Genomic DNA, 56543 nt, shown 5'->3' on the forward strand with positions numbered 1-56543 from the left:
GGTGAGCTTGCAGGAGGACAGGGATGTCCCCCTTATCTGATAAATGGCGAGCCTCCTCGGAGGTCGCATCGACCGAGAACGGGGTCCCCGAAGATCGTATGATCTTTGGGGTACAGTTGAGTCGAGCATACCATGCCCCGCCCCTTCCCCCTGCTCATTCCATGTCATTTTTTAAGTTGAGCGCCTTGCTGTTCGTCCTTTCACTTCTTGCGGCAATGGTCGGCTGTGCGGTCAACCCGGTAACCGGGCAGCGCGAGCTGATGTTCGTCTCGGAGGGGCAGGAGGTCGCGCTCGGGAGGGACCTCTATCCCAACGCCCTCTGGGGAGCGGAGGGTGGCGGGGGAGAGTACCGGGACGAGCGGCTCCGGGCGTACCTGAAGGATATAGTCCTCCGGATCCATGGCGTATCGCACCGGCCGGGCCTCCCGGTCGAGTTCGCGATCCAGAACAGCTCAGCCCCCAATGCATGGGCGATACCCGGGTATGTGGTGATAACGAGAGGACTCCTTGCAGGCCTCGATAACGAGGCGGAGTTCGCCTTCATCATGGGCCACGAGATAGGCCATGTGGCAGCGAAGCATTCGGCGCGCCAGATGACCTCGTCGATGCTCCTGCAGCTCGGGCTTGCCGGCGTCGGCATCGGCCTGAGCGGCAGCGGCTATTCCGATGTCGCCATGGGATTGGGGGCTGCAGGCGGCAGCCTGGTGCTCCTGAAATACGGCAGGGACCACGAGCTCGAGGCAGACCGCCTCGGCGTGCTCTACATGACCAGGCTGGGGTACGATCCCCGCAACGCCCTGAGCGCGCATCACAGCCTCGAAAGGATATCCCGGCAGTATCTCGAGTCGCTCGGGAAAGAGGCGCAGGAGCGGTCCTTCTTCGAAGAGCTCCTCTCGACCCACCCGAGGACATCGAGGCGGATCGACGAGATAGAGCATATCATCCGGACGACGCCCCCGTCGCCGCTCCTGGGGAACGGGGCTTTCGGGAGCAGGTTCAAAGAGATGACCGCCGGACTGGAGCAGGTCAACACGGTGTATCGCGACTATTACGACAAAGCGGTACCCGCCTTCCGGAAAGGTGACCTCGATGAGGCAGACGGCCTTCTCGACAAGGCCCTCGCCCGTAACAAGACCCAGCCTTCTTTTCCTGCGCTCAAGGGCTTCGTCATGCTCAAGAAAAAGGAGTATGCGGAGGCTGAGCGGCACTTCACGGCAGCCCTCGACCTGGACCGGAATTATGCTCCGGCCTATCGCGGACTGGGCGCCTCGCGCTACTACCGCGGCGACTATCACGCGAGCATCCAGCACCTGAAAAAGGGGCTTTCGCTCTTTCCCCAGGATGCGGCTGCTCATTACCTCCTCGGGATGAGTTACTACAGGACCGCTGCCTACCGCTCAACGGTCGAGCACCTGAAGCCTTTTGCCGGAGCGCAGCCCAGGCATCCGGAAGTCCACGGCGTCCTTGGCATCTCCTATGAATATCTCAACGACATCCCCGCTGCCTACAACGAATATCTTCTGCAGCTCAAGGTCGCCCCGGATAACGAGATGGGAAAACATGCTGCTGCCCGCGCCCCGGTCCTGCGGGCTGTTATCGAGGGCCGGAACCGGCGGCAGCTGGTCCCGTGACGCTCACGCCCGGACTCTCCTCGCGGTCTGCATGACAACATACCGCCGTTTTTGCTACAATTTCCTGCTATGCTGCTCCAGCAGTTGATCAACGGGCTCACCGTAGGCGGCGTCTATGCCGTCATCGCCCTCGGCTATACCATGGTATACGGCATTCTCGAGCTTATCAACTTCGCCCATGGCGAGATCTACATGCTCGGCGCCTATTTCGGCATCATTTTCCTGGGAATTTTTACCGCCCTGGGGTTGACGACCGCGAACCTCCCCCTTGCTCTCCTTCTGACTGTTATCCTTGCGGCAGCCTTCTGCGCCGCCTACGGCTTCACCATGGAAAAGGTCGCCTACAAGCCGTTGCGGAGCGCGCCGCGGCTGAGCCCGCTCATCAGCGCGATCGGGGTCTCGATCTTCCTCCAGAATTACGTGATGCTCACGCAGGGGGCGACCGACAAAGTCTTCCCGTACCGGTTCGGCGAGCAGCGCGTGCAGATACTGAACGCGGAGGCGACCGTCCTGCAGGTGGTGATCATCGCGGCTTCCGCCCTGATCATGCTCTCGCTCCACTTCTTCCAGAAGACCCGCAGGGGAAAGGCGATGAGGGCCACGGCGCAGGACAAGACCATGGCGGCGCTGGTGGGGATCAATGTGGACAGCGTCATCTCCCTCACCTTCGTCATCGGCGCAGGGCTCGCCGCGGTGGCGGGCGTCATGGTCGCTTCCTATTACGGGCTGGTGAACCACTTCATCGGTTATGTCGCCGGCATCAAGGCCTTTACCGCAGCCGTGCTGGGAGGGATCGGGAGCATACCGGGCGCAATGCTTGGCGGCATACTCCTCGGCCTGGTCGAGAGCATAGGGGCGGCCTATATCTCGAGCGAGTACAAGGACGCCTATGCGTTCATAATCCTCATCATCATCCTGCTCATCAAACCTTCCGGCATTCTCGGCAGGCATACCGAGGAAAAGGTGTGAGCCGCACCTCCCTTCTCAGACCGCTGGTCATCGGCCTCTGGGCGGGAATGCTGCTGCTCCCTTTTGCCGGTATAACGGCGGCGCTGACGCTCTTCGCCTGCGTGGCAGCAGGGCTCTTTCTCTTCTTTAACGCGCGGAAGCTCGGTGTAGCGGAAGCGGTGAAGGCCTCCCTCCCGTTCAGTCCCGCGGGGCTTCCCTATCTCCGTACCGCAGCGCTTCCGCTCGCGGTGGTCGCGAGCCTTGCCGTTCCCTTCGGGATGAAGGACTACTACCTGGATGTGTTGATCGTGGCGGGTATCTACATCCTGCTCGCGCTCGGTCTCAATGTCATCGTCGGCTTCACCGGCCTGCTCAATCTCGGGTTTGCCGCCTTTTACGCCATCGGCGCGTATACCTATGCCCTGCTCAACACCAAGATGGGGCTCGGGTTCTGGCCCTCGCTGCCGCTTGCTGCCGCTGCAGCGGCTCTTGCCGGGCTGCTGGTCGCGGTGCCTGCGCTGCGCCTGCGGGGAGACTACCTCGCCATCGTGACGCTCGGGTTCGGGGAGATCCTCCGCCTCGTTCTCAATAACTGGGACAGCCTGACCAACGGACCGAACGGTATAGGGGGCATAGCCCCGCCTTCGCTCGCCGGGTTTTCACTCGGTACGCTGAACGCGTATTACTACGTGGTGCTGCTTTTCGTTTTCCTGGGCATCGTCGTGATCGGAAGGGTCGAACGCTCCCGTATAGGGAGGGCCTGGGTCGCCATACGCGAAAACGAGATCGCCGCAGCCTCGATGGGCATCAATACGACACGCTACAAGCTCTATGCCTTTGCCTTCGGCACCTTCTGGGCCGGGATAGCCGGCACCCTCTTCTCGGCAAAGATGCGCTTCATCTCCCCCGAGAGCTTCACCTTCATGGAGTCGATCATGGTGCTGAGCATGATCATCCTGGGAGGCATCGGCACTATTCACGGCGCCGTGCTCGGCGCCTTTCTGCTGGTAGTGCTGCCCGAAGTGCTGCGCGAGGTCCAGGTCTACCGGATGCTTCTCCTCGGCATCGGCCTGGTCCTGCTCATGATCTTCAGGCCCCAGGGATTGATGGGAAAGACAGGGGTAACCAGATGAAAAACGATGCCCGTCATAATGAACCATGTTCATACTGGAACTGCGCGACATAACGAAACACTTCGGCGGCGTACGCGCTATCGAAGAGGTGAGCTTCAAGGTGGAGAGCGGCGCCATCATCAGCATTATCGGTCCCAACGGCGCCGGCAAGACCACCCTGTTCAACTGCCTTACCGGGATAACCAGGCCGAGCAAGGGAACCATCCACTTCGCTGATAAAGAGATATCGAGACTCCCGGCCCATGCGATTGCGGAATCGGGCATTGCGCGCACCTTCCAGAATATCAGGCTCTTCACGGATATGACGGTGATGGAGAACGTGATGGTAGCCCAGCACGCGCGCATGCGGTACGGCCTGCTGAGCGCTGTTGCGCGGGGTAAGGGCTTTCAGCAGAAGGAGCAGTCCATGAAAGAGCGGGTCTTCGAGTACCTCGAGCTCGTGGGCCTCGAGACCTTTACCGGTACGGTCGCCGGCAATCTTCCCTACGGCAGCCAGCGGAGGCTCGAGATTGCGCGGGCCCTCGCCACGGAGCCGCAGATACTCCTCCTCGATGAGCCTACCGCCGGGATGAACCCCATAGAGACGACGGAAATCATGGAGCTGATCAGGAAGATCAGGGAGCTGGGCAAGACCGTTCTGCTCATCGAACATGATATGCGCCTGGTTATGGGCATCTCGGAAAAGATCGTGGTGCTCGACCACGGCGTCAAGATCGCCGAGGGCTCGCCCGAAGAGGTGCGGAACGATCCCCTCGTCATCGAGGCATACCTGGGGAAAGAAACACATTGAAATACGAATTCTAAGCACTGAATTCGAATTTCCAAACGGGAGCTTGTTTCGGAGTTCGGATTCCGGATCTGATACGGACTATGTTGACGCTCAATTCTATACACGCTTCATACGGCCCGATAAAGGCCATCGAGGACATCTCGATCGAGGTGCGGGCAGGCGAGATCGTTTGTCTCATCGGCAGCAACGGCGCCGGCAAAACCACGACGCTCATGACAATCTCGGGTATCGTCAGGCCGGATGCAGGGATGATCGTCCTGGAAGGAGAGGATATCGTCCGCCTGACCCCGGATGAGGTCGTGGAGCGGGGCATCTCCCAGGTGCCTGAGGGCAGGAGGATATTCCCCCGCCTTACGGTGCGCGAGAACCTCGAGATGGGAGCATTCCTCAGGGTGCGTGATTTCAAGAGGAATCTCGAAAGGGTGGTCACGCTCTTTCCCATCCTCAAGGACCGCCAGGATCAGTTGGGAGGGACCCTGAGCGGCGGAGAGCAGCAGATGCTTGCGGTGGGAAGGGCGCTCATGGCGAGCCCGAAGCTCCTCCTGCTCGACGAGCCCTCACTCGGCCTCGCGCCTATCATGGTGAGCAAGATATTCAAGACCATAAAAGAGATCAACAGGGAGGGCGTCACCATCCTCCTCGTAGAGCAGAACGCGAAGGCGGCGCTTACGCTGTCGCACCGCGGCTACGTGCTCGAAAGCGGCCGTATCACGTTGCAGGGGAGCGGTTCAGACCTCCTGCACAGCGAGGCGGTGAGGAAGGCATATCTCGGGGAATAGCGCACTTCCCGGCAATCAGCTGTCAGCAATCAGCCTTCAGCTATCAGCTCAAAAAAACTTAAAAGCAGCATATAATTTATAAAGGCGGACGTGCTGCTCTTTTTTTGCCGATTGCTGAAGGCTGATAGCTGATTGCTTGCTCAAGGAGGTCTCATGAAAGCGCGGGCCCATGTCTATATTTCAGGAAGAGTGCAGGGGGTGAACTACCGGTGGTTTACTCTCGAAGTGGCCGAGGAGCTGAAGCTGGCCGGCTGGGTGAGGAATCTCCCCGACCGCCGGGTCGAGGCGGTGTTCGAGGGGGATCGGGACACGATCGAAAAGGCTATCGTGAGGTGCAAGCAGGGACCTCCGGCGTCGCGCGTCGACGATGTCGATGTCACCTGGGAAGACCGCCTCGAGGGATTCGGGGACTTCGAGATCCGGCATTAGGCGTGCTCCATCCTTATTGATAGTCTCCTGAATTTCTTGTAGGCTTAGGTCAGATGCGGTGATCCTTGAGTGGTGAAAGTTTGCCCCCGTTGTGGCAAGGGCTATTCGGGACACCTCCCCTATTCTCATGGAGACAGGCCGAATAAACGAATTCGAAAGCCCGGAAAGTATCCGTGGGCCATTCTCTCTCCATGAGCTCACCGCACTATCTCTCCAGAAAAACATGTCCTTGCATGTGCTATGAATTTTATGTACGTAATAGTATTGCATGAGGTGCCCTATGCCACGAGTGAAAGTTGATGAGGATATCAGGCCGATGTCGGAGGTCAGGACAGGAATCGCCTCTTTTCTCAAGAAGGTCCATGGGACCAAAAGGCCTCTGGTTATCACGCAGCACGGCAAAGGTGTCGTTGTCTTGCTCGATGTGCGGGAGTACGAGGCCATGCAGGAGAAGATAGAGCTCCTGCAGGACATACAGACTTCGATCAGCCAGTTGGAAGGGGGAGCGGCCGCCTGGCGCCGGAGATCAATCATCACCATTTCAGAGAGTTGTTTTACGGCAATTACCGATTATTTACCGGATCGAGAAGAGGCAGGTTTCTATCCTCACGATCAGGCATGGCAAGCAGATAGTACCCGTAGATTAAGTCTCGAAATAACATTGCACGCGGGGTGCGCCCTGCTCCCTGTGAGCGTATGCTCCACAACACGAAGAGCCAGAGGGCCGATAAAGATTGTATAATGAAGTAACCATTAGAACGAAAGGGGGCTCCTGTGGGCGCTTCGTACAACTATATAAACGATTTTCTGTACTTTGTGATAGAGCCCGATGAAAGCCGGGGGAAGGGGGCGTATATCTACTGCTCCGGGGCCGATATGTTCCGTTTCCTTCCCCTCACCAAGGGGCGGCACGGGCTGGCATCGAATTCGACTCTCCGGGGGCTCCAGCTGGTCAATCTCGGGATCAGGGACATGGCGCGCGAGAGGGGAGTGACGATAACGCCGCTCAAGGGAAATTGCGCGGAGTTCGCTCCCGGGGCGGGCGGATGGTATTCGGAGCGGCTGCTGATCGAGAACGCGCCGGATTCGTTTCCCGAGGAGATCCTTGCTTATGGCGTCATCAACCTCCTGAAGAAGATCGGCAAGGCCTGCATGCTCGACGACCCGATGCCCGATACGCTGCTCGAGCCGAAAGAGCTGCAGGCATTCATCGAGTCCCTGTGCGACAAATATCAAGGGAAGCATGACCTGAGATTCGTAGGAAAGAAGACCGCTCCTTGAGCGGGCGCGCGCTGTGTAGTGGTGCGCCCCACTGCGGCCGGCTGCGGCCAGTTAGGGAATAATCGCGTATTTTATTCCCTGGCCCTTCGACAGCTTCTCGAGCGCTGCAGGAAGCCCCTCCAGGGGATAGCTGCCGCTGATGAGCGGCGCAACACGGATCGTCCCTCCGGTCAGCAACTCATACGCTTTCTTCACATCCCGCGGGGTGAAGTGAAAGACCCCTTTCAGCGTCAACTCGTCGTAGTGCAGCCGGTAGGTGTCGTAGGTTGCTACCGTGCCCTGTTTCACGCCGCCGAAGAGGACGACCGTGCCCCCGCGGCGTACGTAATCGACGGAGGACTCCCAGACATCGATCTGGCCGGTGCACTCGAACACCGTATCGACGCCGAGGCCGTTGGTGTACTCCGGGATAAAACTCTTGAGCCCGGAGGGGAGGATGGCGGCGTCGGCGCGCAGCTGCTTTGCGAGGTCGAGCCGCTCCTGTTCGAGGCCGGTGATGACGACCGTCGCCCCCTTCTGCTTCAGCAGGAGCAGGTGCAGGAGGCCGATCGGGCCGGTGCCGATGACCAGCACGGTGTCGCCTCTTCTGATCTCGACTCCCTGCATGCCGTGGACCACGCAGGAGAGCGGTTCGAGGAATGCCGCCTCCTCGAAGCTGAGGTGAGGCGGCTTGTGGAAGAGATTCTGTTGTGCGATGTGAGAGGGGAGGAGTATATACTCGGCGAAGGCGCCCATGACCTTCGAGGTCATGATATTTTCGCAGAGATTGAAGAGCTCCTTCCGGCAGTACCGGCAGGCGAGACAGGGCGCGCTATGGACCGCCATGATCTCGTCGCCGGACTTGAATTCCGTTACGCCCTCGCCTGTCTTTGCGACGACTCCTGAAAACTCGTGCCCGCAGACACCGGGCATGGGGATCATCGGGTGGCCTCTCAGATAGGCCTTCAGATCGGTGCCGCAGGTGAGGGCGGCCCTGACCTTGATGAGAACCTCTTCCTTCCCCGGCTCGGGGACAGGGACCTCCCGCAGTTCGAGAGAGCCCGGCTTTACCAGATAGCTTGCGCGCATATAGCTGAAGTATAGTGGAATTCCCTGCGACAGTGCAATGTGCTCCGCCCCTTTTACACCGCTCTCCGAATTTTTTTCTTGACACCGAAAGGTAAGAACCTTTAGAATGAGACACAGTCTCAAAAATAAGGAGGATTCGATGAGCAAAACGTTTCTCGCCGTAATGAGCAGTCTCTTCTTCTTTTCACTGGTCTCTGCCGCATGGTCCGAAGAGGTGACCTACCGGAAACATATCAAGCCGGTCGTCGATGCCAAGTGCGCCGGCTGCCACGGCAAGGAGGCCGCTCCCGAATACTACGCCTTCAAGGAAGAGAAGGACAAGTGGCTCGCCAAGGGGCAGGGGATGCGGATGGACACCTACAGCCACCTGATTTTTTACACCGCCTGGCCCGACACCGGTGCCCTCATGCGCAGGCTTGATGACGGGAAAGGCTCCAAGGAAGGCAAGCAAGGCAACATGTACCAGTATCTCGGCGCAACCGAGGAAGAGCGGCAGCAGAACCTGAAGCTCTTCAAGGAGTGGGTCGGCAACTGGACATTGAAGCGGTGGAAGGATATCACCAAAGAGGATATGAACGGGATCAAAGTAACGTACTGATCTTCCGGGGAGAGGGGCGGGGCACTGTCTCGTCCCTCTTTTTTTGGCCTACTGATGAGAAGCAGTCTCAATAGCAAAAGGAGGGTGGCATGTGTATCGCGCTGATCGGCGGCATGGACAGGCTTGAGCGGCATTACAGAAGCGAGGCAGAGAGCTTCGGCGTAGACCTTAAAGTGTTTACCACATCCGAGAACGATATCACTGCCAAGGTCAGGCATATGGATGCATTGGTGATTTTTACCAATAAAGTCTCACACAGGGTAAAAAGAGAGGTGATGAGTGTCGCGCGAGCAAAGAGTATCCCCGTTTTCCTGTATCACTCATGCGGGGTCTGCACCCTGCGTGACTGCCTCGCTTGTCTGAAAAATCCGAAGCAGGAGGTGTGATCATGTCTGCGATTGTTTTAAGCGGCGTGGAGAAGCTTGTAACCATGTCCCCGGTACTCGAGAAGATCGGCATCAAAAACATCCATTTTTTCAACGCGCGCAATAACGATGAGCTGAGCACTCCACTCGTTGCGCTGGTCCCGTTCGTGGATGCGGTGGTGTTGGGAGAGGACGCTCATTTCTCGCCTCATATACACAGGCTTATTGATGAGGCGCTTGCACGGCATATCCCGGTCGTCGCGGAGAGTTGCATTAATGAAATTGAATACCTTTTCAAGAATTGAAACATGGAATGATCGTGTAGCGAGGAGGACAAGGAATTGTTTCAATTCTATTCAGATAGCAATAGGAGGAAAGGGAATGCTTAAGAAGGGATTATTAATCGCTGCGCTGCTGCTCATTATGAGTAACGTCGCGACGGCTAAGGATATCTTAATTACCAATGATACAGGCACGCAAGGAAAAGGCCATCTGCTTGTTGAGGTTAACAGCGAGTTTTCTTTTGACGAGGAAAGCGCTGATGGCGTTACCACAAAAGAGTCGGGGATAGAGTTCGAGTCGATATTTTCTTATGGGCTTGCGGAGAACATAGATTTCATTGTTGCGTTGCCCTATGCCTGGAACAAGGTCAAGGAGGACGGGGTCACCATACAGAAAGAAGAGGGCATTTCCGATGTAGGGCTGGAGCTAAAGTGGAGATTTTATGAAAAAGACGGACTGAGCTTTGCCCTGAAGCCGGGTATTTCGCTCCCCACCGGTGATGATGAAAAGGGACTCGGAGCCGGAAGAGCAGCATATGGCATCTTCTTCATTACGACGAAAGAGGTCCAGCCCCTCTTATTTCATCTGAATCTTGCCTACACGAGAAACGAGAACAAGGTCGACGAGAGAAAAGATATCTGGTACGCCTCCCTTTCGGGAGAGGTGGAGCTCATTAAAAAGCTCACGTTCATCGGCAACGTGGGAGTGCAGACGAATACCGATCCCGCGTCGGGCAGTCCGCCTGCCTTCATTCTCGGCGGCTTTAACTATGAGGTCACCGATGCTTTTTCGGTTAATGCCGGCATCAAGGGAGGCCTCACCAGGGCCGAAACCGATTACGCCGTCCTTACCGGTCTAGCGTGGCGGTTCTAAAAAAAGGAGGAGCGGATATGATGCCTCTCGGTCTTTTGAGCGCCGGGGAGACGGCGGAGGTGGTGGAAGTGCGCGGTCAGCACCAGGCGGGCCAGTGCTGTGCTGCGGAGAGCAAGTCCGGGTCGTGCAGCCAGACCTGCAGGATAGAGGATATGGGGCTCCGTGCCGGCAAGGTCATCGAGATGCTGAGCAACGGCGGACAAGGAGCCTTGCTGGTAAAGGTCGACGAGACCCGGCTGGCCATCGGCCGCGGCATGGCGATGAAAGTAATGGTAAGAAGATTAGCGTTCAGCAGTTAGCTTTCAGCAGTCGGCAAAATCATCTTGTAAAATGGCTGCTATCCGAGAGCTGAGAGCCGATGACTGCAAAGGGAGGGTATTATGAATCTGGCGAAGTTGAAGCCCGGAGAGAGAGGGCGCATTACGCATATCGGCGTCACCGGCCCGTTGAAGAGGAGGCTCATGGACATGGGCGTGCTCGTCGGCGAGGAGGTCAGGGTCGAGAAGGTCGCTCCGCTGGGAGATCCCATCGAGGTGACTATTAAAAATTATAACCTCTCGCTCAGGAAGAAAGAGGCTGAGGGAATTGCGGTGGAGGTGGCAGGATGAGCACAGCCGTTCGCAGCAAGGAGACAGGGACCGGGAGCGAAAGACCGCGGCTTAAAGCTCAAAGCCAAAAGACCATTACCGTTGCGGTCGCCGGCAACCCGAACTCCGGCAAATCGACGCTCATCAATGCCATCGCCGGCACGCGGCTCCATGTGGGCAACTGGCCGGGCGTGACCGTCGAGAAGAAAGAGGCGCTGTTCGACTATGAGGGCACGAAGATCAAACTGGTCGACCTCCCCGGCACCTACAGCCTCAGCCCCTACACGCAGGAGGAGATCATCGCCCGCGATTATCTCGTGCATGAGACGCCCGATGCGATCATCAACGTGGTCGATGCGACGAACCTCGAGAGGAATCTCTACCTGACGGTCCAGCTCCTGGAGCTCGGCATTCCCGTTGTCCTCGCCCTCAATATTTACGACGAGGCCGAGCAGAAAGGGTATACGATCGATGTGCGGGCGATGGAAGCACTGCTGGGCGTTGCCGTCATCCCCACGGTGGCGACGAAGAAGAGGGGTCTGAGCGATGTGATGAGGACCGCGATCGAGAGCGCTGAAAAGCCGCAGCAGCACCGGCCGAAGCGCCTCAACTACGGCGATGACATAGAGGCTGCGGCCAGGGGAGTGGAAGAGCAGATGAACCGCATCCATCCCGCTCTCATCGAGCGGTATCCCGCACGCTGGCTTGCGCTGAAGCTGATGGAAGGGGACAGCCATGTTCGCAAAGAGATCAATACCGGCAGCAGCGGCTTCATCGGCGAGGCGGTGAGGCATCTCAAGGAGGCCCACGGCGATGATATCGAGTCCCTTATGGCGGACATGCGGTACGCACAGGCAGCAGGCCTGACCCGCGAGGTCATGAAGAGGCCCGACATACGGAAGATGGAGCTTACCGAGAAGATCGACAGGGTAGTCCTCAACAGGTTCCTCGGCATCCCCCTCTTCCTCGCTGCCATGTGGCTGGTATTCAAGCTTACCTTTGACGTATCGACCCCCTTCGTCGACTGGATCGACGCCATGACCGCAGGGCCGTTCAAGCGATGGGCAGAGGCGCTCCTGGGCGCATTGAACGCCCCTGCATGGACGGCATCACTGGCAACGGACGGCATTATTGCCGGAGTGGGGTTTGTCCTTGTCTTCGTGCCGGTCATCTTCGCCATGATGTTTTTCATTACGTTTCTTGAGGGCAGCGGCTACATGGCGCGGGCTGCCTTTGTCATGGACCGGGCGATGCACGCCATCGGGCTGCACGGCAAGTCGTTCATCCCGATGCTGCTCGGTTTCGGCTGCAACGTGCCTGCCATCTATGCAACGAGGACCCTCGAGAATCCGCGGGACAAGGCGCTCACCGCACTGCTCATCCCCCTCATGTCCTGCGGCGCGCGCCTTCCGGTATATGTGCTCTTTGTCGGCGTGTTCTTCTCGGCCAATGCGGGAACGGTGCTCTGGTCGCTGTACGTACTGGGCATTGTACTTGCCGTGGTTATGGGAAGTATCTTCAAAAGGACGCTCTTCAAAGGGGAGTCGCCGATGTTCATCATGGAGCTCCCGCCGTACCGTATGCCCTCCTTCAGGAGCCTCATGATCCACACCTGGGAAAAGGGAAAGCATTTTCTGATAAAGGCCGGCACGTATATCCTCGCGGTCTCGATCTTCGTATGGTTTCTCCTCAATCTGCCGTGGGGCGTGGAGCACAAGAAAGACTCCTACCTCGGCAAGGCCGGACAGGTGATCGCTCCTGCGCTGAGCCCTCTCGGGTTCGGCAATTGGGAGGCGGCGTCCTCATTGATCACCGGGATCATCGCAAAAGAGATCGTGGTCGGCACCATGGGAGAGATCTACGCTGTCACAAGTGGGGATGAAGAGAGGACGGAAATCCCTACGCTGACGGATGACCTCAAGGAGATCGGGACCTCTTTTGCGGGGGCGGTCAGGGACTCGGCGGCCAACGTGATCTCGACCTTCGGCATAGCGAGCATATCCGCGGAGGAGGATGAAGAGCAGAGGCCGCTGCGATCGGTTGTTCAAGGCGCGTTCAGTCCGCTCTCCGCCTATGCGTTCATGACGTTTGTGCTTCTTTATATGCCCTGCGTCATTGTCGCCATAGCCATGCGGCAGGAGTTCGGCACCTGGAAGTGGTTCGGCATCGCCTTTGCGTACCAGACAGTGCTGGCGTGGGGTGCCGCGTTTGTGATCTACCAGGGCGGAAGGCTGTTGGGGCTCGAGTAATCAGAATGAGGAGGGCATCATGAACCTTACCGATGCGGTATGGATGGCGGTGATCCTGGCAGGCGCGGTATATCTCCTCTACCGCTCGGTCTGGAAAAAGAAGGGGCACTGCCAGGGATGCGATTCAGGGATATGCAATAAGAAAAGAGGAGAGGAGCAGCCGCGCTCATCTCAGGAGCTTTAACTCTCCCGTCAACTCGTCGAGGGATGCTGCTTCGGCAGGTCCGAGTCCCAAGCAGGTGATGGTTCCTGCAGGCACGACCGTCCTGCCTGCATCGGCAATCAGGGAGGCAGGGATGCCGCGCTGCCTGGCCGCCTCATCGAGGCGTTTGAGCTCTTCATCGCTCTCGGCCCTCAGGACGACCTTGGGCATCCCGCTCGCGAGCCACGCCCGCCGGGCGTCTTCGTCTGCGCTGAGAAAAGCGGCGACAGCGGCATGAGCTGCCTGGGCCGCCAGTTTGCCCCGGGGCAGCTTGAGTGATTCGTTGACGACGATAACCTGTTTCATTGCTGCGGAATATAGCATAGCCGGGACACAAAAGCAATTTCAGGGGTCCCGCGGCCCTCGTCTTCAGCAGGGTATCGGGAGAGAGAGGAATTCACCGCGCGGCGGGCTCAGGACCGGTTACGCTCTCCTGATCACCATGAGCCTCATCGCCAGGGTACGGCTGATAGCCAGCCGGGCGCCATCCACCTTTACCACCAGAGCCCCTTTGCCGTCGTTGCTCAGCATCTCGACGATCGTGCCGGCACGGAGGCCCAATCCCTCCATCCTGCAGACAAGACTGTCCGGTTCCGGTGCACTGCTGCCACTCGTGCACGGCTTGAGCACTGCTCCGCCGGGCAGCTGCCGTATCTCTGCCCGCGCTCCCGGCTGTAAAAGGCCGAGGGGCATGCCTCCAGCCTGCTCTCCTGCCGGAAGGGCGCCATCGTCCCCTTTGAGGCCCGGATAGCCGACCGCGGGGTCGCCTGATCCTCTCTTTATGCCGGCATCGAGGCCGAAAGAGTCAATTATGGTGGGATTTTCTGCTGCTTTTCTCATTGCACCCTCTCTTCAAACGTCCGTACCGGGGGATGACCCCTCACCGATAGCGGCTGTCATGTTCAGGCAGTTTCCTTCTCGAACGATTCATGCATGCCGCGACACTGCGCGATGCGCCTGGACGAGATGATACTACGCTGGAGGTGCCTTATTGTTGGAAGGGGATTTTGATACGGATAAAAAGGAAGACGTGTACGGCTGAAAGACGATGGTCCTTATTTCATGGCAGTTGAGGAGGATAGTGCTGTCCGCTGCTATGGCGCTGGCGAGGTGGGACGACACTTTGCAGAGAGGGCAATTCCTCTGAACTGTTCTGCCCTCATGGTTGTCGAAAGAGACGGCGGCAGCAGTGAGGAGCAGAAGTATCGCACAGAGGAGGGAGAGCTGTCTCGAGAACCGTTCGGGTAATAACATACTGTATTCTAAGAGGCAGGTTGCTGTTTGTCAATGGCAGGAGAGCTGGCGCTTCCTGCTACCAGCAATTATTAATGCGATTTAATGTTGTGATGCGAAGCGGTCTTGCCCGTGTCGCCGCCGCAGGTGCTGCAGTACCCGAAGATTTCGAGGCTATGCCTCACCTTCTTGAACTTCTCCTTCTGGCAGAGCTCGTCCTGCAGCATCTCGAGGGTAGGGGAAAAGAACTCGATGACCTTGCCGCACTTGATGCAGATCATATGGTCGTGATGGGCCTCCTCCGACACGCGCTCGTAGTGCGCATGCTTGTCGATCCGCTCGACCTCCTCGATGAAGCCGCACTCGATGAGGAGGGGGATTGTCCGGTACACCGAGGCGCGGGACACCTTCGAGCCTTTCGTCTTGAGCCTGACGAAGAGCTCCTCGGGGTCGAAGTGGCCCTTGATGCTCATGATCTCGTCGATGATCTCGTCACGCCCCTTGGTGGCTTTGAGCCCCTTGGTGCAGAGGAACTCTCTGAACTTCTCCTTTGGCATGCAATCACCTCCCCCGGCTATAGTGCGACATTGAAATAACGCAGCAACCAGTTCAGTGCCCCGCCGAAGAGAAAGGCGAGGGGAAAAACGATGCCGATGACCCAGAGGGTCGTCTTCAAGCCCCGCTCTTTGATGATCATGAAGAAGCTGGCGAGGCAGGGAATGAACAGCGTTATGGTGACGAGACTCACCAGCGCCTGTATCGGCGTGAGCAGACCGTCCTCGAAGAGCTTGAAGAGTCCTGCCGCACCGTAATCCCTCCGCAGGAAGCCGAGGATGAAGGACTCCGTCGTCTTCTCGGGAAGGCCGAGGAGCGTAACGACGACGGGCGAGGCGATCTCCTGGAGCATCGCGATGAGATTCAGCTTATGGAGCAGGAAGAGGATGAGGGTGCCGAGGATGAAGAGCGGCACCGCCTCTTTCAGATACCACTCGATCCTGCCGAGGGTCTTTACGAGGATGTTGCCGATATTGGGCATACGGATCGGCGGTATCTCGAGGAAGAACTCGGTCCTCTCCCCGGGAACGAGCTTCGAGGCGAGGAAGCCCGAGATGAAGAGGATGACGATGATGCTGCTCATCCAGATGACGGCCGCTTTGAGCGAGAGCGCCCCCAATATGCCGAGGATGACTCCCAGCTGCGCCGAGCAGGGGATCGCGAGCGCGAGGAGAAAGGTCGTGATGATCCGGTCCCTCCTGGTCTCGAGGATACGCGAGGTCATGACCGCCATGGTGCCGCAGCCGAGGCCCAGGATCATCGGCAGCACCGCCTTGCCGTTGAGCCCCATGACATTGAAGACCCGGTTGCTCATGATGGCGAGCCGCGGGAGATAGCCGCTGTCCTCGAGGAGAGAGAAGGCGATGAAGAAGGTCGCAGTAATGGGCAGGATAATCGCGATCGCATAGGTGAGGGCGACCGTAATCAGCCCGTACTCTCCGACGAGCAGCTCCTGAACAATACCGATGGGAATCAGAAGCTGCACCACCTTGGTCGCCATCGGATTGATGTAGCCGTTGAAGAGCGTCTCCTCGAAGAAATCGACGAGCGTGCCGGCCCCGAAGACGCCGACGAACTGGTAGATGCCGTAGAGCACGCCGAGCAGGAGCGGAATGCCGTAGAGCGGATGCATGCTGATCCTGCCGATGAGGGCGAGGAGCTTGCCTCCCTCCGGCCCCGCTTTTCTGACGACGCTCCCGACGATCGCTTCCGCTGCCTCGATGCGGGCCTTGTTTATCACGTAGCCTGCCGGCTCTTTCATCGCGAGCTTGCATTCGTCGCGGAGCGCTTCTATTTCGAGGAGGGCGGCCTCTTTGAGATTGCTTTTCAGCCAGTCCCGCAGGCTCTCGTCTTCGGAAAGGACCATCACCGCAAGGGACCGCTGCGAGACGGCAGCGGAGGGGAGCAGCCGCCCGATCTTTTCGATATAGTCCTCGATGACCGGGTGATAGGTGATCCGGACCGTCGGCCTCCCGGGCGAGAGCATGGATTCCCGCAGCTCCTTGATCCCTTTACGCTGCGGGGCGATGGTGCTCACCACATTGATGCCGAGCATCTGCTTAAGCCGCTCGGTATCGATGGTAATGCCCTTGTCCATCGCCTCATCGACCATGTTCAGGTCGAGGACGATCGGAATGCCCATCTCGGCGAGCTGGAGGGTTATCATGAGGGTCCTCTTGAGATTTTTTGCGTCCCCTACCTGCACCACGGCCGAGGGGGCCTCGGTCAGGAGGATATCCCGCGTCACCTTCTCGTCCTCGCTCATGGGGATGAGGCTGTTGACGCCGGGGGTATCGACGAGGACGAGACGTTTACCGTCGAGGGCGATATTGCCCTGGGTGATCTCGACGGTCGTCCCCGGGTAATTGGACACGGTCACGTACTTGCCGGTGAGGAGGCCGAAAATAACGCTCTTGCCCACGTTGGGATTGCCGATGAGCGCAATTTTCTCGAGCTCGCCGTGCTGCTTCTTCGCCTTTACCGCTGCTGCCTCTGCTTTCAAAACGCCTCCTGCAGGAATCCGGGAACGCAATCCAGTGAGAATAAATCTCAATTACAATTGTAGAAAAGGTACGATGATTTAATCAAGCGGAAAATGCCGGTCCGGTCCAATCTTGTCTTCTGCGACCGGTATCCTGTATCCTGTCTAGAGTGGTGTTGTTACTGCTTGCAATTTGCCGTTATGCCGAAAGAGCAGTGAATATCGGGGAAAAAGCCATAAAGTTAAGGATAAACGATGTCTAAACCGCAGGCGCTCATCTTCCGTCTTCTTGCCGTGCTTTTCACGATAGCCGTTCTGGCCCCTGAAACGACTGCCCAGGACCCTCCCAGGGGGCCGGCGAAGGGCCTTTCCGGCGCTGCCGGGGCCGTGACGGTGCGCATCGGCAAACATCCCGGCTTCATGCGGATTGTGCTCGAAGCGACCGAAGAGCAGGTGCAGAATGCCTCGGTGATGTTCTCCGGAGAGAGCGCCGTCAAAGTGGTCTTCCCCTCGCCCGTCGCCTTCAGAGTGGTCCAGAAAGGCGCTTCCCAGAAGACCCTGCCGCCGGGGAGCAAGATACCCCATGAGGCGGAGAAGGGAGTCAGGATCACGGCAGGGGGGACGTACTGCGTGATCGTTATCGACGGGCTCGATGATATCAGTGTCTCGAAATTCTCGGCGCCCTCGCGCCTCGTCATCGACGCCTACACGGTCCAGGCCGCCCCGCCTCCTGCGCCGAGCGCGCCCGCAGCGCCTGCAGAGCGGCCCGCAGGCGAGCGGATGGTCGAGAGCGCCGCTGGTGTGATCGAGGCGCTCGATATTCCGTATTCGTCGTTCGTTATCGATGCAGGGCATGGCGGTCTCGACAGCGGCATGCAGTTCGGCAAGGCCGCTGAAAAGGATATCGCACTCTCCTTTGCGAGAGACCTCGCCGCGGTGCTGGGCAAGAAGGCGAAGAAGGTCTCCCTTACCCGGAAAGGAGACCAGGTCATGACGATACGGGAGCGGGTCAGGATAGCGCAGCAGAAGGCGCCCGAGCTGCTGATCAGTTTCCATGTCGCCTCCGGGAACGAGCTGGTCGTCTACACGGCGGCGAAGAGGGCGGGGGGGCAGGCTGGCGGTGTTCAGAAGAGGCTGCTGACGGCCGAAGGCGACCCGGCTGCGGCGTTCGCCCGGGCGCTCGTACAAAGCGTCAGGAGCGAGTGCAAGGTAGAGGCCCGGCATGAGCGGCTCCCGCTGCCGCTCCTCACGCATACTGCGGCGCCGGCGCTCCTGGTGGAGCTCCCCAGCCCCGAGCGGTTCAGCTACGACGGGAAAAACAAGGCGAGGCTTATCAAGGCGATCCTCCACGGCATCGCAGCGGTCCCGATGAACCAGAGCCAGGGGTAGGGGGACAAGAGGTCGCTCGCGACGGCCGCTTATGGAGAACAAGAAATACATAGTCATCGCCGTAGTGCTCCTGATCGTTGCAGGCGCTGCCGGGTGGCTTGCCACGCAGTACTACTTCTCGCCCGGCAGTGCAGGCCCCCTGTCGGTCCTGACGCAGGGCGAAGGGCTGTCCAGGCCGCACGGGAGCGCTGCCGCCGGTCCTGAAGCCGGGGGAGAGGCCGGACTGCACGCGGACACCGATGCCGTCCCGGTCAAGATATTCACCCCCTCGGCGGGGAGTGTCGCCGTGGAAGAGGTGCAGGTCCCGAACAACCCGGTACCGGTGAAGATGGCCGAGACCGTTCTTGCGGAGTATTTCAAGCGGCTGAAGAACGGCCCCCGGGACATCAAGGTGCTCGGCGTCTACCGCGACAGGAGAAATACGCTCTACGTCGACCTCTCCGATGATTTCCGGAGAAAATTCTCGGGGGATGCACGGGAAGAGTATACCCTGCTCGGCTCCCTCTTCGATACGATCGTCACCAACGTCATCGGAGTCGAAGATGTCCGGCTGCTGATAGAGGGAAAAGAGGTCGAGAGCGCCGGAGGACATTTCAGCATCCTTTCTCCGCTGAAAGAACTAGTGAAAGAGGAGCATAACGAGGATACCCCGCAGCACCCGGCGAGCTCGTGACCCGTACGCCGGTCATGATCGAGGACAGGGGATGCGGGCTCTCCGCGCCGAACAAGCATCCATGAAGAACTGTTCAGCCCCCATAGGTATTTTTGATTCAGGCATCGGCGGTCTCACGGTCCTCAAGGAGATATCCCGGATACTGCCGCAGGAGCGTATCATCTATCTCGGCGATACGGCGCGCGTCCCGTACGGCATCCGCTCTCCCGAGACCGTAACGCGCTATTCTTTCGAGTGCAGCGGGTTCCTGATACAGCAGGAGATAAAGCTCCTCGTGGTAGCCTGCAATACGGTGTCCGCCATCAGCCTCGCTTCGATCCGTGAGAATGTTTCGATTCCCGTGATCGGCGTCATCGAGCCCGGTGCCCGGGCCGCGGCAGCAGCGACGCGGAGCGGCAAGATCGGCATCATAGGAACGGAAACCACTATACGGAGCAGCGCCTATGTCAAAGCCATTCAGGCGCTGGATAAGGACCTGGAGGCCTTCGGCATGGCCTGCCCGCTCTTCGTCCCCCTTGTCGAAGAGGGTTGGACCGACGGCCCCATCGCCCGTATGGTGGTGGAGAAGTACCTGTCCGGCATGGTCGACAAGGAAGTGGATACGCTCGTTCTCGGCTGCACCCATTACCCGTTGCTCAAGGGCGTCATCCAGGAGGTCATGGGAGAGGTCCGCCTGATCGATTCCGCTGTCGAGACGGCGCTGGTGGTGCAGCGCATGCTCGCCGACACGGACCTGCTCGGGCCGAGCGGAGACCCGGCCCCGACGAGATTCTTCGTGACCGACTCGCCGGATAAGTTCATCGCCGTCGGCGAGCGGTTCCTGCAGAAGAGGATCGAGGACATAGACAAGATATCGTTATAGTGCCGGGTGTTGTCGAGGCATACGTTAACCACAGGATTCAGGAACTTTTACAGTAAATACGGTACCTGCAACGGAGGTGTGAATGAGGCCCGACGGACGAAGGAATGACGAGTTGCGAGCGGTGAAGATCACCCGGAATTTCATTGCTACGGCAGAGGGGTCAGTGCTGATCGAGGTCGGCAAGACGCGGGTCATCTGCACCGCATCGATAGAGGAAAAGGTGCCGCCGTTCCTGAGAGACCAGAAGAAGGGGTGGGTCACCGCTGAGTACGGAATGCTCCCCCGGTCGACACAGAACAGAATGATGCGGGAGTCCACATCCGGTAAAGTGGGGGGGCGGACCCAGGAGATCCAGCGGCTGATCGGCAGGGCGCTCAGGGCCGTCGTCGACCTCAGGCTGCTCGGAGAGCGGACGGTATGGATGGACTGCGATGTCATTCAAGCCGACGGCGGCACGAGGACGGCATCGATCACCGGTGCTTATGTAGCCTTCAGCGATGCCATAAAGTATGCCATGGCAAAAGGCATGATCGACAAGAGCCCGATAAAGGATTTCCTCGCGGCTGTCAGCGTCGGGATCATCGAGAACGAGGCGCGGCTCGATCTCTGCTATGCCGAAGACGCCGCCGCCGAAGTCGATATGAACGTCGTCATGACCGGGAGCGGAAAGATCGTTGAAATACAGGGCACTGCGGAGTCGCAGGTCTTTTCACGGCAGATGCTCGACACGATGCTGTCCCTGGCCGAAAAAGGCATAGGTGAGCTGATCGCCCTCCAGAAAGGGATAGTTTAGTATAGATATGGTAAAATAAAGAAAAAATGTACCTTTCGTGCATAACGTAGCCAGTAAAGAAGATAAAGGAAGATGAACGATGCAAAGTAAGAGTATGTATAAAAGCCTGTTTGTTTGGTTGCTCATCGGGATGGCCATGATCCTTCTCTTCAATCTCTTCAACGTGCCGCCCAAGACCGAAAAAGAGATGATCTTTTCCGACTTCATCGCCAAGGTCGAGGCAGGGGATATCGAGGAGGTCACGATCAAGGAGAATCACATAACCGGGCGCTTGAAAGACGGCAGCAAGTTCAGGACCTATGCGGCGGACTATCCCGATATGGTGAAGGAGCTGCGTGGCAAAGGTATAAAGATAACCGCCAAGCCGCCGGATCAAAACCCCTGGTATGTCAGTTTCTTCTTCTCCTGGGGACCCATCATCTTCCTCGTGCTCGTCTGGGTCGTCTTCATGCGCCAGATGCAGATGGGGGGCAACAAGGCCATGTCCTTCGGCAAGGCCAAGGCCAAGCTCGTCTCGGACAAGGCGGTGAAGATCACCTTTGCCGACGTGGCCGGCGTGGAAGAGGCGAAGTCGGAGGTCGAGGAGATCATCGAGTTCCTGAAGGACCCCCAGAAATTCTCGAAGCTCGGGGGCAAGATCCCGAAGGGCGTGCTGCTGGTCGGCCCTCCCGGAACAGGAAAGACGCTCCTCGCCAAGGCGATTGCGGGCGAGGCGGGGGTCCCCTTCTTTTCGATATCGGGCTCGGACTTCGTCGAGATGTTCGTGGGCGTCGGCGCCTCGCGGGTGAGGGACCTCTTCGACCAGGCAAAAAAGAACGCGCCCTGCATCATCTTTATCGACGAGATCGATGCCGTGGGGCGGCACCGCGGAGCGGGGCTCGGCGGCGGCCACGACGAGCGGGAACAGACCCTGAACCAGCTCCTCGTCGAGATGGACGGCTTCGAGGGCAATGAGGGCGTTATCATTATCGCGGCGACGAACAGGCCCGACGTGCTCGATCCCGCCCTCCTGAGGCCGGGACGGTTCGACCGCCAGATCGTGGTGCCGACTCCCGATGTGAAGGGCCGGCTCGAGATACTCAGGGTGCACACGAAGAATATCCCCATTTCACCCGATGTAGACCTCGAGAAGATCGCCCGCGGAACGCCGGGCTTTTCCGGCGCCGACCTCGCCAACCTGGTCAACGAGGGCGCCCTCATCGCGGCGCGCAAGTCCAAGGACAAGGTCGACATGCACGACTTCGAGTTCGCCAAGGACAAGGTCCTGATGGGCGTCGAGCGGCGGAGCATGGTGCTGAGCGCGGACGAGAAGAAGAACACCGCCTATCACGAGGCGGGCCATGCGCTCGTCGCCAAGCTGACCCCCGGCACCGACCCGATCCACAAGGTGAGCATCATCCCGCGGGGAAGGGCGCTCGGCGTGACGCAGCAGCTGCCGATCGACGACCGCTATACCTATTCGCGGGACTATCTCGAGAAGACCCTGAAGGTGCTGCTCGGCGGAAGGGCTGCGGAAGAGCTGGCCCTGAACCATATGACTACCGGCGCAGGGAACGACATCGAGCGGGCGACCGAGCTCGCGCGGAAGATGGTCACCGAATGGGGCATGAGCGAGAAGCTCGGTCCGCTCACCTTCGGCAAGAAGGACGAGCAGATTTTCCTCGGCCGCGAGATCGCGAAGCACAAGGACTACAGCGAAAAGACCGCTATCGATATCGACGAGGAGATCAGGGCGATCGTCACCCAGGCCTATCAGCGCGCAAAGGGCGTCCTGAAGGAGAACTACGGACTCCTCGAGGCGCTGGCGCAGGCCCTCCTCGAAAAGGAGACGGTGGACGGACAGGATATCGACAGGCTGATAGAAGCGGAGCGTGCGGGGAAGCCCCTCGGCGCTCTCGGCGGCGGACTCCTGGAGTCTCCTGCGGGCAGCGCCTCGTAGTCCCAGGCCCGGGGCAGGTGAAGCTGAGAGAGAATCTCTATCTGCCCCGGTAAACAGAATGAAACTCTCGTGGGCGAGCTTCTGCCTCGACTTCAGTAAGAAGACCTATATCATGGGGGTGCTCAACGCCACCCCCGATTCCTTTTCCGACGGCGGCCGCTATTTCGACCGGGAGCGGGCCGTGGATCATGCCTATCGGCTCATAGAGGACGGTGCGGATATCCTCGATATCGGCGGTGAGTCGACGCGGCCCGGCTCGGAGCCGGTCCCGGTCGATGAAGAGATACGGCGGACCGTGCCGGTCATCGAGGCTGTTGCGCGGAAGATCACCGTCCCCCTCTCGATCGATACCCGCAAGGCGGAGGTCGCGCGGCGCGCGCTCGACGCCGGGGCCTCGATGGTGAACGATATCAGCGGCCTCAGGTTCGATCCCGCTATGCCGGAGGTGGTCGCTGCCGCCCGCGTCCCGGTCGTGCTCATGCATATCAAGGGGAAACCGGAGGATATGCAGCAGCATCCTGTTTACGAGGCCCTCATCCCCGAGATCATGGATTACCTCAGGACCGGGATACGCATCGCCGGCGATGCCGGCATTCCGGAGGAGATGGTCCTCATCGATCCCGGGATCGGGTTCGGGAAGACCTTTGACCATAACCTCGAAATCCTCAACAGACTGCGTGAATTTTCCGGGTTGGGAAGACCGATTGTCATGGGAGTATCGAGAAAGGCCTTTATCGGCAAGATACTCGATAACGCCCCCGCAGCGGAGCGGGTCGAAGGCACGGCGGCAGCGGTCGCGATCTCGATAGCCAACGGAGCGCATATAGTCCGGGTGCACGACGTGAAGGAGATGGCGAAGGTCGCGAAGGTCGCCGATGCGATAACGAGAATGCGGATGCCTGTCACGGCCTGACATACCTTCACTATGTCCGGGTTACGGCATGGAGTGATCGGCTTTCGTCGGACGTGTCTGGGTTCTCTAGGGGCAAAGCAGGGTCTTGCCCCACGCCCTTGGTCATTCCTGAAGGCTGCATATTCTCTCTCAGATATCGAATTGGAGCAAACGGCTAATTCACGTCCGACGAAAGCCGATCACTCCATGCCGTAGTGCTATTTTTCATCCGAAAGGAGCGCTTATGACCGAACGGGATTTCAAGTACCGGCGCGAGGACTTCGGCCCGCTTCCGGTGACGCTGCACCATCTGACGATCTCCCTGAGCTTCTTCAGCGATTCCGTCGAGGCGACCAACTGTCTCGAGATGAGCGCGCGGCAGGAGCTCAGCGAGCTCCCTCTCGACGCCAACAGCCTCGAGATCCTCTCTGTCGAACAGGTCACAGGCCCCGAAGACCGGCAGGGGACCCCCCTGCGCTACGACTACCAGAGGGAGAGGAACAAACTGGTCGTGCTCCTGCCGCAGAGGGTTGCGCCCGGGGAGAGATTCTTCGTGAGGACGAAGACCCGCTGCTTTCCCTCCGATCACCTCCTGGAGGGGATATACAGGGATGCGACACCTCCCGGCAAGCCGCAGCAGTATATGTCACAGTGCCAGCAGTGGGGATTCCAGCGCATCATGCCGATCTTCGACGACTGCCGTGCGAAGTGCACCATGACGACGACCCTCGAAGCGGACAGCGCCTATACCCATCTCATCAGCAACGGCAACATCAGCCGCCGCACGAATCCCGGGGGAAGGCCGGCGCCCAAGCCGGGCGACCCGAAACGGCAGGTCATTACCTATGAGAATCCGCTCCCGATGGCGCCCTATCTCTTCATCGCCTGCGCCGGGACCTGGGACACCCTCGTCGACAGCGTCACCTATCCGTCGGGGAGGACGGTGCGCCTCGAGTACCTCGTGCCCCCCGGCGCGGTCGACGAGGTGCGCGTACCCATGGAGATACTGAAGGCGTCGGTGCTCTGGGTCGGCAGGACCCAGGATTACGAATACACCGGCGATACCTATCGCACCATCTGCATGAACAAATCGAATTTCGGGGGTATGGAGAACGTCGGCAACACCACGATCGTCACCGACGCCGCGCTCATCAACGAGCATACCCTCGACACGGCGCTGCTCTACGCCCATGCGGTGATCGTGCACGAATTCGAGCACAACCAGTGCGGCAGCGAGACGACCATGGATACGCCGTTCGATGTCTGGCTCAACGAAGCCTATACCGTGGATGTGGAGCGCCAGTTCATGGCCGATGTCTTCACTCCCTCCTTCGTGCGCCTGCAGCAGGTGGACAGCATCCGCAATCCTCTCCTCGGCCCCCTGGCGATCGAGGACGCAGGGCATGCCGGGAGGATCGTCCGGGAGGGATTCAACGACCCCGATGAGCTCATCGACAGCGTCACGTATGTGAAGGCCGCCGAGGTGATCAGGATGCTCCGCCTCGTCATCGGCGCCGAAGACTTCATCAAGGGCAAGACGCTCTACTTCACGCGGTATCATAACGGCAACGCCACGACGGACCAGTTCTTCGCCTGCTTCGAGGAGGCCTCGGGTATCTCCCTCGAACAATTCAAACGGCAGTGGCTCTATATCATCGGCTATCCGAAGGTGAGCGCCACGACCCATTACGATCCGTCGTCGAAGAGCTGCCGCATCCGCTTCCGGCAGGCGGTGAAACAGGACCAGCAGTCCTTTCATCTCCCCCTCGAGCTCGCACTCGTAGACCGGCAGGGGCGCGATATGCCGGGAACGCATCAGGTCTTCCAGCTGAAAGAGAGCGAAGCGGAGCTGCTGATCGAGCGGGTCGACGAGGCGCCTGCATTCGCCTCGATGAACCGGGGCTACTCCTTCTACGGCACCTTTCAGCACGAGAACGCGTCGCCCGAGGCGAGGATAGCCCAGGCGCGGCTCGACCCCGATGTCTACAACCGGATCGATGCGATGCGGCAGCTGACTGACCAGGAGCGCATCGCCCTCCTCGAGAGCCTGGATAAGGGGACTATCGGCGACGTGAGCGCGGCGTGGCTCGATCTTTACGGCGAATTCCTCGCCGATCCGGCTCTGCCTGCATCGCTCAAGGCGTACTTTCTCCGCATCGACGAGCAGCCGGTAAACCGCGCCTACAGCACCTGGTACCAGGAGCTCGTCGCCGCACGGGAAGCACTCATGAAGGCGGTGAACCGCCGTTATCGCGACCGGCTCGTCAGGGAGTTCCGGCGCATCGATACCTATTCGGCTGCGCCTGCCGCCTCACCGGGCAGCGGCATCGAAGAGCGCATGCTCAAGAACGTGCTGCTCGATCTGATCGTTATCGACGACTCTCCTGAGAGCCATCGCCTTATCCATGAGCATTTCGCTGCGGCGACTGCGGCCACTGATCGTGTTGCAGCGCTCCTCGCCCTCAACCGGAGCTCGGCCCCCCGGCGGAGGGAAGCGCTCGAAGAAGTGTACGAGAAGTGGCGTCACCATCTGAGCGGCTACGCCAATTACCTTCGCATCGTGTCGAGCGGGACCCGTGAGGATGTCTTCGACATGATCGAGGCCGAAAAGCGGCGTCCAGGGTTCGACATTACCCAGCCCACATGGAGCAGGGCGCTGTTCCTCCCCATGGCGGCAAACAACAAGATGGTCTGGACAGACCGGGGCATCGCGTGGGTTGCGGCAACGGTGGTAGAGCTGGCCCCCATCAATGCAACGACGACGGGGCGGCTGCTCACCACCTTTCAGCACGTCCGGTCATTGAAGCCCGCGCTCCGGGGGAAGGCAGCGGACGCCCTGGAGCGTATCGTCGGGAACGTTTCGCCCGAGAAGAGCCCGGCTGTTTACGGCCAGGCGAGGACGTATCTGGCGAGTGTTGCCCCGTAAGAGTGTGGAGTTATCCGGCGTCTGCCTGCGGCGCGGCAGGAGGCGCTGCAGGCTGCTGCGGCGCAGGGGCGGGTGCTGCCGGCGGCCTCACCGGCTGAGCAGCAGGGAGGGGCCTCTCATAGTACTCGACGGGGTCGAAATTCCCCAGCGGCCTGGTGAAGGTAAACTTGGCAGGGGCGACGATGAGCTGGCGGGCGGCGTTCTCCGTGCTGCCGCTTATGAGAGCAAAAGGCAGAGAGGCGATGAACACTGCGGTGCCGACGGCGATGGCGACGATCCCCACCGGTCTGACGATGAGCGTATCTGCCATGATCGAGCCTGCCCCCCCGTCAGCGGCAAAAGAGAGCGTCGAGGTGAACAGGACAGCAAGCGAGAGAATGAGGGCGATGATTGTTCTCATAGTATCCTCCATGACCCTTCGGTATCGCCGCATCCCCTGCCGGTTGAGGTGAGGGAAGGGCGCTGCGTTACTTCCATTATAGGGCAAAGGACGGGCGATCTTCAATGAGATCAAAGGGCGATCACCGGGCGGCTGCCGGTGCTTCCGCAGGGGATTTGCAATAATCCGGGGCGTCTGGTTCACTACGGTAACGGCATGCATGATACTATCCCTGTAATTTACCTGCTCGACCTCTTCGGTGTCGTCGTCTTCGCCGTCACCGGCTCCCTGGCCGCAGGGAAAAAGAGGATGGACCTCTTCGGCGCGGTGGTGCTCGCTCTCGCAACAGCGCTGGGGGGCGGAACTCTGCGCGACCTCATCCTCGGAGCGCACCCGGTCTTCTGGATCGCCGACCCGACGTATATCGTCGTAGCGTCTGTCGCCTCCATCCTGACCTTTGCGCTGGCCCGCTTCCTCGGCCCGCTCGGCAAGCTGCTCAAGGTGGCGGATGCCTTCGGGCTTGCCGTCTTCACGGTCATCGGGGTCCGCAAGGCGCTCGGCCTCGATATCGCACCCCTCATCAGCGTGATCATGGGCGTGATGACCGGCGTTGCCGGCGGCATGATACGGGATATGCTTTCGGGGGAGATCCCGCTCATCCTCCGTACCGAGATCTATGCTACCGCGTCGCTCTGCGGCGCCGCCGCCTTTGCGCTGCTCTCTCCCGTGGTCGCCTCCGAGCGCGTGGTCATTATTGCTGCGGCAGCGATCATCCTGGTCTTGCGGCTTGCCGCCATACACTGGAAGCTCTCCCTGCCCACCTTCCCGTTTTCGGAGTGAGGAGGCCCCTCACCCGGGAGGAACTCCCGCGCACTTGCATTTTGCATCCCCCTATGCTCCAATTTTATTAGAGAGGCGTTTCGCATCCTCTCTTTCGTATGAACCGCTCACGCTGCTCCAACGAATCCTCGCGCGCTGCACCCGTTTACCCGGAACGGCTTGTGTCCAGCTTCTGGATATCTCCGGCAGTGGCGCGTCCCGGCGTTTTTACGCAAGGGGGGCAGGGGCATCTTTCGTACAAGAGGAGGTACTGATGGATATTCTGGCATTGCTGAAAAAAGATCATGAAAGCGCATTGATGCTGTTCGATGAGCTCGATCAGATCATGGAACGGGGGACAAAAAAACAGGGCAGGCAGGAACATGTTTTCAACCAGCTCCGGCAGGAGCTCGAAATGCACATGCTGGGCGAGGAGGATGTCTTCTATCCGCTGCTCAGCGAGGACGAGGATACCCGTCCCATGATACAGGACGCCCTGGAGGAGCACCGGCGGGTCAAGCTCCTCCTGACCGATATCGGACGCATACCGAGGGGCGAGCGGTGGAACGACCGGCTCAAGGATTTGAGAAAGAGCGTGGAGCAGCATATCGAGGAGGAGGAGGACGATATTTTCGAGCGTGCAGAGGACCTGCTCGGGAGCGACCAGCGGGGCATTATGGGCAACCGGGTGATGGAGATCAAAGAGGAGCATATGGCTGCTTCATCACGGTAAGCGGAACGGAAGCAGGATCAGGAAAGGAGGAGACGATGAAATTCGATGAATTCCTTAAGAGGGTGCAGAGCCTTACCGGCATCGATTCGACTGGTGAGACGATGAGGGCTATCAGTGCCACCCTCGAGGTGCTCGGCCAGCGGCTGGTCAGGGGCGAGGCAGAAGACCTTGCAGCGCAGCTTCCGGCTGAGCTCCAGGCGTGCCTGCTCAAGGAGCGGGGCCCCCAGCGCTTCGAGCTCGACGAGTTCTTCAGGCGTATCGGAGAAAAGGAAGGCATCGGTCGCGACCTGGCGGAGAAGCATGCACGGGTCGTTTTAGCGATGATGACCGAGACGGTGAGCTCGGGCGAGATCAAGGATGTGCTCTCCGAGCTGCCGAAGGAGTTTCACGAGCTTTTCAAGCCCGTATCGGTGGGAGCAGCATGAGCGCCCGCCGGTTGCGCGAGAGAGGGATTATCCATCGTGTTCAATGATAGAAGGGATGCGGGAGTACAGCTCGCCGAACGGCTGAAGGAGTACCGGGACCGGCATGATGTCCTGGTGCTCGCTCTTCCGCGAGGCGGCGCGGTCACCGGCTCCGAGATCGCCTCCCGGCTCAATGCGCTCTTCGATATCATCATTGTGCGAAAGCTCGGCTTTCCCGGCCAGCCGGAGCTTGCCATAGGAGCGGTTGCGGAGACGGGTACGGTCGTTTTGAATCACGATATCATCTCGATGTTCACCATTACGGACGAGTATATCCAGGCCGAGGTCTCCCGGCAGAATGAAGAGATAGCCCGCAGGATCGAGCGCTATCGGGGCGGCGCTTCCCTTACCGGGCTCCGCGGCAAGACGGTTATTCTCGTCGACGACGGCGTCGCCACGGGCGCGACGATGAAAGCGGCGATCACCGCCCTCCGGAAAGAGGAGATCGGCCGCATGGTCGTTGCCGTTCCCGTTGCCCCGCCCGAGACGGCGGAGGTATTGAAACATATGGCCGATGAGTTCATCTGCATGGAAACGCCCCTCTCGTTCATGTCCGTAGGGAGTTACTACCGTGATTTCACCCAGGTGACCGATGAGGAGGTGGTCGCGCTGTTGCAGGAGTCGATGGCCCTCAGCGCAGCCCGGAACGGGTAAGGGAGAGAGCGGGTCCTGCCCAAGGCTATTCCGCGTAGCTCCTCCAGCGGGAATCTCACTTCGGCGCCACTTCGGCATCGACGCTATGTTCTCTTCCCTCCCGCAGGAAGATGATCCCGATACGGTTTCCCGGGCTGAGGGACTTGAGCACATTCGAAAGGTCCTTCAAACTGTTCACCGGGGCTGCGTTGATGCGTATAATGATGTCGCCCTCCTTCAGACCGCAGATCTCTGCAGCCGAGCCCGGCACGACTCCCGAGAGGCGGCACCCGGCGCCGCTGAAGGTGAAGTCCGGGATAGTGCCGAGACTCACCCGCCGTTCTCCTTTCGCCTCCGCAGCTTCGCTTCCTCTCTTACGGTCGGCCGGGGTGAGCGGCTCCGGACGGGAGGCGAGGTATTCGATCGCTTCCTTTGCTACCGATGCCGCCTTCACGAGCCCTTCTGCGTCGGTCTTGTCAGCGGTATCGGTGGGACGGTGATAGTCGGGGTGCGGTCCGCTGAAGAGCTGTATCGCGGGAATGCCCGCCTCCTCGAAGCTCACCTGGTCGCTCGCGTCGAGCCGTTCGGCAACCGCCTCGATCTCGATTCCCGTGACAAAGCCGGCGCCCCTGACGATGGGGAGCCACTCCTTTGCCGTATCGCTGCCGAGCACCAGCAGCTTCCTCTTCCCCAGGCGGCCGACGGTATCGAGGTTGATCATGGCCCGGGACGATGCAGCAGGAAAGCGTTGCTGCCGGGCGATATACTGCTTCGATCCTCTTCTGCCCGCCTCCTCGCCGCTGAAGGCGACGAAAATGACGGTCCGGTCGGGATTCGTGCTGCTGCCGAGCACGCGGGCCAGCTCCAGGAGCACCGCCACGCCGCTCGCGTTGTCGTCGGCGCCGGGATGTACTTTCCCTTTGTTGCCCTCCCGCACGTCGGGCCAGCCGAGGCCGAGGTGGTCGTAGTGCGCACCGATGACGATGCTCTGGCCGGCCCACTCCGCTCTCTTTCCGGGAAGGATGCCGACGACATTCCTGAGCGATGCCGCGGCTTCGGGCTCTCCCCCCCGTTCGCTCCAGGTCTGGAAATAGCTCTCTTCAGTCTCTCCTCCCGGCATGAGTCCCGCCTCCCTGAACCTCTCGGCGATGTGCGCTGCCGCCAGTTCGAGCCCTTCGGAGCCGAAACCCCTTCCCTTGAGCTCGTCGCCCGAAAGGAACCGCACCGTCTCCATCATGCGCTCTGAGGAGAAGACCTTCGGCAGCGCTGCCAGCGGTTCCCGGGCGGCGAGCGCGGCCCGTTCCACCCGCTTTACCGCGCCACCCCTGCCGGGCAGAAAGACGGTCATCGGCGAATCGACGACCGGCCACCGGCCTTTCGCTATATTGACGGGCTCATCGCCCTCGAAGCCGAGATAGCTGTACTTGTGATAGTGAGGGAGCTTCCGGCCGAGGCCGGGCAGCGCCTTCACGGTATCGGCGGCTATGAAGAGGAGGGCCATACTGCTGTTCTTCGCATTGCGCGCCGTCAGTACGACCGCATGGTTGCCGCGAGGAATATCGGTTGCTTCTACGCGAATACCGTTGCCCTGCGCTGATGCGCCATAGCGCTCCATGGTCTTGAGCGCCTCCGCTGCAAAACGATTCTCCCAGCCGACGACCGCTACCGCGCGGTCGGCAGGGAGCTTCCCGATCTCTGTATCGAGCTTTATCTCTGCCGTATCAGGTCCCGAGGCTGCGAGCATTCTTGCAAAATCGCGGTATCCCCGGAGCAGCGGCGCCTTGGCGGACGCGGGGAGGAGGATCAGCATCTTCCGGGCCCCGAGGGCCTGCGAAAGCGCGGGAGGGATCTCGTCGAGATCGAGCCTGCGGAAGAGATCGAACTCGGGATCGAGATCGAGCCGCACGGGGCGGGCGGGTACCGGAAGCGACAGCACGGACCGCTTCTTGCTCACGGTGACGGTCGTCTGGTAGGCGCGCTCCTGGCCTTCCAGTGTTACGGCAAGAGGAATGTTCAGGCGATAGGCCTTTCCCTCCTGGAGCTGATCGACCGAAAAGGTGAGCAGATAACCGCTCCCCTCCTTCTTCGCCTGCACCTTCCCGAGCGCGATCTGCGGCGCGCCCCGCCGGGTGACCCACTGATCGAAAAAGGACTTCAGATCTCTCCCCGAGCTCTTCTCGAAGCTCTTCCCGAGATCGGAAAAGGACGCTGCTTTAAATTTGTACGAGCGGTACAGCTCCTGCAGACCGGCGGTGAAGGCTTTATCCCCCAGTTCCCTGCGGAGCATGTGGAAGACCATGAGCGATTTACCGTAGCCGACCGCCTCCGAAGAAGAGCTGTGGCGGGAGCGGAACTCGGTCAGCGGAAGATCCCGCTCGGTAAGGACATAATCGGTGTACTTCTGGAGCGTCGTCTGGCGGTGCTCGACGCCGCTGCCCTGCTGCTCCTTGATGAGGTGGTCGGCGAGATAGGCGGTCAATCCCTCTGACCAGTTGCCCGACCGGTAGTCGGGAAAGACGCTGTTGCCCCACCAGGTATGGAGGATCTCGTGGGGGTAGGACGACGTGATGATGAAGGGGAAGCGGATGATCTTCGGCCCGAGGAGCGTAAAGGAGGGCATGCCGAAGCCGGTCTCCCAGAAATTCTCGACGAGGGCGAATTTGCGGTACGGGTAGGGGCCGATGAGCTTTTCATACAGGGTGATGTAGCGGGACGTCGCTTCGATATACTTATTCGCGAGCTCTCTGTCGGGAGTGCGGAGGAATGCCATTGCCGTGACACGTCCCGTCTGCTGTGAATACTCGGTGAAGGGCGCAGCGATCAGGTATATCGAGTCCTGGGGCTCCGGAGAATCCCACTGCACCCGGGTCGCGTTTTTCTCTTTATTATGCAGGGTGCGCGCGCCCTGGCTCACCGCATCCCATCCACCGGGCAGTTCTACCGCGGCCTTGAACGTAATGAGCTCCTCATCGAAGGCGGGGTACCAGTAGGAGCTGCCGGAGAGATAGACCCCCTCTTCGTCGATGATGCCCGGCGTATCCCGGAAGCCCCGTGCATACTCTTTCCCGTACGACTCCAGGGGATGGTGGATACTGCCGCCGTAGGCGAGCACGAAGGCCCTTGTTCCGGGAGGCGCCTCGACGCGAAACCTCTCGAGAGGAACGGCTCCTTTCGGGGCTGCCTCGCGGACGACCCGCACGCCCGGCGTGGGAGAGGAGGGCGCGAGGCCGCTGTGCAGGAGAAAGCGGAGAGCGCCCGAATGATTTTCAGGCAGCGTTATCGTGTCTTTCACGGAAAGACGGTGCTCTTCTGGCTGCAGGGTTACGGTGAGGTCGTGGTGAATGAGAGCACCCTGCCGCGCCGCTGCTTCGCCACCTGCAGCAGGGAGGACGAGCATCACGCCAAAGAGCAGTGCTGTTCCCAGGAACACTATGTATTGCATAAATACCCTCGCGGATGATGATACGCCGGCGCGGCGGCCCGTTGTTCTACTCAACCCAGTCGGCGATGAAAATATCCGTAGCCCGCGGCTTCTGCGGGTTTCTGTTCGAGGCGAAGGCGAGCTTCTTCCCGTCGGGAGAGAACATGGGGAAGCTGTCGAAGGTGTTGTTGAACGTAAGCCGCTCGAGGCCGCTGCCGTCCCTGGTGATGAGATAGAGCTCGAAATTGTGCCCGAACTTCTTGATGTCCTCGCGCCAGTCGTCCATGTTGCTCGAAAAGATGATGCGCTTGCCGTCGGGATGCCATGAGGGCGCCCAGTTCGTGGCGCCGTTCTTGGTCAGTCTCATCTTGTTCGATCCGTCGGCATCCATTATCCATAAGTCCAGGGGGAAGGGGAGGATATAGTTCTTCTCCATGCAGTCGCGCCATTTGGCCTTGTCCTCTTCGGTCTCGGGGTACCAGGCCCTCCAGACGATCTTCTTCCCGTCGGGCGAGAACCACGGCCCGCCGTCGTATCCTGGCCGATCGGTCAGGCGGCGCACATTCGACCCGTCGGCATTCATGATATAAATATCGAAGTCGCCCTCGCGCTGCGAGCCGAAGACGATCTGCCCGCCGTCCGGGGAGACGATCGGTTCGGCATCGTAGCCGGGGTTGTCGGTGATCCTTTTCAGCCTGCTCCCGTCACTGTCGGCCACGAAGATATCGTAGGGATGGAGCGGCCAGACATAGTGCGACCCTGTCTCCGGCTTCGGCGGGCAGTCGCCGGGCAGATGGCTCGTCGAAGCAAAGGTTATCCTCTTTCCGTCAGGAAAAAAGAAGGCACAGGTGTGGGCGCCGCGATCAGGGCTCACCATCCTTTTGTCGGAGCCGTCGATATCCATCGTCCATATCTTGTCGCACGCATACCCGTTCCGGTTGGACTGGAAGATGAGCCTCCGGCTGTCCGCGCTGAAGTAGGCCTCGCCGTTATCGCCGTCGAAGGTAAGCTGGGTGACCTTCTTCATATGGCGGTCTACCGAGGTGCTCTCCGCGGTCGTACCGATCCCGGCAGCGATGAATCCGCCTAACGCCAGTGCGATCAGCGTGACGAAAACGCCGGCTCTTTTCCCCTTGCATAGCAACCGATCAGGTATCATTTCCCTCCTCCTTACTCTCAGGCTTGTTCTCAGGCTCAGGCCCCCTCGCGTTCAGGCAGGCGCGACAAGATATGCTGCTGCACGTTCCTTTACGTTAGCGCGTCGGGCCGACTTTTTTCAATAAGCTCTTGCGGTCTGCGAGGAGGGGGAAAGGATTGCCGATGATGGCATGCTTGAAGAGAGCAGCCGGGAAGCGCCCCGGACCGATAAGAGTCCGGGGCGCTGCTCATTGCTTTACGTGAGCGATGTCTTCGACAGGAGCCTGAAGTTGTTATCGAAGATATAGAGAAATGAATTCCCTTGTCCCTGATTGAAGGTAACGTTTCCCAGTGCCTGTGCGAGCGGGCCGCTGCCGTTCAGGAGGCTTATCGAATCGGAGGTTACCACGTAGATGCGGTTGTCCTCTACCCGCGGGGCCGAGGCAAAGGCGCCTTCCAGCACGACCGCCTCCGGCCGGGCGGTCGCCGAGAGCGGCAGCGGCACCCGGTAGAGAACGGACCGCTCGTTTTCCTGCGCCCCTCCCAAATCCTGGATCACCCTGAACTCGTCGGTATCGGGCAGCGATGCAGTCGCTACCAGGCTTGGACCGGTGATGACGGGTGCCGACGAGATACCGCCCAGGGTGAGCGTCGTCTTCTGTCCTGCCGGGGTAATCGCCGAAAGCGCCGAGCTCACGGTATTGCTGTTGAGGATCACGGTGTTGATGGAGCTGATCGAATGACTCACGATAAAGGCCGTCCCCGCATCATCGACCACCGGAAGCCCTGCCAGACCGCCGACCACCCGCGTCTGCTCCGCACCGGCACCGGGTGAGGGGGCTGCGCCGCGGCTGTCGTCAAGGGTATCTTGTGCCGGAGCCGTCTGAGTGATACTGCCGCCGAATCCGTCAACGGCGTTCGAGTCAAAGCCGTCGAGGGCGTACGCGCTGAAGGCCATCGTGAATACGGAGAAAAAAACGATGCTGCCATAGAACCTCTTTGCTGTTTTCCTCATTCAACACCTCCTGTTGAGGGATCTCCTCGCGTGGAGATCCCGCACCGCGGACGTGGTACATCCGCTTACTTCAATTTGTAGCACAGAACCTATATACGCTCAAGAAGATGCAGCCGCAGGAGGTGAGCAGTGCGCTACATCCGCTCCGGCGCCGAGACCCCGAGGGTCCCCAGCCCGTGGCGGAGCACGATCTGAATGGCTCTGCAGAGCGCCAGCCGGGCCTTGGTCAGCCCCGCATCGTCGGATACGACCTTATGCTTGTGGTAATAGGGGTGGAACATGCCCGCCAGCTCCTGGAGATAGAAGGTAATGCGATGCGGCTCGTGGACAAGGGCGGCGTTCTTGAACATCATGGGATAGAGCAGCAGCTTTTTAATGATGCGCAGTTCCTCATCATTGTACAGCGCTTCGTCAAAGGCGGCCAATGCCCGATCGCTGAAGGGGCCGGTCTCCTTCGCCTTCTCGAAGATGCTGGTTATGCGTGCGTGGGCATACTGCACATAATAAACGGGGTTCTCCGCGGACTGCGCCTTGGCCACGTCGATGTCTATCTCGAGATGACTGTCGGAACGGCGCGTAAGGAAGAGGAACTTCGTGGTATCGGCGCCGATGTCATCGATGACCTCGCGAAGGGTGATGAACTCCCCGGCGCGCTTCGACATGCGCACCGGCTGGCCTCCTTTGAGGAGCGATACCAGTTGCACGAGGAGCACGCGGAGGCTCTCCTTCGGATACCCGAGCGCCTGAATGACCGCCTGCATCCGGGGGATGTAGCCGTGGTGGTCGGCGCCCCATATGTCGATAAGCTCATCAAACCCTTTCCGGATTTTTTTCCGGTGATAGGCGATATCGGGAGCGAAATAGGTATACTCGCCGTCTTTCTTTATGATGACCCTGTCCTTATCATCGCCGAAAGCGGTCGATCTGAACCAGGTAGCGCCCTCTTCCTCGTAAATGTACCCGCGTTCCCTCAGGTCGGCGATTGCTGCGGAGACCTCGTTATCGGCGTAAAGCGCTCTCTCGCTCTGCCAGGTATCGAAGACGACGCCGAAGTCTTCGAGATCCTTTTTCATTGCATCGAGCATTCTCAGGTATGAGAAATCGATGATCAGTTGAGAGACCTCAGCAAAATCCTTTTCCGCGAACGCATCGCCGTAGCGCTCCCTGAGCTCTCCGGCGAGGTCGATGATGTACTCACCCCTGTACCCGTCCTCGGGAAGGGGGGATTCCTTTCCTGATGCCTGCTTATACCTCGCAAATACCGACTGCCCGAGCAGCTTCACCTGGCGTCCTGCATCGTTAATATAAAACTCCTTTTCGACGGCGAAGCCCGATTCCTCGAGGAGATTGGAGAGAGCGGCGCCGAGCGCAGCGCCCCTGCCGTGGCCGAGATGCATCGGACCGACGGGGTTGGCGCTCACGAATTCGATCTGTATTCTTTTCCCTTTCCCGACATCCTCTTTCAGGAACGCTGCATTCTCTGTGATGAGACGCCTCATTTCGCTGCCGAGGAAGGTCCGGGTAAAGGTGAAATTGACGAACCCGGGACCGGCGATATCGATCCTCTCGAAGATATCGTTCCGTTCGATGGCGCCGACGAGCGCCTCGGCGATCTTCCGCGGCGGCTGCTTGAGCTGCCTGGCGAGCCCCATGGCAAAGGGGGTCGAGAGGTCGCCGAACCGCTCCTCCCGGGGCGTCTCGATCTCGACCGATGCAGGCTCCTCGCCGACAAGGGCTTTTCCCGCTTTCTCGAGCAGCTCTCTCAACGTCCTTTCCATAGCCTTTAAGTTTAAGCGCCTCGGTTACCGCTTGTCAACCGAAGAGCGCACGAGGCAGGCAGGGGACGGCGGAGTGAGAGGCGGGAGAATTTACAGAAAATTAACATGTATTAACGCCAAATTTACCTTAAATGATTTTAGAATCATAATGAGGTCTAAAGTTATGGGAAGACAAGACTCGAAAAAACAACGTTGAGGAGGTGAAAGAATGGAAGAGCCAGGAGGAGCAAGAAAAACCAGGTCGCTTATGTCCGCAAAGCTCCTTATCATTGTTGTAATCGCGGGAGCTGCGGTGCTTCTCTTTCTCCTGCTCGGCCCGCCGAAGCTGCTCGCCAAGTCGGAATCCCCTGATTTCTGCGCAGGATGCCACGTGATGGAGGACCAGTACGAGGCGTGGGCGCATGCCGGTGCGCACAGGAGAATCAAGTGTGTCGACTGCCATCTGCCGAACCAGAACACGACTACCCATTACGTATGGAAGGCGATCGACGGCTTCAAGGATGTTGCGGTGTTCTATTCAGGGAGAGTTCCCGACAGGATTACGCTGACCTCCCATGGTTCGAAGGTACTGCAGACCAACTGCGTCCGGTGCCACGAGAGCACCGTATCGATGATCAACCAGGACCGGAACTGCTGGGAGTGCCACCGGAGGATTGTGCATAAGCGCAGCGGCGCCATGCAAACGCTTTAGCGAGAAACGACAAAACCTTACAAAGGAGATGACCCTATGAGAAGGAAACACTACGTACTGCTTATCATGGCGATGACCGCAGCGGTCGCCGTACTCTTCCTGTACGGCTGCAATCCGCCCAAGAGCGAGCAGGTAAGGCCGGTAAAGATCGCCGACGGCGAGATCGATCCCGCCGTGTGGGGCAAGGCGTACCCGACCGAGTACGAGCTCTGGAAGAAGACCGAAGAGCCTACCCCTGCGGGGAAGAGCAAGTACAAGAAGGGCTTCGATGCCGATAACATCACCTACGACAAGCTCGCCGAGTTCCCCTACATGGCCCTGCTGTTCAACGGCTGGGGCTTCGGTGTCGAGTACAACGAGCCCCGCGGCCATGCGTACATGGTGAAAGACCAGGTCGAGATCGACCAGTCGAGGACAAAGGCGGGCGGCGTCTGCCTGACCTGCAAGAGCCCTTATGCGGTCGGGCTCGAGAAGGAGATGGGAGTAAACTACTACAAGACCCCTTACCATGAAGTGCTGAACAAGATTCCCGAGAAGAACAGGATGCTCGGGGTCGCCTGCATCGACTGCCATGACAATAAGGACATGTCCCTGAGAAACGCGCGCGAATTCACACTCGGCGTGGCGCTCAAGGATATGGGCGTCGATCCTGCAAAACTGACGCGCCAGGAGATGAGGAGCGTCGTCTGCGCGCAATGTCATGTCACCTACAACATCCCGAAGGACAAGGACATGAAGTCCATAGGCGCGTTCTTCCCGTGGCAGGGCAGCACGTGGGGCAACATTACGGTCGAGAACATCATAAAGAAGATACGGAGCGACGAGTCCTACAAAGAGTGGAAGCAGAACGTGACCGGCTTCAAGATGGCCTATATCCGCCATCCCGAGTTCGAGCTCTACTCGAACAACAGCGTACACTGGAAGGCGGGGGCCGCGTGTGCGGATTGCCATATGCCGTACACGAAGGTCGGCGCCAGCAAAGTCTCCGATCATCGCATAACGAGTCCGCTGAAGAACGATATGAAAGCCTGTATGCAGTGCCACACGGAGAGCCCCGAGTGGCTCAAGGAGCAGGTCGTCGCGATCCAGGACAGGACCGTGTCGCAGATGATACGGTCAGGCTATGCCACGGCGACCGTGGCGAAGCTCTTCGAGACCGCGCACAAGGCGCAGGCCGAAGGCAAGGTGATCGACCAGGCGCTGTACGACAAGGCCAAAGACTACTATGAAGAGGCGTTCTACCGGACCTTGTATGTAGGGGCCGAGAACTCGGTCGGGTTCCATAATCCTACCGAGACGCTGAGGATCCTGGGAGATTCGACCGCGTATGCGACAAAGGCCGAGGCCCTCCTCAGGCAGGCGCTGACCAAGGCCGGGGTCAATGTCCCGATCAAGGTCGACCTCGAGCTGAAGAAGTACCTCGATAACAGGGGGACAAAGAAGCTCAAGGCCGATCCCAAGCTCGAGATCAAGGATCCGACGGGGCTTCAGCAGACATTCTAACGCGCTGTTTCGAGAGAGCGGCGCGGTAAACAAGACCGACTGACTTCAATCGCACTAATGCCCGCCGGCAGCCGGCGGGCATTAGTGCGCATCGTAAGGGGGTTTCATGAGAAAAGCGTTACTCTTTGCGGTACTGGTGCTCGCCGCGGCGGGCATCGGGGTCTCTGCCGGCCACGGGTACAACAACAGCGCTCCCACGTTCGAGTGTATCACCTGCCATGTCGGGGACATGGCGCCCGATATGGTGCGCATCGAGGGAATCCCGAAGGCCTATGCTCCCGGCAGGGTCTACCAGCTCACCGTAGTGGTCGCCGGCGGGCAGCAGAGCCTGGGCGAGGTGGCGGGCGGATTTGCCGTCGTAGCCTCGGCAGGGGAGTTGATCGTCAGAGATAAGAGGAATACCCAGATAAGCGAAGCCATAGTGACCCACACGCAGCAGGGGTCGCGCCTGAGGAAGTGGGCGTTCGCCTGGAAGGCACCCGCCCAAAAGACCACAGCGGCCATCAGCGTCATGGCAATGGCGGCAAACGGGGATTTTTCGCCCGCCGGCGATCAGGTAGGCAGCACCGTGTATACCATAAAGCCGGCGCAATGATCCCGGCATTAATGATCAGTGATGTGTCGTTCAAAGCTCGACAGTCCGCCAAGGCGGACCGGAGCGAGAGATTCGGGATTTTACAAGGAGGTACTACATGAAGCTTAGCAGAAGGGATTTCTTGAGGGCCAGCGCTATCACCGCTGCCGCCGCCGCAGCGGGCATCACCAAGCCGGAGCTGCTCTATGCGGCGCCGTCGCTCAAATCGTTTCCCGTAGGCCAGTGCCGCTACTGCGCCGTGGGCTGCACGATGATCGCGGATTGCGAGGTGGACGCCGCGGGCACGGTAGCGAAGGTCGTCGCGATAAAGGGGGACCTGAAGAGCACGGTGAACAGGGGCGTGCTCTGCACCAAGGGGTTCTATCTCCACAAGGCGATCGCCTATAAAGAGCGTCCCAAGGGAGCGCTGGTACGCAAGGAATGGATCAACCCGAAGACCGGCAAGCCGGACCTCTACAACTCCCCGAGGGTGCTCGCCGGAAAGACCACCAAGGACCCCCGGGGAATGAAACCCTCGGAGGCCGATCTCAGGGAGAACTTCTATCTCGTCCCCTGGGAAGACGCCATCGATTTCGTCGTCGACGCGGTCGAGAAGTCGATAAAGGATCACGGCAAGCACAGCGTCGCCTATTACGGCAGCGGCCAGCTCGGCACCGAAGAGACCCATATCATGAATAAAGCCTTCAAGGCCGGCGGCATGCTCGCCAATAACGCCATCGAGGGACAGCCGCGGACCTGCATGGCCTCCGCAGTGGTGGGGTATCTCTACGCCTTCGGAAAGGACGAGCCCTACGGCTGCCTCGACGACATCGATGTTCCCGATCCCGACTTCGGGAAGCATGCGGATACCTTCTTCCTGATCGGCAGCAACACGGCCGAGGCGCACCCCATCATCTTCAACCGTCTCGCGGCTCTCAAGATGAAAAATCCCGACAAGGTGAAGGTCATCCTCGCCGACCCCCGGAAAACCCGCTCCGGCACCATAGCGGACCTCTGGCTCCCCTTTGCAACGGGCAGGGACCTCGTGCTCATCAATGCGCTCGCCTATATCATCGCCCACGAGATGGACGGCGCAAAGGCCGATGTCGAGAAGGGCACGGTGACCGCGAAATGGAACTATCTCGACAAGAAGTTCATCGAGCGCCACGTGAGCTTCGGCATCCATGAGGATGTGAAGAAGACCTGGATCAAGACCACCTACGGCGGCACCAGGGACGCCGCGTGGGACCTCACCTATTCCGCGGAACCGAGGAAGACCTACCCGAACCTCAAGAGCAAATATGCCGACGAAGACGATATCATGAAGGACCTCTACAAGGGGTTTGCGCTCTTCCTGAAGTTCCTCGAAGACTACAAGCCCGAGAAGGTGAGCGACATCATCTTCGAGGGAGAGTCGCCGCTCCTCTATGACCGGGCGACGAAGACCTGGAAGAAGATCAGCGGTCCCGAGGCGCTCCGGCTCGCGGCAACGTGGTTCGCCGAGGGCACCACCCTCTCCGCGTGGTGCATGGGCGTCAACCAGAAGCTCCAGGGCACCTGGACCAACGCCTCCCTGCACATGCTGCACCTCATCACCGGACAGGCGGTGAAGCCCGGCAAGCACTCCTTCAGCTTCACCGGCCAGCCGAATGCCTGCGGCGGCATCAGGGCGCCCGGCGCGCTCTGCCATGCGCTCCCCTACGGCAGGCTCGTGGCGAATCCGGTCCATCGCGGCCAGGTCGAAAAGATATGGAAAGACAATGCCGCGGACTATCTCAAGAAGAGGGGCGTCTCCGAATCCGAGATCAAGGCCGAGACCGAGAAGATCAAGATCCATGACAAACCCGGGCCGCACACCATCGAGATGTTCAGGAGGCTCGGCGCAGGGCAGATCAAGGTGCAGTTCATCTCTACGGTGAACGCCGGCCAGAGCCTCCCCTATGCGTGGCCGTATCGCCTCGCCTGCGCGGGCGCACAGAAAGGACAGGCATGGCCGCTCGTCGTGACCCTCGAGGCGTTCCCCAACGCGACGACGATGGTCTCCGATGTGGTCCTCGGCGCTTCGAGCTGGTACGAGAAGGAGTTTGTCTTCGGCAATCTCGAGCGGCGCTACCAGGTGATCAAGCAGGTGATCGAGCCCTACGGCAATACCATTCCCGACCACACCATCTTCGCGCTCGTCATGAGGCGGCTCGAGGAGAAGGGACTGGTGCCGAAGGGGCATGTCTCGCAGTTCTGGCCCGCCGAGTACGACGGCAGCGACTGGATGAAGAAGACCATTCAAGCGGCGAAGACGAAGGAGTGGAACCGGAAATTCTCCTGGAACATTTGGAACGAGCTGATGGAGCTCTCGAAGGGCACCGGCTACGACTTCAGCGGCATGAAGCGGGAGCTGCTGCTCGAACAGAACCACGGCTACCGGATTCCCTTCCCTGCCGAGTACCATTCCAGCGAGGACGTGAAGAAGCGCTACGACAAGTACCAGTCGCGCATACAGTACGCGTATCCCTACGACCCGCACATAGACGGCAAGACCGCCTTCTATCTCAAAAACATGAAGGAGTTCAACCCGGTCTACGGCGCGTGGCTCGAGAAGAACATCGCTGCCATGAAGACGGACGAGGAGTACCACCGGGCGGAGAGCCTGCCCAGGGGCTGGTATGCGAGCTTCTACAACTCGAACGCCTTCATCAACGGCATGGTCGACATCCCGACGTCCGACGGCAAAGGCAGGAAGGCGCCGGGATGGGACGGCAGGGCCATTGCCTGGGCCAATCCCTGGTGGGCCTGCAAGCTCGACGGCAAGCAGTTCGTCAAGTACAAGACCGTCGAGGTGATCGAGCGGAAGTTCAACCCTGCCAAGGTGAACGAGAACAGCGCCGCCCCCTACGACCAGATCGCAAAATACACGGCGAGCGTCGTCGGGGACCCGGACACGGATGTCAATGCGCTGAAGAACATCGCCCTGAGCCCCGCGGAGTTCCACAACCTGCGCCACGAGTACGTCAAGGCCGACGGCGGCAAGCTCCTCATCATCGACACGACCCCCTACAAGTACGGCGCCTGCACCGGGAGGGTGGTGGAGCATTGGCATACCGGTTCCATGACGACGCGGGTCCCCGAGCTGGCGAGGGCGGTGCCGGGGGCGTACGTCGAGATGAGCGAGGTGCTCGCGAAGAAGCTCGGCATCAGGAACGGCGACCAGGTGATCGTCGAATCTCCCCGCGGCAAGATCCAGCTGCCCGCAAAGGTGCTCGATGTGAGCAAGGCGACGGGCGGGCCGCGGCACGACTATGTCTTTGTCCCGTTCTTCGATGAGTACAAGCTGGTGAACATGATCATGAGGGACGCCTTCGATCCCTTCAGCTTCCAGCCGGACTATAAGATGTTTGCGGTAAAGATTTACAAAGGCAAGACGAGAACCGCCCAGGCGGAGCCCGGCAAGATCGTCACGTAGCACGGTACGCTGCAGGCAGCGGAAGGGAGACCGGGAAAGAGGGACCTCCCGTCCGCTGCCCGCCTTCCCCTGACACGGCAATGAACTAGGCAATGAACCAGGCGATGAACTGCACGCGAAGGGACTTTATCAAATTATCGGCGATCTCCGGTGCTCTCGCCCTCTCGGGGGGCGTGCTGCAGGCGGGGTGTTCCGCACGCGCGCCGAAGGAGGAGCAGGCCGGCCCGCTTGCCCATATCGCTTCAGGAGGACTGATACGCCCGCCGGGAGCGCTGCCTGAGAACAGCTTCAGGGCGAAGTGCGTCAGCTGCGGCGTCTGTGTCAATGTCTGCCATGCCATGAGCTATGATGCCGTCGCCGTGGCCGGCATCGGCGCGCTCAGGAATTTCGGGACGCCCTTCATAAAGGATATGAGGGATTTCCCCTGCACGCTCTGTATGGAGTGCCCGCGGCACTGCCCCACCGGGGCGCTCGTCGCGGTCGAGAAGGAGAAGGTTGCCATGGGGAGGGCGCTCATCGATTTTTCGCTCTGCTTCGGCTGGAACGGCGATGTCTGCCTCTCCTGCAGCAAGGCCTGCCCCCTGGGGGCGAAGGTCTTCGATTTTTACAACGGTGCCTGGGGCAACCAGCCGTATATCAACGACCAGTGCGTCGGCTGCGGGCTGTGCGTCAAGTACTGCCCCCTCGGCGGCTCGGCGATCAAAGTGGTCACCCGGGGTCATTACCGCGTCGCGGGCCCGGCATACACGGCTGAATTCACGAGGCTCCTCGCCATGCCCCACGAGGAGCGCTATGCCGTTATCTATGGACAGAACCTGCCGCAGATCATGGCGCGGGGAAGGCTGGTGGAGCGTGAATACCGCTAACGGACATGATGCGTTGGCCGTGCTGCGCGATGAGGTCAAAGAGCGCGAAAAGACCGCGCGTCGCGCACTCCTGCCCCTGTCGAAGCTCCGGCGCTTTGTCATGGCTTCTTTTCTGATGCTCTTCATTCTTCAGTTTGCCCGGATAAAGGTGCTCGTCGGCGGCCTCACCGGCTCGGTGGCGGTCTGGCTCGTGAAGCTCATCGATCCGTTCGCCTTTGCCGAGAGCCTTGCCGCGTCAGGGGAGATTACGGCGGTCGCGCTCACTGCAGTGCTCCCGGTAATCGCCGTCTACCTCGTCTTCGGCAGGGCCTTCTGCGGATGGGTCTGTCCGATGGATTTCCTTTACGAGATGGTGGACAGCGTCAAAAGAAGAATCCGGGAGCCGGGAGCCAGGGGCCGAAAGGCGAAAGACGCAGAACAGGGCGCCCTGTACAGTGCACGAGAGACGGAGAACGGAGAGCATAAGAGAGGGGACAGTGGCCGCATCCCTCGGCGGCGGGGGATACCGCCGAGGACGGGGTATTTCATCGCCGCGGGACTGTTGGCGTTTTCGGCAATAGCGGGCATTCCTTTCTTTACCAACTATCTCTCCCATCTCACGAACTTTTTCAGAGCGCTTACGGGAGGACTCTTTCTCTCCCTCGATCTGCCGGTCGAGACGCCGGTCCTCCTCTGCTCGGCCGGCGCGGTGACCGTTCTCCTGGCGCTGGAGTATGTGTTCCCCCGGCTCTGGTGCAGGGTGCTCTGTCCCGTGGGGAAGACCTACGGACTCTTCAACAGGATAAGCCTCCTCAGGCTCACGGTCGAGGAGGGGAAGTGCGAGCGCTGCGCGCTCTGCGACCAGAAGTGTTACATGCAGGTCGAGATCTCCCGGCATACGGACCGGGGCGTCATAAGAGACGGCAACTGCATCTACTGCGGGCGGTGCGTCGAGGGATGCGCGACCCGGAACAGCGTGATAGCGATGAAGCTCGGGAGGAAACCATGATCGTTGCAAGCGGATTCATAGAGGTGAACGAAGAGCGCGATGTCGAGACCGTTGTAAAGGCGCTCGAGGAGCGGGAGGTGGAGGTCACCGACAGGAAGGATGAGAAGATAGTGTTCCTCATCGAACGGGAGGCGACCGGGCAGGTGAAAGAGACGCTCGACTCCCTGAAGAATATCGAAGGGGTCAGGAGCGTCTATCTCGCCTACTTCAGCCTCGAAGGGGCTGACCGGGACCCGGAGGACACCTCTTTTTTCGAGGCGCGCTAGAGAGTACCCCTGGAGAGTATTGATGGAGATCGTAGGGCTTATCATAAAGGTGGAACGGGGCGGCGGCGAGGAGCTGTCGAAGGCGCTTTCGGCCATGAGCCATGTCAGCATCCAGGGAGTGAAAGACAACCAGATCGTGCTGCTGCTCGATACCGACGATGTCCATGTGATCGCCCGCAACACGAAGGAGATCAACGAGATGAGAGGAGTCGTCGGCGTCTATCCCGTATTCTCCCGGGACTCGCTCCCTATTCCTTGAACCGGTACCCGATGCCCGGGACGGTGAGGATATAGGAGGGCTCCGAAGGGTTCTTCTCGATCTTCTGGCGCAGGTGCTGGATATGCACATCGATGACCCTGCTCCAGGAGTATATCTTCGACTCCTTCCAGAGGTGTTTCTTGATATCCTCCCTGCTGATGACGCTGCCCCGGTGGGCGACGAGGTAGCAGAGGAGCTCGTATTCCTTGGGCGTGAGAATAATCTCCTTCCCCTTCATGGTGACGATCCTCCTCCGGTAGTCGATGCTCAGGGCTCCTATGGCGACGCGGCTCTCTGTTTCGGCGGGTTTCGAGCGCCTGAGGCAGGCCTTGATCCGCGCGATCAGCTCGAGGGTCTCGAAGGGCTTTACCACGTAGTCGTCCGCCCCGCTCTCGAGGCCGAAGACCTTGTCCGAAACCTTGTCCTTGGCAGTGAGCATAATGATGGGCAGATCGGGATGCGTCTTCCTGAGCGTCCGGCATATATCGACCCCGTCGCCGTCGGGAAGCATGCGGTCGAGGATGACGAGGTCGGGCCGCTCTTCAGAGAGCCGCGCCTGCCCTTCGGCCCATGACGGTGCGGTGGCGACGCGGAAGTTATGGAGCTCGAGGTTCGCCTTGAGCACCTTGAGGATGTCCCTGTCGTCGTCGACGACCAGCAGGGTCCCTGAGTTCTCGTGTCTCATGGCACTATCCTTTTGGCCATTTCGAGCACCCGGTGCTCTTCGGCGGAGACCGTACAGGGCCCGGAGAGGGGCATGCCGGAGCTCGACCGGCGCGGCAGCGTGAAGTAGAAGCAGCTCCCGTTCCTGCCGTCGCTCCTCACCCCGATAGTCCCGCTGTGCGCTTCGATGATCGTCTTGCAGATGGCGAGGCCCAGGCCCGTCCCTTCCTTGCTGCCGCTCTTGTAGAACTTCTCGAATATCTTCTCCTGTTCCTCTTCGGGAACGCCGGGCCCCTTATCGCGGACCTCCGCAATGACCATGCTCTCCTCCGCATAGGCGGTGAGGCCGATTTCCGCCCCCTGAGGGCTGTACTTTATGGCATTCGAAAGGAGATTCACCACCACCTGCTTTATCCTGTCTTCGTCGGCGCAGACCGGCAGGGACTCGGGAAGATCGGCGTACAGCACGATCCCCTCTTCATCGGCATTGACCTGGAGGTAGGTCATGGTCTCGGCAATGAGATACGAAAGGTTCACCGTGGTGTAGTGGAACTCGGCTGCTCCCACCTCGATCCGTTCGATATCGAGCATGGTGGTCACCATCCTGATGAGCCGCTCGGAGTTCTTCTTGATCACCTGGAAGAAGATCGAGAGGTCGTCGAGTGAGGTGCCCTCGAGCCGCTCCTCGGGGATCGCCGAAAGCTTTGCCGATATATAGTCCATGGCGCCCTTGATCGAGGTGAGGGGGGTCCTCAGCTCGTGGGAGGCCCGGGCAATGAAGTCGGATTTCCGGAGGTTCGACTCGTTGAGCAGGGTATTCGCCTCGACCAGCTTTCTGTTCGTCTCCTCGATATCCTTCGTCGCCCCACGGATGCGCTCGTTGAGCGATTGGTGGTAGGTCGTGAGGGTGCCCGCCATCTCGGAGAAGGCGCGGCAGAGGTCCTCGAACTCGTCGCCGGTCTTCAGCCTGTTTTCGGGGTTGTAGTTGCCCTCCGAAAAATCCCGTATGGCGCGCTTGAGCCTCCTCATGGGCGTGAGCACGAGATTGCGCATCATCAGGAAGAGCGCAGCCGTGAGGGCGAGGACGGTGAGCGCCATGGCGATGATCATCCCCTTCCTGTTCTCGGCGATCTCGGCAAAGGTTTTGTCCACCGGCACCATGACGCTGATCGCGCCCCGCACGTCGCCGACCTCGTAATGCTGGTGCGCATGGCAGTTGAGGCAGGACTCTTCCACGTGCAGGGGGGATATATACCTGAGATACTTCGCCCTGTCGATGGTCTCTATGGCGATGAGCTCGCTCATGCCGTGCTTCTCGAACTCCAGGAGCGCCTTCTTCTCGAACGCATCGGGCGCATTTTCGGGATTGGTGAGCTTGAGGCTGGTAATATGAAACCAGTAGAACCCCTTCTCCTTTGCATACTTCGAGAGCTCTTTGGTGAACATCGCGGGGGTCTCCTTTATGTAGCGCCTGCCCTGCCTGTCGGTGATCTCGGAATCTTTCAAGTAAGGAGAGGGCGCTACCCAGGGGAGCTTCTCGATAAAAATCCCGCCGTGGTCGGATATCCAGTTGCGCGTAAGGACGATCTGCTTGAAGAGGACGCGGGCCTCGTTCTCGACCTGGCTCATGATGAGGCGCTCCTGGCGCTGGGCTATAAGGTAGAAGGAGACGCCCAGCGCGATGACGAGGGTGAGGCTGCAGCCGATGATGAATTTGAGGTGAAGATTCAGGCGTAAGGGCAGTATGGTCGAGAGTCTGTCTTTCATGTCCACATGAGGAGCCATTTGTATATTAAGTATATCAAAATCGTCCTGACTGCATAAAGAATGATCGAAAAGCAGGGAGGCGAGCGCCACGCGCGAGAGGCGCTTATTTCTTCGATTCTATCCTGTTGTAGACCATGGTCCGGTCTTTGCCGAGGGATTTGGCCCGGTAGAGCGCGGTATCAGCGCTCCTGATCAGCTCATTGATGCTCTCCCCGTCGCCGGGAAAGGAGGCGATCCCTATGCTCACCGTGATGCAGGAGTGAGGAAATTTCTGCCATCCCTCGGTGAGCGATTCCCTGATGTTCTTTCGCACCCGCTCGGCGACGAGGAATGCCTCTTCCTTGGTGGTCTGGGGCATGAGGATCGCGAACTCTTCTCCCCCGAACCGGCAGGCGACGTCGTTCACCCGCGAATCCCTGTGGATGATGCGCGCAACATCTTTCAAGACGTCGTCCCCCGCGAGATGTCCCTCGCTGTCGTTGAAGAGCTTGAAATCATCGATATCGAGCATCACCAGGGAAAAGGTGAGATTGTAGCGTTCCGAACGGTGGATCTCCTCGGTAAAACGCTCTTCGAGATAGCGGCGGTTGAAGAGCCCGGTGACGGTGTCGGTGATCGAGAGCTCTTTCATCTGCTCCGCAAGGGCATGATAGCCCGAGACCTTCAGGCTGAGCGCCGCATACGCCAGGAAATGGCCGAGGATGCTCAGATCGGCATCGGTGAACTCCCGGCCGGACGATTTATCGGCGATGTTCAGGACACCGAGACGTTCATGGTCGAACTGCAGCGGAGCGCACATGAACGAGCCGGTCTTGTAGTGGTGGCGCGGCTTGAAGCCGCAGCGCTCGAGTACGGCGGTGTCTTTCGAGACGAGGGCCGCCCCGTCTTTGAACACCTTCCCGGCGATCCCCTCTCCGGCCTTGACCGCGACCCCCTGCATAAGCCACTGATTGACGCCTTTCACCGCCTTTACGGTGAGCGCGCCGTCTTCAGGCATCATGAGCGAGCAGCGCTCGGCGCCGAGCAGGTCCGCAGCCGTATGCACAATCGCCTCATAGAGCATCTCCCGGTGGTGGAGGTGCGGCAGCAGTCGTGCCACGGCTCCGGCGAGCAGGTCGAGGTCCGCGGCGAGCTTGCGCGAATCCTCCCTGAGCGAGAGGCTCCCGAGGACGAGGCTGACGAGTCTGAGAAAATCGATGATGCAGCGGGACTGTTCCCTGGTGAGCGCCGCGTTGCATACCGCCGCCATCCCGGATGTAGCGGCGAACGAGAGCTGCGGAAAGAGGTGGAGCGTCGTTACTGCCGGGGGAAACCCGAGCGCGGCTATTTCTGCGCCGTCAGCGGAGGAGAAGGCGGAGCCGCTCTCCCTGCACTCGGCGAGGCGGGGAGACTCCCGTATGGTCAGGGGGGCGACGGCGTCCCTCATGCGTCCCGCCGCTGCAGCGGTTACGAACGAACCGCCCTCTTTGACCATCACTGCCGCGGTTTCGATATCGAAGACGAAGAGCAGGGTATCGAGTACGAGCGCATACACCTCTGCCGGAGACGAGGGGGCGGTAATGCTCAGCGCCACGTCGGTCAGCGTCTTCATCCATTGAAACCGGTTCTGGTTGAGGGTGCGCTCATAGCTCCAGCGCAGTACTGTTTCGAAGATGAGCCTCACGGCAGAGGCGGTTTTCTGGATATCCGCGTAGTCCCTCACCGCAAGGTGCTCCGGCCATTGGTCGAGCTGCTCCCGCGAGAGCCCGTACGACGCCCCTTCGGTGAGCAGGAAGTGCTCGAAATCGAAGGCCTTCAGGTAGAACGGGTTGCTGAGCGCTACCAAAAGGGTTTTGTTGATAGTAAGAGGCATGAAGAGGTAGTGCTGCTGGGCAGGCCCCTTGAGCAGGGCGATATCGTTCCGCAGCGATACTTTCTCGATGCCCTTCTGTACAAAACGCCGGTATTCCTCATCGCCTGCGGGGAGTGCGGTGATATGGGTGAGCAGCCGGTCCGGGGAGGGCGAGGGGAGGAGGAGGTCGCCGCTGCTGTTGTACAGCGCAAACGGCATGCGGGTGAGCTCGGCAAGAACGGCTTGCAGTCCGGTTAACGACTGGATATCGAAATATGCCGGATTCATCAGCAACTATCCTGCATCGTACGGCGCTGCTCCTCGATGCGCAAAGCCCCCAATCATGAGTAGGACTATAGTACTCACAAAGTTTCCCCCCTGTCAACACATTGTCTTACATAATCTGTCGGAAAATATGAAAATGTTGTATAATGATTGACCGTAAAGGACGGGAGGGTCGCCTGCTGCGTATGTGTACCGAAGAGCGGCGGATTCCCTCTCCCGAAACGTGGGCCGAGAGAGCCGAGAGAAGTAGAATATCCCGCTGGATGCGCGGGGAGGCCTTGGAGCGCCCCCTGCAAGACCTTATCCCGAGCACCGTCATGGAGACGGCATCAGCGACCGGGGCTGCTGTTTACTTTCAGGGCTTTACGGGCGAAGTAAATATGTGTCATGAAAATGACAGGCGGGTAGAGAGAATATATATCCTAAATGGAAGATCAGAAAAAAGATACGGTAATAGAGCTGTTCAGGGTCTGGCTGGTGAAGGCGGATATGGTGTTTCATATTATCGCCGCGGTGCTCCTGCTCAGCGCGTGCACCATGATCCTCTTTTACGCAACGATCAATATCCTGACTCCCTCCCGTAATGCGATGATCCATCTGGTCAACGATGTCCTGCTGGCGCTCATAATCCTCGAGCTCCTCTGGACCGTGATCAGGTTCCTGAAAAAGCAGAAGTTTATCCTGGGGCCCTTCCTCGCCATCGGCATCATCGCAGCAGTGCGGCGGATACTGCTCATCGAGGCCCAGACCTCCTTCATGGAGCATGTGCCGGTCGAAAAGCTGTACGAGCTGGGCCTGAGCGCCCTTATCATTATTATCCTCATGGTCGCTTACTATCTTTCCGTCAAGGCTCAGAGACTGGAACAGTAACGACCGTTCATCGCGTTTATCGCGTTATAGCGTACAGCGTTATAGCGTTTGTCGGGTTGGTTTTATCGGGGGTATTTTTACGCGATGAACGCGATGAACGGGCTTAAAGGAGGGTGTTATGGCAGACGAACACTCGTTTGATGTCGTAAGTGTGGTGGATATGCAGGAGGTCACCAATGCCGTTGACCAGGCGCTGCGGGAGATAGGCCAGCGCTTCGACTTCAAGGGGAGCAAGAGCTCCATAGAGCTCGATAAGGGAAAGGGGACGATAACCCTCGTCTCCGATGACGAGCTCAAAATGAAGAGCGTTATCGATATCCTCCAGTCGAAGATAGTGAAGCGGGGGATTTCGCTCAAGGCGTTGAGCTACGGCAAGCTCGAGCCGGCTGCGGGGAACACCGTTCGCCAGGTTGTTACGCTGCAGCAGGGCGTACCCGCGGAGAAGGCGAAGGAGATCGTGAAGTATATAAAGGATATGAAGCTCAAGGTGAGTCCCGAGATACAAAAGGACCAGGTCCGCGTGAAGGCCAAGAAGATAGACGACCTCCAGGTCATCATCGCGCAGCTCAAGCAGAAGGATTTCGGGATCCCGCTCCAGTTCGAGAACTACCGGTAATACCGTTGTAGCGTTTATCGAGTACAGCGTTACAGCGTAGAAAATAGGACACCGCGACGCTACAACGCTATAGACGCTATAAACGCTATAAACGCGATGAACGCGATGAACGCGATGAACGCTATGAACGGTCGTCAAAAGGGACTGGAAAATGAGCCGGCTCCTCTGTTAAAATGGGTGCCGACTTTTTTGCACGGGGGTAGATGCCAGTGAAAGGACATACAGCGGTTGTTACCGGCGGCGGTCGCGGGATCGGGAAGGCGATCGGCGCAGCGCTCGCAGCCCGGGGCGTGAATATCGTCGTGGTCGATGTGCAGCTCGATATCGCCGCGGCGACGGCGGCGGAGTTCGAGAAGAGCGGCGTGAAGAGTCTCCCGCTCAAGGCGGACGTTTCGAGCGCCGCCGACGTGAGCGGCATGGTTGAGGCGGCGGTAAAGGAATTTGGTAAAATAGAAATATTTGTGAACAACGCGGGCATTACGCGGGACGGCCTCCTGCTCCGGATGAAGGAGGAGGACTGGGACGCGGTGATCGGCATCAACCTCAAGGGCACGTTCCTCTGTACGAGAGAGGCGGTAAAGGTCATGGCAAAGCAGCGGTACGGCAGGATCGTCAATATCGCTTCGGTCGTCGCGTTCATGGGAAATCCGGGCCAGGCGAACTACAGCGCCTCGAAGGCGGGCATCGTGGGTCTCACGAAGACGACGGCGAAAGAGTATGCGAGCCGGGGCATAACGGCGAACGCGGTCGCGCCCGGTTTCATTACGACCGCCATGACCGATGCCCTTCCGGAGAACGTACGGCAGGAGATGCTCAAGGCGATACCGATGAGCCGGTTCGGCACGGTCGAGGACGTAGCCGGCGCGGTCGGCTTTCTCGCTTCGCCTGAAGCGGGGTATATTACGGGCCAGGTCATTCATGTCAACGGCGGCATGTATATGTAACCGTTAAGCGTGAGTGATCCGTCGGGAGCGGCAGAAGCGACGGGTTGTTCACGCTGGCGGTCAGTCGTGCTTTTTGCATTCTAAAATCTGCATTCAATCCAGGAGGAAATAATGGTACAAGAGAAAGTGAAAGAGATCATATCGAAGCAGCTCGGCGTCGACCAGTCCGAGGTGACGCCCGAGGCGTCGTTCGTGGAAGACCTCGGTGCGGACTCGCTCGATACGGTCGAGCTGGTCATGGCCTTTGAAGAGGCGTTCAACATCGAGATCCCCGATGAGGACGCCGAGAAGATCGCAAAGGTCAAGGATGCCGTCGATTATATTTCGAAGAAGTTAGGATGATCGAAACGAGAAGAGTCGTCGTTACCGGAATAGGGCTCGTGACCCCGATCGGCATCGGGGTCGAGGCCTCATGGAATGCCGCGCTCCAGGGCGTCTCCGGTATCGGCCCTATTACGCATTTCGATGCGTCGGCGCTTCCCGTGCGTATTGCCGGTGAAGTGAAAGGCTTCGATCCCGCCCCGTACATCGACGCGAAAGAGATAAAGAAGATGGACCGCTTTATCCACCTGGCGATGGCCGCGGCCACGATGGCGGTGGAGGATTCGGGGCTGAAGATTTCTGAGGAGAATGCCGGCCGGGTGGGCGTCATCGTCGGCGCCGGCATGGGGGGGCTCCCCGCCATCGAGCAGTATCATAAGGCGTATCTCGAGAAGGGGCATAGGCGGATATCCCCCTTCTTCATCCCCATGCTCATCATCAATCTCGCAGCAGGCAATATCTCGATCAAGTTCGGGGCGAAGGGGCCCAATTCTTCGGCGGTCACCGCCTGTGCTACCGGCAGCCATTGCATCGGTGACGCCTTCAAGATCATCCAGCGCGGCGACGCCGACGCGATGATCGCGGGGGGCACCGAATCATGTATTGCCGCCCTCGCCGTCGGCGGATTCGCGGTCATGAAGGCCCTTTCGACCAGGAACGATGACCCGCAGCGGGCGAGCAGGCCCTTCGATACCGACCGCGACGGCTTTGTGATGGGAGAGGGCTCGGGCATCGTCATCCTCGAGAACCTCGAGAGCGCCCTGGCGAGAAAGGCGAAGATCTATGCGGAGGTCGTCGGCTACGGCATGTCCGGCGACGCCTACCATATCTCGTCGCCCGCCCCGGGAGGCGAAGGGGCGGTGCGCTGCATGAAGGCGGCGCTGAAGGACGCCGGCATAGCTCCCGACCGTATCAATTATATCAACGCGCACGGCACCTCGACGAAGTACGGGGATGAGCTCGAGACAGCGGCGATAAAGACCGTCTTCGGCGAGCATGCCTATAAGCTCTGCGTCAGCTCCACGAAGTCCATGACCGGCCATCTCCTCGGGGCCGCGGGAGGCGTCGAATCGGTATTCTCGGTACTCAGCATCCATCACCGGATGGTGCCGCCGACGATCAATCTCGACAATCCCGATCCCGAGTGCGATCTCGATTATGTACCGCATGAGGCACGGCAGCTCGACGTCGCCTATGCACTCTCAAACTCCTTTGGATTCGGGGGAACCAATGCCTGTCTCATCTTCGGAATATACAAAGGAAATTGAGGAAATCCTCGGGTATTCCTTCAAGAACAAGAAGCTCCTGCTCACTGCGCTTACCCACAAATCCTTTCATCACGAAAATGCGGGAAAGGTAAAGACCCACAACGAACGGCTCGAGTTCCTCGGCGATTCGGTCCTCGGCCTCATCATCGCCGAGATGCTCTATCTTCATGAGAGGCCCCTGAGCGAGGCCGAGATGTCGAAGATGAAGTCCTACCTGGTGAAGGAGGCGGTGCTCTTCGAGATGGCCTCCCGGCTCGCCCTCGGCAAATACCTGCGGCTCGGGAAGGGCGAGGAGTCGACCGGCGGCAGGAGCAAGCGCTCCGTGCTCTCCGACGCCTTCGAGGCGGTGGTGGGGGCGCTCTTTCTCGACAGCGACTACGCAACGGCACGGTCGGTCATCCTGAAGCTCTTCATCGATAAAATCCCCGCCGTACTCTCGCGGCAGGAGGGGTATGACTGCAAGAGCGAGCTGCAGGAGAAGTGCCAGAGCATCTTCGGGCTGCTCCCCGAATACCGGATCGTGAAGCAGGAGGGCGAGGAGCACCGGAAGGTGTTTACCGCAGAAGTCTATATCAACGGCTGTCTTTACGGCAGCGGTACCGGAAAGAGCAAAAAAGAGGCCCAGATGGCTGCCGCCAAAGGGGCGCTCGAGAGAATCGTTCAGGGCGAAGCCGCAAAGAAATAAGAGCAGGGCGAGGGAGCAGGTCCCCGCATCGTGAGAGGAAATGAACAAGAACGTACTCGCCTGGTGTCTCTTCGACTTCGCCAACTCGAGCTTCTCTGCCGTGATCGCAGCGGTCGTCTTCCCCGTCTACTATACCGCACATATCGTCGGCAACGACTCAGGCCAGGGCGACCTCTGGTGGGGCCGCGCCATCGCCGCGAGCATGGCGATCGTGGCGGTCAGCTCCCCTTTTCTCGGCGGCATCGCCGACTACGCGGGAATAAAAAAAAGGCTGCTCATCCTTTACACCGTTCTCTGCATCGCCGCCGTCGCCTCCTTTACCGTTCTGCGCCAGGGCATGGTCGTCGAGGGCTTCTTCCTCATTGTCCTCGCCACCGTCGGGCTTGAGGGGGGCACGGTCTTTTACAATGCCTTTCTCCCCGAGATCGCCGGGCCGCAGCAGCAGGGGCGGGTCTCGGCCTGGGGCTTCGCGATCGGGTACGCAGGCTCGATCCTCTCGCTCCTGATCGCCCTTGCCCTCATCGAGAACGGCGTGCTGGTGTTCGTCTGGCCGATGGTGGCGCTCTTTTTCGGGATATTCTCCCTCCCGGCATTTTTAATCCTGCCCCGTGACAGCGGGGGCGGCGCCGGTATCCGCAGCGCAGCGGTGAACGGGTTCAGGCAGAGCATGGTCCAACTGCGCCGCATCGTGCAAAACCGCGATCAGCGCCGCTTTCTTTTAGCCTTTCTGATTTACGAGGACGGCGTGAATACGGTCATCGTCTTCTCGAGCGTCTTTGCCGCAACCACGCTCGGGTTTGCTCCGCGCGAGCTGGTGCTGCTCTATCTGGTCGTGCAGGTGACGGCGCTCGCCGGCGCTTTTGCCCTGGCGCGGCCCATCGACGTCTGGGGGCCCAAGAGGGTGGTGCTGCTCTCGCTCTGCCTCTGGACAACGGTCGCGGTAGCGGCGTTCTTCATTACCAGCAAGGCGCATTTCTTCTTTGTCGCCTCCTGTGCGGGCCTCGGGCTCGGCACCATTCAGGCTGCGTCGCGGGCCTTCTATGTGCAGTTCATTCCGCCCGGGAAATCTTCCGAATACTTCGGCGTCTATTCGATGGTGGGCAAGACCTCGGCGGTACTCGGCCCGCTCATCTTCGGCTATCTCTCGACCGCGTTCAACAGCCAGCGCCCGGCGGTGCTGGCGATCTCCTCGTTTTTCGTTGCAGGGCTTGCGATAGTCATGACGGTGCGGGGAGGAGGACCGAACAGCAACGGCCGGAACGCGGAAGACAGCGGTCAGAATTTCTGATAGGCAAGCGATTTTACCTTGACCCGGACGACATGCTTCTTGAGCTGGATGGTGAGGTGTGACTGATACCACTGCAGGAGCGAATCCGCGGCGAGTGACAGAGCCTGCTCCGTATTCTTCACCGGCACATCGTAGCTGATGCTCAGTTTATCCCCGCTGTCGAGCTCTATGGTCTGCTCGACGGGGAGGAGCGTCTCCTTGCTGATGACGAGGCGGCGGTTATAGTTCCTGACGATATAGGCCGTCTCGTTCTCCTGTACGGTATAGTGGTCTATGTTCCACCACAGGAAGCTGTTCTTCAGGCCGTCCACGAGAATGGCGCTCTTGTTCCTGTCGAGCTTCGGCTTGCTCTTGACGACGCCGTTTTCTTCCGTCACTTCTCCGGCGAGGAAGCCGAGGTAATACAACCGCAGGGTGAGCATGCTCTCCGAAACCTTCAGGAACGCATCGCCGCTCATGACACTGTCGCTCTTTTCATAGTCGATCGAGAGCACCGCCTCGACAGCGTCGACCGCCTTCAACGCGGCAAGGGCGTCCTCCAGGGCGACCCCTGCGTGAGCGGGG

Annotated in this window: 55 protein-coding genes and 1 pseudogene (1 of these 56 running past the window's edge); 42 read left to right on the forward strand and 14 right to left on the reverse strand. The window is 59.6% G+C overall.

Annotation, left to right across the window (positions count from 1 at the left end; all coding sequences use genetic code 11):
• The first annotated feature begins 161 nt into the window (after positions 1 to 161).
• From AB1805_14485 to AB1805_14520, 8 genes and pseudogenes are all read left to right on the forward strand, one after another.
• The gene (locus AB1805_14485) at positions 162 to 1631 is read left to right on the forward strand and encodes a M48 family metalloprotease (protein ID MEW5746634.1); all 1470 of its coding nucleotides are present in this window, start codon (positions 162 to 164) and stop codon (positions 1629 to 1631) included.
• 69 nt (positions 1632 to 1700) lie between these two features.
• Positions 1701 to 2600 (forward strand): branched-chain amino acid ABC transporter permease, encoded by a 900-nt coding sequence (locus AB1805_14490; protein MEW5746635.1) that lies wholly within the window; start codon positions 1701 to 1703, stop codon positions 2598 to 2600.
• Positions 2597 to 3712, forward strand: coding sequence for a branched-chain amino acid ABC transporter permease (locus AB1805_14495; protein MEW5746636.1), 1116 nt, complete (start codon positions 2597 to 2599; stop codon positions 3710 to 3712). Before AB1805_14490 ends, AB1805_14495 begins: the two co-directional genes overlap by 4 nt.
• Before the next feature lie 25 nt (positions 3713 to 3737).
• Entirely contained in the window at positions 3738 to 4502 is a 765-nt protein-coding gene (locus tag AB1805_14500; GenBank protein MEW5746637.1) for an ABC transporter ATP-binding protein, read from the forward strand.
• Positions 4503 to 4582: 80 nt separating this feature from the next.
• Entirely contained in the window at positions 4583 to 5281 is a 699-nt protein-coding gene (locus tag AB1805_14505; protein MEW5746638.1) for an ABC transporter ATP-binding protein, read from the forward strand.
• A 153-nt stretch (positions 5282 to 5434) separates the two neighbouring features.
• Complete coding sequence (locus AB1805_14510; GenBank protein MEW5746639.1) at positions 5435 to 5710, forward strand: acylphosphatase; 276 nt, start codon at positions 5435 to 5437, stop codon at positions 5708 to 5710.
• A 280-nt stretch (positions 5711 to 5990) separates the two neighbouring features.
• Positions 5991 to 6206: pseudogene (locus AB1805_14515) on the forward strand (type II toxin-antitoxin system Phd/YefM family antitoxin).
• A gap of 278 nt (positions 6207 to 6484) precedes the next feature.
• On the forward strand, positions 6485 to 6991 hold the full coding sequence (locus tag AB1805_14520; protein ID MEW5746640.1) for a hypothetical protein: 507 nt from the start codon (positions 6485 to 6487) through the stop codon (positions 6989 to 6991).
• Positions 6992 to 7042: 51 nt separating this feature from the next.
• Here the strand turns inward: AB1805_14520 and AB1805_14525 are convergent, their stop codons facing one another.
• Positions 7043 to 8059: an alcohol dehydrogenase catalytic domain-containing protein gene (locus AB1805_14525; GenBank protein ID MEW5746641.1), complete on the reverse strand. Its 1017-nt coding sequence runs from the start codon at positions 8057 to 8059 to the stop codon at positions 7043 to 7045.
• 139 nt (positions 8060 to 8198) lie between these two features.
• Between AB1805_14525 and AB1805_14530 the strand changes: the two genes are divergently transcribed.
• The 8 genes from AB1805_14530 to AB1805_14565 all read left to right on the forward strand — a co-directional run bounded on the left by AB1805_14530 (position 8199) and on the right by AB1805_14565 (position 13197).
• The gene (locus AB1805_14530; protein ID MEW5746642.1) at positions 8199 to 8657 is read left to right on the forward strand and encodes a cytochrome C; all 459 of its coding nucleotides are present in this window, start codon (positions 8199 to 8201) and stop codon (positions 8655 to 8657) included.
• An 89-nt stretch (positions 8658 to 8746) separates the two neighbouring features.
• Positions 8747 to 9043: a DUF2325 domain-containing protein gene (locus AB1805_14535; GenBank protein MEW5746643.1), complete on the forward strand. Its 297-nt coding sequence runs from the start codon at positions 8747 to 8749 to the stop codon at positions 9041 to 9043.
• A 2-nt stretch (positions 9044 to 9045) separates the two neighbouring features.
• Positions 9046 to 9327, forward strand: coding sequence for a hypothetical protein (locus AB1805_14540; protein MEW5746644.1), 282 nt, complete (start codon positions 9046 to 9048; stop codon positions 9325 to 9327).
• On the forward strand, positions 9299 to 10177 hold the full coding sequence (locus tag AB1805_14545; protein ID MEW5746645.1) for a transporter: 879 nt from the start codon (positions 9299 to 9301) through the stop codon (positions 10175 to 10177). The genes AB1805_14540 and AB1805_14545 overlap by 29 nt, the downstream gene beginning before the upstream one ends.
• A gap of 17 nt (positions 10178 to 10194) precedes the next feature.
• Entirely contained in the window at positions 10195 to 10476 is a 282-nt protein-coding gene (locus tag AB1805_14550; GenBank protein MEW5746646.1) for a FeoA family protein, read from the forward strand.
• An 81-nt stretch (positions 10477 to 10557) separates the two neighbouring features.
• On the forward strand, positions 10558 to 10785 hold the full coding sequence (locus AB1805_14555; GenBank protein ID MEW5746647.1) for a FeoA family protein: 228 nt from the start codon (positions 10558 to 10560) through the stop codon (positions 10783 to 10785).
• Positions 10782 to 13013: a ferrous iron transport protein B gene (gene feoB, locus AB1805_14560; protein ID MEW5746648.1), complete on the forward strand. Its 2232-nt coding sequence runs from the start codon at positions 10782 to 10784 to the stop codon at positions 13011 to 13013. Before AB1805_14555 ends, feoB (AB1805_14560) begins: the two co-directional genes overlap by 4 nt.
• A gap of 19 nt (positions 13014 to 13032) precedes the next feature.
• Positions 13033 to 13197, forward strand: a complete 165-nt coding sequence (locus tag AB1805_14565; GenBank protein ID MEW5746649.1) for a FeoB-associated Cys-rich membrane protein — start codon at positions 13033 to 13035, stop codon at positions 13195 to 13197.
• Here the strand turns inward: AB1805_14565 and pth2 are convergent.
• The 4 genes from pth2 to feoB (AB1805_14585) form a co-directional block, all read right to left on the reverse strand.
• The gene (pth2, locus tag AB1805_14570; GenBank protein MEW5746650.1) at positions 13180 to 13521 is read right to left on the reverse strand and encodes a peptidyl-tRNA hydrolase Pth2; all 342 of its coding nucleotides are present in this window, start codon (positions 13519 to 13521) and stop codon (positions 13180 to 13182) included. The genes AB1805_14565 and pth2 overlap by 18 nt on opposite strands.
• Before the next feature lie 117 nt (positions 13522 to 13638).
• Positions 13639 to 14055 carry a FeoA family protein gene (locus AB1805_14575; GenBank protein ID MEW5746651.1) on the reverse strand — a complete coding sequence of 139 codons (417 nt, stop codon included), beginning with the start codon at positions 14053 to 14055 and terminating at the stop codon, positions 13639 to 13641.
• Between the two features lie 485 nt (positions 14056 to 14540).
• The gene (locus AB1805_14580) at positions 14541 to 15005 is read right to left on the reverse strand and encodes a transcriptional repressor (GenBank protein MEW5746652.1); all 465 of its coding nucleotides are present in this window, start codon (positions 15003 to 15005) and stop codon (positions 14541 to 14543) included.
• Positions 15006 to 15022: 17 nt separating this feature from the next.
• Positions 15023 to 17005 (reverse strand): ferrous iron transport protein B, encoded by a 1983-nt coding sequence (gene feoB, locus AB1805_14585; GenBank protein MEW5746653.1) that lies wholly within the window; start codon positions 17003 to 17005, stop codon positions 15023 to 15025.
• A 234-nt stretch (positions 17006 to 17239) separates the two neighbouring features.
• Here feoB (AB1805_14585) and AB1805_14590 point away from each other — a divergent pair, with 234 nt between their 5' ends.
• From AB1805_14590 to AB1805_14620, 7 genes are all read left to right on the forward strand, one after another.
• Positions 17240 to 18373 (forward strand): N-acetylmuramoyl-L-alanine amidase, encoded by a 1134-nt coding sequence (locus AB1805_14590; protein ID MEW5746654.1) that lies wholly within the window; start codon positions 17240 to 17242, stop codon positions 18371 to 18373.
• 31 nt (positions 18374 to 18404) lie between these two features.
• Positions 18405 to 19046 carry a GerMN domain-containing protein gene (locus AB1805_14595; GenBank protein ID MEW5746655.1) on the forward strand — a complete coding sequence of 214 codons (642 nt, stop codon included), beginning with the start codon at positions 18405 to 18407 and terminating at the stop codon, positions 19044 to 19046.
• Positions 19047 to 19107: 61 nt separating this feature from the next.
• Positions 19108 to 19908, forward strand: coding sequence for a glutamate racemase (gene murI, locus AB1805_14600; GenBank protein ID MEW5746656.1), 801 nt, complete (start codon positions 19108 to 19110; stop codon positions 19906 to 19908).
• A gap of 82 nt (positions 19909 to 19990) precedes the next feature.
• Positions 19991 to 20701 carry a ribonuclease PH gene (gene rph, locus AB1805_14605; protein ID MEW5746657.1) on the forward strand — a complete coding sequence of 237 codons (711 nt, stop codon included), beginning with the start codon at positions 19991 to 19993 and terminating at the stop codon, positions 20699 to 20701.
• A 79-nt stretch (positions 20702 to 20780) separates the two neighbouring features.
• Positions 20781 to 22640: an ATP-dependent zinc metalloprotease FtsH gene (gene ftsH / locus AB1805_14610; GenBank protein MEW5746658.1), complete on the forward strand. Its 1860-nt coding sequence runs from the start codon at positions 20781 to 20783 to the stop codon at positions 22638 to 22640.
• Positions 22641 to 22698: 58 nt separating this feature from the next.
• Positions 22699 to 23553, forward strand: coding sequence for a dihydropteroate synthase (gene folP, locus AB1805_14615; GenBank protein ID MEW5746659.1), 855 nt, complete (start codon positions 22699 to 22701; stop codon positions 23551 to 23553).
• A gap of 223 nt (positions 23554 to 23776) precedes the next feature.
• On the forward strand, positions 23777 to 26458 hold the full coding sequence (locus AB1805_14620; protein MEW5746660.1) for a DUF3458 domain-containing protein: 2682 nt from the start codon (positions 23777 to 23779) through the stop codon (positions 26456 to 26458).
• 10 nt (positions 26459 to 26468) lie between these two features.
• On the opposite strand, the gene AB1805_14625 is transcribed toward AB1805_14620, so the two are convergent.
• Positions 26469 to 26858, reverse strand: coding sequence for a hypothetical protein (locus AB1805_14625; GenBank protein MEW5746661.1), 390 nt, complete (start codon positions 26856 to 26858; stop codon positions 26469 to 26471).
• Positions 26859 to 27053: 195 nt separating this feature from the next.
• Between AB1805_14625 and AB1805_14630 the strand changes: the two genes are divergently transcribed.
• From AB1805_14630 to AB1805_14645, 4 genes are all read left to right on the forward strand, one after another.
• Positions 27054 to 27677: a trimeric intracellular cation channel family protein gene (locus AB1805_14630; protein MEW5746662.1), complete on the forward strand. Its 624-nt coding sequence runs from the start codon at positions 27054 to 27056 to the stop codon at positions 27675 to 27677.
• Positions 27678 to 27930: 253 nt separating this feature from the next.
• The gene (locus AB1805_14635) at positions 27931 to 28389 is read left to right on the forward strand and encodes a hemerythrin domain-containing protein (protein MEW5746663.1); all 459 of its coding nucleotides are present in this window, start codon (positions 27931 to 27933) and stop codon (positions 28387 to 28389) included.
• 35 nt (positions 28390 to 28424) lie between these two features.
• Complete coding sequence (locus AB1805_14640) at positions 28425 to 28814, forward strand: DUF2267 domain-containing protein (GenBank protein MEW5746664.1); 390 nt, start codon at positions 28425 to 28427, stop codon at positions 28812 to 28814.
• 36 nt (positions 28815 to 28850) lie between these two features.
• A complete protein-coding gene (locus AB1805_14645) occupies positions 28851 to 29507 on the forward strand; it encodes a phosphoribosyltransferase (GenBank protein MEW5746665.1) in 657 nt (218 codons plus the stop codon).
• A gap of 55 nt (positions 29508 to 29562) precedes the next feature.
• On the opposite strand, the gene AB1805_14650 is transcribed toward AB1805_14645, so the two are convergent.
• From AB1805_14650 to argS, 4 genes are all read right to left on the reverse strand, one after another.
• Complete coding sequence (locus AB1805_14650) at positions 29563 to 32928, reverse strand: M20/M25/M40 family metallo-hydrolase (protein MEW5746666.1); 3366 nt, start codon at positions 32926 to 32928, stop codon at positions 29563 to 29565.
• Positions 32929 to 32974: 46 nt separating this feature from the next.
• The gene (locus AB1805_14655; GenBank protein MEW5746667.1) at positions 32975 to 34066 is read right to left on the reverse strand and encodes a hypothetical protein; all 1092 of its coding nucleotides are present in this window, start codon (positions 34064 to 34066) and stop codon (positions 32975 to 32977) included.
• Between the two features lie 234 nt (positions 34067 to 34300).
• Positions 34301 to 35059, reverse strand: coding sequence for a hypothetical protein (locus AB1805_14660; protein ID MEW5746668.1), 759 nt, complete (start codon positions 35057 to 35059; stop codon positions 34301 to 34303).
• Between the two features lie 134 nt (positions 35060 to 35193).
• Positions 35194 to 36837: an arginine--tRNA ligase gene (argS, locus tag AB1805_14665; protein MEW5746669.1), complete on the reverse strand. Its 1644-nt coding sequence runs from the start codon at positions 36835 to 36837 to the stop codon at positions 35194 to 35196.
• A 208-nt stretch (positions 36838 to 37045) separates the two neighbouring features.
• Between argS and nrfH the strand changes: the two genes are divergently transcribed.
• The 8 genes from nrfH to AB1805_14705 all read left to right on the forward strand — a co-directional run bounded on the left by nrfH (position 37046) and on the right by AB1805_14705 (position 45441).
• Positions 37046 to 37528 (forward strand): cytochrome c nitrite reductase small subunit, encoded by a 483-nt coding sequence (gene nrfH / locus AB1805_14670; GenBank protein ID MEW5746670.1) that lies wholly within the window; start codon positions 37046 to 37048, stop codon positions 37526 to 37528.
• A 36-nt stretch (positions 37529 to 37564) separates the two neighbouring features.
• The gene (locus tag AB1805_14675; protein MEW5746671.1) at positions 37565 to 39031 is read left to right on the forward strand and encodes an ammonia-forming cytochrome c nitrite reductase subunit c552; all 1467 of its coding nucleotides are present in this window, start codon (positions 37565 to 37567) and stop codon (positions 39029 to 39031) included.
• Between the two features lie 106 nt (positions 39032 to 39137).
• The gene (locus tag AB1805_14680; protein MEW5746672.1) at positions 39138 to 39626 is read left to right on the forward strand and encodes a choice-of-anchor V domain-containing protein; all 489 of its coding nucleotides are present in this window, start codon (positions 39138 to 39140) and stop codon (positions 39624 to 39626) included.
• A gap of 97 nt (positions 39627 to 39723) precedes the next feature.
• Positions 39724 to 43062 carry a molybdopterin oxidoreductase family protein gene (locus AB1805_14685; GenBank protein MEW5746673.1) on the forward strand — a complete coding sequence of 1113 codons (3339 nt, stop codon included), beginning with the start codon at positions 39724 to 39726 and terminating at the stop codon, positions 43060 to 43062.
• Between the two features lie 92 nt (positions 43063 to 43154).
• A complete protein-coding gene (locus tag AB1805_14690; GenBank protein MEW5746674.1) occupies positions 43155 to 43928 on the forward strand; it encodes a 4Fe-4S dicluster domain-containing protein in 774 nt (257 codons plus the stop codon).
• Positions 43915 to 44916 carry a 4Fe-4S binding protein gene (locus AB1805_14695; protein MEW5746675.1) on the forward strand — a complete coding sequence of 334 codons (1002 nt, stop codon included), beginning with the start codon at positions 43915 to 43917 and terminating at the stop codon, positions 44914 to 44916. Before AB1805_14690 ends, AB1805_14695 begins: the two co-directional genes overlap by 14 nt.
• The gene (locus AB1805_14700) at positions 44913 to 45182 is read left to right on the forward strand and encodes a chaperone NapD (protein MEW5746676.1); all 270 of its coding nucleotides are present in this window, start codon (positions 44913 to 44915) and stop codon (positions 45180 to 45182) included. Before AB1805_14695 ends, AB1805_14700 begins: the two co-directional genes overlap by 4 nt.
• A 22-nt stretch (positions 45183 to 45204) precedes the next feature.
• Positions 45205 to 45441, forward strand: coding sequence for a chaperone NapD (locus AB1805_14705; GenBank protein ID MEW5746677.1), 237 nt, complete (start codon positions 45205 to 45207; stop codon positions 45439 to 45441).
• Here the strand turns inward: AB1805_14705 and AB1805_14710 are convergent.
• The 3 genes from AB1805_14710 to AB1805_14720 all read right to left on the reverse strand — a co-directional run bounded on the left by AB1805_14710 (position 45431) and on the right by AB1805_14720 (position 49990).
• Positions 45431 to 46126 carry a response regulator transcription factor gene (locus AB1805_14710; GenBank protein MEW5746678.1) on the reverse strand — a complete coding sequence of 232 codons (696 nt, stop codon included), beginning with the start codon at positions 46124 to 46126 and terminating at the stop codon, positions 45431 to 45433. The genes AB1805_14705 and AB1805_14710 overlap by 11 nt on opposite strands.
• Positions 46123 to 47871, reverse strand: a complete 1749-nt coding sequence (locus tag AB1805_14715) for an ATP-binding protein (protein ID MEW5746679.1) — start codon at positions 47869 to 47871, stop codon at positions 46123 to 46125. The genes AB1805_14710 and AB1805_14715 overlap by 4 nt, the downstream gene beginning before the upstream one ends.
• Before the next feature lie 103 nt (positions 47872 to 47974).
• Complete coding sequence (locus AB1805_14720) at positions 47975 to 49990, reverse strand: sensor domain-containing diguanylate cyclase (protein MEW5746680.1); 2016 nt, start codon at positions 49988 to 49990, stop codon at positions 47975 to 47977.
• 423 nt (positions 49991 to 50413) lie between these two features.
• On the opposite strand from AB1805_14720, the gene AB1805_14725 reads away from it, so the two are divergent.
• The 7 genes from AB1805_14725 (at position 50414) to AB1805_14755 (ending at position 55979) form a co-directional block, all read left to right on the forward strand.
• The gene (locus tag AB1805_14725) at positions 50414 to 50857 is read left to right on the forward strand and encodes a phosphate-starvation-inducible PsiE family protein (protein ID MEW5746681.1); all 444 of its coding nucleotides are present in this window, start codon (positions 50414 to 50416) and stop codon (positions 50855 to 50857) included.
• Between the two features lie 118 nt (positions 50858 to 50975).
• The gene (locus AB1805_14730) at positions 50976 to 51473 is read left to right on the forward strand and encodes a YajQ family cyclic di-GMP-binding protein (protein MEW5746682.1); all 498 of its coding nucleotides are present in this window, start codon (positions 50976 to 50978) and stop codon (positions 51471 to 51473) included.
• A gap of 203 nt (positions 51474 to 51676) precedes the next feature.
• Positions 51677 to 52417, forward strand: coding sequence for a 3-oxoacyl-[acyl-carrier-protein] reductase (gene fabG, locus AB1805_14735; protein ID MEW5746683.1), 741 nt, complete (start codon positions 51677 to 51679; stop codon positions 52415 to 52417).
• 111 nt (positions 52418 to 52528) lie between these two features.
• Positions 52529 to 52759 carry an acyl carrier protein gene (gene acpP, locus AB1805_14740; protein ID MEW5746684.1) on the forward strand — a complete coding sequence of 77 codons (231 nt, stop codon included), beginning with the start codon at positions 52529 to 52531 and terminating at the stop codon, positions 52757 to 52759.
• Entirely contained in the window at positions 52756 to 54006 is a 1251-nt protein-coding gene (fabF, locus tag AB1805_14745; protein MEW5746685.1) for a beta-ketoacyl-ACP synthase II, read from the forward strand. Before acpP ends, fabF begins: the two co-directional genes overlap by 4 nt.
• Positions 53969 to 54691: a ribonuclease III gene (rnc, locus tag AB1805_14750; GenBank protein MEW5746686.1), complete on the forward strand. Its 723-nt coding sequence runs from the start codon at positions 53969 to 53971 to the stop codon at positions 54689 to 54691. Before fabF ends, rnc begins: the two co-directional genes overlap by 38 nt.
• Before the next feature lie 40 nt (positions 54692 to 54731).
• Positions 54732 to 55979 (forward strand): MFS transporter, encoded by a 1248-nt coding sequence (locus AB1805_14755; protein ID MEW5746687.1) that lies wholly within the window; start codon positions 54732 to 54734, stop codon positions 55977 to 55979.
• Here AB1805_14755 and AB1805_14760 read toward each other — a convergent pair.
• A protein-coding gene (locus AB1805_14760) for a hypothetical protein (protein MEW5746688.1) crosses the window boundary here: on the reverse strand, positions 55967 to 56543 show its 3' portion. It continues 122 nt past the right edge of the window; 577 of the gene's 699 nt are visible here — the last part of the coding sequence; its start codon lies off the right edge, out of view; it ends in the stop codon at positions 55967 to 55969. The two genes, AB1805_14755 and AB1805_14760, sit on opposite strands and share 13 nt — an antisense overlap.

Source organism: Nitrospirota bacterium (assembly GCA_040752355.1).
GTDB lineage: Bacteria > Nitrospirota > Thermodesulfovibrionia > Thermodesulfovibrionales > Dissulfurispiraceae > JBFMCP01.

Coding starts and splice junctions, on each gene's coding strand:
- AB1805_14485 (MEW5746634.1), top strand. CDS start 162: ATGTCATTTTTTAAGTTGAGCGCCTTGCTGTTCGTCCTTTCACTTCTT.
- AB1805_14490 (MEW5746635.1), top strand. CDS start 1,701: ATGCTGCTCCAGCAGTTGATCAACGGGCTCACCGTAGGCGGCGTCTAT.
- AB1805_14500 (MEW5746637.1), top strand. CDS start 3,738: ATGTTCATACTGGAACTGCGCGACATAACGAAACACTTCGGCGGCGTA.
- AB1805_14505 (MEW5746638.1), top strand. CDS start 4,583: ATGTTGACGCTCAATTCTATACACGCTTCATACGGCCCGATAAAGGCC.
- AB1805_14510 (MEW5746639.1), top strand. CDS start 5,435: ATGAAAGCGCGGGCCCATGTCTATATTTCAGGAAGAGTGCAGGGGGTG.
- AB1805_14525 (MEW5746641.1), bottom strand. CDS start 8,059: ATGCGCGCAAGCTATCTGGTAAAGCCGGGCTCTCTCGAACTGCGGGAG.
- AB1805_14530 (MEW5746642.1), top strand. CDS start 8,199: ATGAGCAAAACGTTTCTCGCCGTAATGAGCAGTCTCTTCTTCTTTTCA.
- AB1805_14535 (MEW5746643.1), top strand. CDS start 8,747: ATGTGTATCGCGCTGATCGGCGGCATGGACAGGCTTGAGCGGCATTAC.
- AB1805_14540 (MEW5746644.1), top strand. CDS start 9,046: ATGTCTGCGATTGTTTTAAGCGGCGTGGAGAAGCTTGTAACCATGTCC.
- AB1805_14545 (MEW5746645.1), top strand. CDS start 9,299: ATGAAATTGAATACCTTTTCAAGAATTGAAACATGGAATGATCGTGTA.
- AB1805_14550 (MEW5746646.1), top strand. CDS start 10,195: ATGATGCCTCTCGGTCTTTTGAGCGCCGGGGAGACGGCGGAGGTGGTG.
- AB1805_14555 (MEW5746647.1), top strand. CDS start 10,558: ATGAATCTGGCGAAGTTGAAGCCCGGAGAGAGAGGGCGCATTACGCAT.
- feoB (MEW5746648.1), top strand. CDS start 10,782: ATGAGCACAGCCGTTCGCAGCAAGGAGACAGGGACCGGGAGCGAAAGA.
- AB1805_14565 (MEW5746649.1), top strand. CDS start 13,033: ATGAACCTTACCGATGCGGTATGGATGGCGGTGATCCTGGCAGGCGCG.
- pth2 (MEW5746650.1), bottom strand. CDS start 13,521: ATGAAACAGGTTATCGTCGTCAACGAATCACTCAAGCTGCCCCGGGGC.
- AB1805_14575 (MEW5746651.1), bottom strand. CDS start 14,055: ATGAGAAAAGCAGCAGAAAATCCCACCATAATTGACTCTTTCGGCCTC.
- AB1805_14580 (MEW5746652.1), bottom strand. CDS start 15,005: ATGCCAAAGGAGAAGTTCAGAGAGTTCCTCTGCACCAAGGGGCTCAAA.
- AB1805_14590 (MEW5746654.1), top strand. CDS start 17,240: ATGTCTAAACCGCAGGCGCTCATCTTCCGTCTTCTTGCCGTGCTTTTC.
- AB1805_14595 (MEW5746655.1), top strand. CDS start 18,405: ATGGAGAACAAGAAATACATAGTCATCGCCGTAGTGCTCCTGATCGTT.
- murI (MEW5746656.1), top strand. CDS start 19,108: ATGAAGAACTGTTCAGCCCCCATAGGTATTTTTGATTCAGGCATCGGC.
- rph (MEW5746657.1), top strand. CDS start 19,991: ATGAGGCCCGACGGACGAAGGAATGACGAGTTGCGAGCGGTGAAGATC.
- ftsH (MEW5746658.1), top strand. CDS start 20,781: ATGCAAAGTAAGAGTATGTATAAAAGCCTGTTTGTTTGGTTGCTCATC.
- folP (MEW5746659.1), top strand. CDS start 22,699: ATGAAACTCTCGTGGGCGAGCTTCTGCCTCGACTTCAGTAAGAAGACC.
- AB1805_14620 (MEW5746660.1), top strand. CDS start 23,777: ATGACCGAACGGGATTTCAAGTACCGGCGCGAGGACTTCGGCCCGCTT.
- AB1805_14625 (MEW5746661.1), bottom strand. CDS start 26,858: ATGAGAACAATCATCGCCCTCATTCTCTCGCTTGCTGTCCTGTTCACC.
- AB1805_14630 (MEW5746662.1), top strand. CDS start 27,054: ATGCATGATACTATCCCTGTAATTTACCTGCTCGACCTCTTCGGTGTC.
- AB1805_14635 (MEW5746663.1), top strand. CDS start 27,931: ATGGATATTCTGGCATTGCTGAAAAAAGATCATGAAAGCGCATTGATG.
- AB1805_14640 (MEW5746664.1), top strand. CDS start 28,425: ATGAAATTCGATGAATTCCTTAAGAGGGTGCAGAGCCTTACCGGCATC.
- AB1805_14650 (MEW5746666.1), bottom strand. CDS start 32,928: ATGCAATACATAGTGTTCCTGGGAACAGCACTGCTCTTTGGCGTGATG.
- AB1805_14655 (MEW5746667.1), bottom strand. CDS start 34,066: ATGATACCTGATCGGTTGCTATGCAAGGGGAAAAGAGCCGGCGTTTTC.
- AB1805_14660 (MEW5746668.1), bottom strand. CDS start 35,059: ATGAGGAAAACAGCAAAGAGGTTCTATGGCAGCATCGTTTTTTTCTCC.
- argS (MEW5746669.1), bottom strand. CDS start 36,837: ATGGAAAGGACGTTGAGAGAGCTGCTCGAGAAAGCGGGAAAAGCCCTT.
- nrfH (MEW5746670.1), top strand. CDS start 37,046: ATGGAAGAGCCAGGAGGAGCAAGAAAAACCAGGTCGCTTATGTCCGCA.
- AB1805_14675 (MEW5746671.1), top strand. CDS start 37,565: ATGAGAAGGAAACACTACGTACTGCTTATCATGGCGATGACCGCAGCG.
- AB1805_14680 (MEW5746672.1), top strand. CDS start 39,138: ATGAGAAAAGCGTTACTCTTTGCGGTACTGGTGCTCGCCGCGGCGGGC.
- AB1805_14685 (MEW5746673.1), top strand. CDS start 39,724: ATGAAGCTTAGCAGAAGGGATTTCTTGAGGGCCAGCGCTATCACCGCT.
- AB1805_14690 (MEW5746674.1), top strand. CDS start 43,155: ATGAACCAGGCGATGAACTGCACGCGAAGGGACTTTATCAAATTATCG.
- AB1805_14700 (MEW5746676.1), top strand. CDS start 44,913: ATGATCGTTGCAAGCGGATTCATAGAGGTGAACGAAGAGCGCGATGTC.
- AB1805_14705 (MEW5746677.1), top strand. CDS start 45,205: ATGGAGATCGTAGGGCTTATCATAAAGGTGGAACGGGGCGGCGGCGAG.
- AB1805_14710 (MEW5746678.1), bottom strand. CDS start 46,126: ATGAGACACGAGAACTCAGGGACCCTGCTGGTCGTCGACGACGACAGG.
- AB1805_14715 (MEW5746679.1), bottom strand. CDS start 47,871: ATGAAAGACAGACTCTCGACCATACTGCCCTTACGCCTGAATCTTCAC.
- AB1805_14720 (MEW5746680.1), bottom strand. CDS start 49,990: ATGAATCCGGCATATTTCGATATCCAGTCGTTAACCGGACTGCAAGCC.
- AB1805_14725 (MEW5746681.1), top strand. CDS start 50,414: ATGGAAGATCAGAAAAAAGATACGGTAATAGAGCTGTTCAGGGTCTGG.
- AB1805_14730 (MEW5746682.1), top strand. CDS start 50,976: ATGGCAGACGAACACTCGTTTGATGTCGTAAGTGTGGTGGATATGCAG.
- fabG (MEW5746683.1), top strand. CDS start 51,677: ATGCCAGTGAAAGGACATACAGCGGTTGTTACCGGCGGCGGTCGCGGG.
- acpP (MEW5746684.1), top strand. CDS start 52,529: ATGGTACAAGAGAAAGTGAAAGAGATCATATCGAAGCAGCTCGGCGTC.
- fabF (MEW5746685.1), top strand. CDS start 52,756: ATGATCGAAACGAGAAGAGTCGTCGTTACCGGAATAGGGCTCGTGACC.
- rnc (MEW5746686.1), top strand. CDS start 53,969: ATGCCTGTCTCATCTTCGGAATATACAAAGGAAATTGAGGAAATCCTC.
- AB1805_14755 (MEW5746687.1), top strand. CDS start 54,732: ATGAACAAGAACGTACTCGCCTGGTGTCTCTTCGACTTCGCCAACTCG.